Genomic DNA, 48,349 nt, shown 5'->3' with positions numbered 1-48,349 from the left:
GCGAGGAAATTGCCACGACAACGCAGCAATGGAGAGCTTCTTCCAGCTGTTGAAACGCGAACGTATTAAGCGGCGGATCTACAGCAATCACGACGAGGCACGCGCCGATGTCTTCCAGTACATCGAGATGTTTTACAACCCGACACGGCGACACGGTTCCAATGGCGGCCTGTCCCCGATAGAGTTTGAACGGCAGTACGCACTAAACGGCTGAAGAGTGTCTACAAAAGCCTGGGCGATTCAAAGTGACAGACGCGGGGAGTCGTTTCTTCAGCGGTCCGGAGTAGCCTCTCTCTCCAGAGCAACGGACACCCCCGGCACCCTGAAAGCCTCCATACCATCCCCATAGGAGGTATCGCTGCGGCTTTCCGCTCAAGCCTCACCAGCTTCTGCCGATGTACTGATGGATCAACCCATTCCTCCATCCCAGCCGGTAGCAGCAATGTCTTCTCTTCGACGTTCCCTCACCCGCAGCATCGCTATGCGCCTCATGCTGGGGACTGCTTTGGTTGCAACATTCGCCTTCGGCCTGACCGCGCTATTCATCTACCTGCTCAGCAGCGATGCTCTGATGTCTTCTTCGCGTGCAACGCTGGAGAATATGGCTAACCTCGAGGCACAACGCATTTCGGCCGAACTCGGTCGCGGCTTCGAGTCAGATCAGATCCTGGCCGGCAACTTCCTGAGTCTGCGCCAGGACGGTGCACTTACCCGTCAAAGCGCTTCGCGCATGATCCAGCAGCAACTGCAGGCCAATTCGCAATGGATAGGCGTGGGAACTCTTTGGGAAGCGGACGCATTCGATGAGAAGGATGCAGAATTCACCAATGCTGAGGGTCATGATGAGACCGGCCGTTTCATGAGTTACTGGGCCTGGCAGGATGGCCAACCGGTACAGGAAGCCCTGCGCGATTACGAAGTCCCGGGCAACGGTGATTGGTATCTGCAGCCGCGTTCGACACTTAAACCTGCCGTATTGGAGCCTTATAGCTACGAGATCGGCGGTAAAAAGGTATTGATGACCACCTTGGCTATGCCGATCATCGAGAATGATCGATTCCTTGGGGTGACCACGGTAGATTTTGCTCTGCAGTCCCTGCAGGAGCGGCTCTCGCAAATGCATCCGATGCAGCAGGGTTACGTTCGCCTGCTTTCGCCGGCCGGCACCATTATCGCTGACCGAGATCCAGCCCGGGTTGGGAGCAAGGCCGACGATGCCGAAACCCGCGCCATTCTCGCGCAAATCAGTAAAGGCAACATCGCTTTCGAGCAGCGCCACGATGCAGCACTCGATCAGGAGGTGGTGGAGACCTATGTCCCTCTGAAGATCGGCGATACCGGCCCGACATTCGCTTTCGGCATTGTCGTCCCACGTGCACTATTGATGGAACAGGCGCGAGCACTGTTGTGGACCATCGCCGCAGTCGGCCTGATAGCTGCGTTACTGCTTTGCGGAGCCTTGTACATCCTGTTGCGCCGCTTTGTTTTCACCCCGCTTGGCGAGGCTGTACGTGTCTCGGACGATATCGCCGCCGGCAAGCTGGACAATAGGATCCGTATCCAGCGCGACGACGAAATGGGCGCGTTGTTGTCCTCAATGCAACGCATGCAAACGCAGCTACAGGCCGTGATCGCAGCGCAACGCGAGATGGCACAGCAGCATGAAGCCGGCACTATCAGCTATCGCATGGACGAAACCATCTTTCCTGGCGACTACGGCGTGATGGTTAAGGAAAACAACGCACTGGTGGCCTCGCACCTGCGTCTGATCGTCTCCGCTCTGGATGTTATCAAACGCTACTCGCTGGGCGACCTCAATGTCGATATTGAACGGTTGCCCGGCGAAAAAAAGGTGCTGACCGATGCAGTAGATGCGGTCAAAGTCAGTTTGTGTGCCATCAATGGTGAGATCAAGCGCCTTGCTACCGCTGCTGCGCAGGGGGACTTCACTCAGCGTGGCGAGGTAGATAGCTATCAACACGACTTCCGCGAGATGGTCGTGAGCCTGAATCACCTAATGGACACCACCGATGGCAATCTCTCGGAGGTCTCCAACCTGCTGCAAGCCATTGCACGCGGCGATCTCACCGTGCGCATGCACGGTGAATTCCACGGCGTGTTCGCACGCATGCAGGATGATGCCGACGCAACGGTGAGCCAGCTGACCAGCATCGTTGGACGCATCCAGCACTCCGCCTCAGCGATCAACCTTGCCGCCAACGAGATTGCTACCGGCAACAATGACTTGTCCCGCCGCACCGAACAACAGGCAGCGAATCTGGAAGAAACGGCAGCCTCGATGGAAGAGCTGACTTCCACTGTGCGTCAGAATGCGGAACACGCCCGTCGAGCGAACCAACTTGCCCAAGGCGCTGCCGGTGTTGCCTCCCAGGGTGGACAGGTCGTTGGGCAAGTCGTGATCACCATGGGTGACATCGAAACTTCTTCAAGAAAAATCGCAGACATCATTAGTGTCATCGACGGCATTGCCTTCCAGACCAACATCCTTGCACTCAATGCTGCAGTGGAAGCGGCGCGGGCTGGTGAACAAGGCCGCGGCTTTGCCGTGGTTGCTTCAGAAGTACGCACACTAGCTCAACGTTCGGCTGGCGCTGCAAAGGAGATCAAGGGCTTGATTGAAAACTCCGTTGAAAAGGTGTCAGAAGGTGCGGCTCTAGTGCAAAAGGCCGGCGCAACCATGGGGGAAATTGTCAGCTCAGTGCAGCAAGTTACCGACATCATGGCCGAGATCAGCTCCGCGTCCCAGGAACAGAGCTCTGGGATCGAACAAGTTAATCAGACGGTAATGCAGATGGACGAAACCACTCAGCAGAATGCCGCTCTCGTGGAAGAAGCTACCGCCGCTGCGCGTTCGATGGAGGATCAAGCGAACCATTTGGTCGAAACAGTCTCCGTGTTCCGCACTCACGCTACAGGACCGATGACGTCGGGAAACGATGCGCTTAGATTGGTAGTTAACACCTAAGCAGCCACCCTATGCGCGTAGGGCCCGGCCGGCGACTGAGAAAGCAAAGCAATTTGAAAAATTTTCAGCCGCGGTGCGGGCACTGCCCGCAGAGTTGCAAGGCCGAACCTCCAGTCGAGCGCCGTATGCCCGCCCAGTTTTGTCTCAATCCTCACTCATCGCCACGACCGCAAACAGCATCCAGGTGGTATGTGGAATCCACTGCTCCACCCAGCGCCATTGTTCTGAATCCGGGCCGGGCGCAAAGCTGATGCCGGCACCGGTATCGCTACCCGGAGCACCGGTGATGCCGTTGGAGATGCCGCCGTTGAACATCTCACCCGCACTTTCCAGCACGGTGGGCGGATTCTTCTGACCAAAGCCGTAAAGCATGGAGATACCGTAAGGGTTGCGGCCCAGGGTCCAGTCGATCTGGCTCTGCGCATAGCCGGCCTGGTCGGCAGTCAAGCCATATCCCGCCTTGCCGTTCGCGGCCAGCTTGCGCCCGCCGATGACCATGGCCGCACTGAGCGACGCCAGTCGCGCGCTTTCGCCCTGCCACCAGTAGCCGGTTTCATTGCGATGCGGAATGAAGAATCCTTCCAGCACCTCGCCTGCAGCCTTTCCATCCTGCGTCAGCTGGAAGCGCTGGCGCGCGTAGCCATAGGGATTGGCAACGGATTGGGTGATGGCCAGCTCGTGTTTGAGTGCCGACCCGATGGCACCCAGGGCGCGCTCGCGACGCGTCTGATCGGTTTCGATATCGACATAGGCCGACAGGCTGATGACCGGCAGGCCCGCTTCGGCTGCATGGTAGTAAGGGCGGCTACCGCCATCACTGATGAAACCGCCGTCCGCCTGCTGCCTCGCCATCAAGCTCGCAGCACGCGTGCGCGCATCGTCAAGATAGCGCTGTTCACCGGTGGCGTTGTGCAGCTCCACCAACGCCATCAGTGCGGTGTAGTCGTCAATGATGTTTTCCTTTCCGTCGGCACAGTACTGCGGGTTGAACTGGCGCAGGTGCTCATAGGCACGCTGCGCATCGGCAAGATAACTCGCCCCGTCGAACTCACCATGACGTCCGGTCTGCCTGGCCAGCATCGAGGCTCGCGCCAGCGCGGCAATCGCCATGCCGCCGCCCGCGCGGAATGCCGAGCGGTACAAGGTGGTGAAGGTTCCGGCCGCGCCTTCGTAACCGGTGACCATGCGCTCCACGCCCGGCGTGCCCCACTGGTCGAACACCGTGGTGTAGAAGTAGCCGTCCGCATCCAGGGTGCGATGCAGATAATCCGCGCCCCAGAACGCTTCATCCTCCACTTGCTTCTGCAGGCCCTGCGCGGCAAACAGCGGCTTGCGTGCATGCGCGCCGTACGCCAGCACCCAGGCCGCCATCGAGGCCTGCTGCGGATTGAAGTAATTCGCGTAGCCCAGGTGCGACAGATACTTGCCCTTGTCGCCGCCTGCATCCTGCCAACCACCCCAGACATTCACCTTGCGCGAGGCCTGGAAGATGCGCAGATCGCGGTCCGCGTCATCGGTGTGACGGCTGCGCTGGAAGTAACCCAGCAGTTGTGCGCCGGCCGTGGCGAAGACAGCGTTGTCGCGCACCGGCACAGGTGCCGACACCGCATGCTGCTTGCCGATGCGCACGTCTACCTGGTATTGCCCGCTTTGCTCGACATCCGAAAAATCCACGCTGAAATAGCGCTTGCCCGGACTCCACTCGGCGAACGGCTGCAGCGGTTGGAGATTACCGGTCTGCACCGGCTTGCCATCGCGCAGCACGGAGTAGCTGCCCTCTCCGGCCTCGCCCGCATATTCAACAATCGCCCGCTTGGGGCCTTGCCGTTCCAGCGCTACCTGGTTGATCTGCACCAGCAGTGGCTCGGCAGGAAGGCTCACCGACACGGTGGTCGTTGGCGTCGGGGACGCAGCCGAGATGGCGAGCGGTGCGTGCAGCAGACTCGACAACGCCAGCGTCAGCGCGGCCACTACTTGAACTCCGGTCCTGCGGGAGTGCGGCAAAGAGGTCATCGGCACGGTTCCAGATAGACTAGGGATCGAAACTTAGCCATACCGTCACGCGCCGTCAATAAATACTTCACGTGGATGTATGAATAATACAGATACCCCCTCCCCTACGCTCAATCGGTTTCAACGCCTATGAACATTGGCCGCGGCGCCACCCAGCAATCCAGCGCCCCCTACAACCGCCGTCTCGTGCTGGATTTCATCCGCCAGCACGGCGCGGCCTCGCGCAAGGACATCCAGGAAAAGGTTTCGCTCAGCCCGCAGACGGTGGCCAACATCACCAATGAGCTGGAGTCGATCGGCCTGATCGTCTCGCGCCGGCAGAAGGACCTCAAAACCCGCGGCCAGCCGCCGATTGCCTTCGAGATCAATCCCGACGCCGGCCAGTCCATCGGCATCAGCCTGGAACCAGGCCGCGCCACCGGCGCACTGGTGAACCTGCTGGGCCAGATCGAAGCGCGCTGCGAGGTGCAGCTGCAAGGCTGTGATCGCTCGCAGCTGTTGGCCGGCCTACTGGAACTGGTGGCCAAACTGCGCCGGCAAGCCAACGCGCGGCTGTGGGGCATCGGCGTGGCCCTGCCGGGCCCGCTGGGTGATACCGAGCTGAGCTTTGTCGGCCCCACTGCACTGGAAGGCTGGAAGGACCTGTCCATCCTCGACCAGTTGCAGGAAGCCGCCGGCCTTCCCTTGTTTCACAGTGTCGACAGCGTCGCTGGCGCGCTGGGCGAAACCCTTTACGGCGTGGCCAGGCACCTGGACAACTTCTTCTACCTGCACCTCAGCGTCGGCCTGGGCGGCTCGCTGATCGTGGGCCGCAATACCTACCGGGGTGCCGACGGCAACGCCACCGAAATCGGCCATGTGCCGGTCGTCCCTGGCGGCACGCCCTGCTATTGCGGCAACCAGGGCTGCCTGGAGCGCTATCTGTCGCTGCACTCACTGGCCGAAGCGCTGGGCCTCGACGACGGACAGATCCGCACGCCGGACCTGCTCGATCGCCTGGACGATGCGGACGACCAAGCCCTGCAGCAATGGTGCCAACAGGCCGCCCAGCGCCTGCGCGATGCCATCTGCATGATCGAGAACATGCTCGACCCGCAGACCATCGTCATCGGTGGCTCGGCGCCGCAGAAGCTGGTCCAGCGCCTGGTTGACCTGGCCCAGCCCCTGCACCGCTCGGTACGTGGCCGCCCTGACCCGGAGCTGCCACGCATCATGATTTCCCTGCGCGAGGAGGACTGCTCCCTGTTGGGTGCAGCAGTGCTGCCCATCCACGAGCTGCTGTCGCCGCGCCTGGAAGGCGTGCGCAGGGAGGACAACGATGAGGCGCTTGCCGCGGAACTGCTTGGCCATCGCACCTCCTTCGGGGGACGCCGTATTTAATTAAACTTCCATTGGATATTTTTATTGACAGTGCCGAATCGGGGTGACTATAGTCGCCCCATGAAGCACGATCAGCCCCAGTTCAGCATTATCGGCGACGTCAGCGTAGACCTGGTTCTGGGCACGCTGGACGGTTGGCCCAAGGTCGGCACCGAACAGTTGCTGCCGCGCAGCGAGCTGCGCGCCGGCGGTTCGGCGGCCAACTCCGCTCTTGCCGCCCGTCATCTCGGGCTGAGCCCGCGCCTGATCGGCGCCATTGGCGATGATGATCTGGCGCAATGGTTGCTGCTGCAGTTGGCCGGCATCCGCGTCGAGCTGCAGACCTGCAAAAGCGACACCACCATGTCAGTGGGCCTGATGCACGGCGATGGCGAGCGCACCTTCTTCACCACCTGCGGGCACCTGCAGCACCTGGCCCCGGCATTCGTGCTGGAACACCTGCCGCAAGCGGCGGCAGGAAGCATCGCGCTGTTCACTGCCCCATTCCTGTTGCCCGACCTGCGCATCCACTTCAGCCAACTGTTGGCAGAGGCTTCGGCCAGGGGCTACCAGGTGGCGCTGGATACCGGCTGGCCGCCGGAAGGTTGGACGCCTCAGGTGCATCAGGAAGTGGAGGACTGGCTGCGGCATTGCGACCACCTGCTGCTCAATGAGCTGGAGGCGATGAGCATCGCGGGCAATCAGGATCTGGAGCTTGCCGTGCAGCACGTCGCCAGCCTGCTCAAGCCCGGCGCGCACCTGATCGTCAAGCTGGGCGCTGCCGGCGCGCTGGGGCACGTCAATGGCCGTAGCACCCACCACACCACCGAAATGATCGCCGACATTTTCGACACCGTCGGCGCCGGCGACAGCTTCAACACCGGCTATCTGGCCGCACGCTTGAACCAGGCGAGCCTGCACGACGCACTCGCTGCCGGTTGCAGGACCGCCGCCGCAATCCTGCCCCGCTTCCCGCGCAAGAGCATCGCCGCAGGCGAACTCTCCCATTGTCTGCAGCCGTAACTCTGAGCCCGGAGAAGCGACCATGAAGCACCGCCCGCTGATCATCAGCTACATCCTCCTGATCTGGTTCGCGATCTCCTTCATCACCAATCTGATCGGGCCGCTGATGCCCATCGCCATCCAGGACTTCAAGCTGAGCCTGACCATGGCCGGCTTCATGCCGTTCTCCTTCTTCCTGGCCTACGGCTTGATCTCGATACCGGGCGGCTTGCTGATCGAAGTGCGTGGCACGCGCTTCACCCTGTTCACCGCCTTCGCCCTGAATTTCATCGGCGCTTTGGCCATCGCGCTGATACCTGGCTACTTCTCGGTGGTGGCGGGCCTGTTCGTCATTGGGCTGGGCATGGCCTTGCTGCAGGTGGTGATCAACCCGCTGATGCGCACGGCCGGCGGCGAGCAGCACTTCGCCTTCTTCTCGGTGATGGCACAGCTGGTGTTCGGCCTGGCCTCGTTCCTCAGCCCACTGGCCTTCCGGCTTTACATGCAGCGCCCTGGTGTGGAGGGCCAGCCGCTGACCTGGCTGACGTTCTACTGGTACTTCGCTGCTGCGTTCGTGTTGTTGGCGCTGCTCAACTACAAACTGCCGTTGCCGACGGTGGAACTGAAAGAGGATGAGCGCGCAGGCAACCGCGATGCCTATCGAAACCTGCTGAAGCGCCGCGATGTACGCCTGTTCTTCCTGGCCATCGTCGCCTACGTCGGCACCGAGCAATCCATCGCCAACTGGATGTCGCAGTTCCTGCACAGCTACCACGGCATGTCAGCCACCGAGCAAGGCGCCATCGCAGTCAGCCGTTTCTGGGGCCTGATGTCGCTGGGCTGTTTGACGGGCCTGGGCCTGCTGAAACTGCTGGATTCAAAGCTGGTGCTGGCGATCTTCTCCACGCTCGCCATCGCCAGCCTCGCCTTCGCTCTTTTTGGCCCTGCAGCCATCTCTCTTCTCGCCTTCCCCGCTGCAGGCTTTTTCTTGTCGGTGATGTTCTCGGTGATTTTTTCGCTGGGGCTGAATTCGGTCAGTCAGCACCACGGCGCATTCTCGGGAATCTTGTGCAGCGGCATCCTCGGCGGCGCCATCGTGCCGTTGTTGATTGGTTTCGTCGCCGACTACTGGGGCCTGCGTATTGGCCTGTCGCTGGTTTTCATCCCCCTGCTCTACATCCTCAGCGTCAGTGCCTGGGCCAGGCCGCTGGTGCGCAACCAGACCGTGTACTCCGGGAAGAACACCCCCGCCTCGCCCTGATCGGGCAACTGCACCAGCCACTGCACGGGCCATCGGCCCGAGTCGCCGTACAAACAGGAGCCAATGATGAAGAAGCATCCCAGCGCTGTTCGACCGACCGGCCTCGCCGCCGCGGTGGCAGCGGTACTGATCAGCTGTACCGCCGCGCCGGTGCTGGCGCAATCCAGCACGGCGGACGAAGCGAAAAAATCCAACACCGGCGAAGCCCAGACCACGCTGGAGACCGTGCGCGTTTCCGCCACGCGCGTTGAATCGGACCTGTTGAAAACGCCCGTGACAGTCACCGCCGTCACTCAGGAAGCGCTGACCCGCGAAGGCATCCGCGACGTGCGCGGCCTGTCCGGCAGCATGCCCAACCTGCAGATTGCTTCCGGCCCGGATTCGGGCGTGCAGGTCAGCATCCGCGGCATCGGTGCCAACAACTTCACCGAGATCGGCGATCCGGCCGTGGGCCTGCATGTGGCCGGCTTGTACTCGCCGCGTCCGCAAGGCGCGTTGGCACTTATGTTCGACGTGGACCAGGTCGAAGTGCTGCGCGGCCCGCAGGGCACGCTGTTCGGGCGCAACTCCACCGGCGGCAGCATCAACATCATCCCGGCCAAGCCGCGCTTCGATTCAACGTTTGGCAGCACCGAGGTCGAGCTGGGCAGCTACAACCTGCGCCAGCTCAACCTGATCCAGAACTTCGCGGTGAATGAACGCTTCGCCCTGCGCGTGTCCGCCACCAAGGTCGAGCGCGATGGCTGGATCGACCAGAAACAGGATTTCACCGACGTCGACATTCCCGAGCGCGGCTTCATCGCCGACGGCATTCCGGATGTGGATCAACGTCGCAACAGGAAAGTGTCACGCAGCGACTATTACTACAATCGCGACGAATGGGCGGCCCGCATCGCCGCACGCTTTGCCTTCACCGAAAACGTCGAGTGGTTGCTGGCCTATGAGAAGTTCCAGAACTCCGGCGCAGGCCAGGTCGGCATGAAGGACTGCGACCAGGCAGCCGGCACGCGCTTCGCCTGTGAAGGCGGAAAGTGGGACGTCAAGATCAACGTGCCCGGCAGGACCGACATGTCCATCGACACGTTGCGCTCCAACCTCAATTGGTTCCTCAGCGATACCAACAGCATCGAATACAGTGTCGCCTTCGCTACGCAGAAGCGGTTCCAGATTTCCGACGATGACGGCGGTTATCACGAGATTCCATCGCAGGTCACCGCCACCTTGCCGGTGACGGCAGACGGCGACTGGGGCGTCTGGCCGGTGCGCGACAACACCTCCATCACCCTGGATTCGAAGTACAAGTCGTTCGTGCACGAACTGCAGTTCAAGCATCAGGGCGAACGATTGAATCTGGTGTCCGGCCTGTTCTGGATGCGCGAAAAGAACGCGATCAACTACGCGCAGGAAATGCTGGTCAACGCGCCGTTCGGCTATCCGATCAGCCAGTTCTATCACCAGCCTGATCGCCAGATCGATGCCAAGGCGATCTTCTCGCAGGCCGACTGGCACTTTGCGCCGACCTGGACTGCAACGATCGGCGGACGCTACAGCCGCGATTCCAAGATCGACCATGGCGGCCAGGTCTATGGCGGCTGGGACAGCACATCCACGGCGTACTACAACGGCTTGTACAACCCGGGCACGCCGGGAGAGCCGGGCTTCCGCCCGCATAGCGGTCGTGACCTGACTGAGCAGATGGGACCGTTCGGTGGCATCGACGCCTACAAGCAGTGGGGTCCGCCGGCCGAAAACGCCAACTCCGCGTCCTGGCGCAAGTTCACCTATCGCCTGGGCCTGACCAAGGATCTGTCCGACGACGAAATCCTGTTCACCTCGCTGTCCAGTGGCTACAAGGCGGGCGGCTTCGGTGACAAGGACGATATCTGCGACGGCAAGGTCTGCGTGGACGGTCCCGCCGGCCCGCAGTACACCTTCTTCCCGTACCGGCCGGAAACCGTCACCAACCTGGAAATCGGCTACAAGGGGCTGCTGCTCGACAAGCGCCTGAGCCTGTCGGTCACCGCCTTCTACAGCCGCTACAAGGACATGCAGGTCACCGGCGATTTCTACGCCGCCAAGGTACACGTCAACGAGCCTTGCCCGGACTGGGACCCGACCTGCGACGTGGTCAAGAAGTGGCAGACCGTCAACGTGGGTGTCGTGAACATCCCGGGCCTGGAAGTGGAAGTGGATTACCTGCCCACGCCCAACACCCGCATCGGTGGCTTCTTCTCGTACATCAACAGCAAGATCAAGGACTACCCGACCTTCAGCGACGAGTGGAACTGCGGCGTGCGCGAAGAATTCGGCGCCGTGCCCTGCCCGGACCCGTATACCGGCCCGGCCCCGACGCTGGCCGGCCGCCAGATCTACGACATCACCGGCAACCATCTGCCGATGACGCCGAAGTTCACCGCCGGCGTCAACGTGTCGCACACGTTCAAGTTCGGCAATGGCTATGAGCTGGTGCCCTGGCTCAACGTGAAGTGGCAGGACAAGATGTACTTCACCCTGCGCAACCTGGACAACGCGCACGTCTCCGACGCGCAGGAGGCCTATGCCACGGTTGATGCGAGCCTGAGCCTGCAATCACCGTCATTCTGGCGCGCCGAGCTGTACGTGCTCAACGCCACCGACAAGATGACCAAGAACTGGGCCGACGACGCCGGCGGCTTCATCCGCGCCTACTGGAACGACCCGCGCACGGTCGGCCTGCGCGTCCGCTTCGACTATTGATGACGTTGTTGCCGATGGACTGACACCGCCATCGGTTGCTTTCGGAAACCGCCCGCAAGGGCGGTTTTTCCGTTTCCAAGGGCGATGGTGCGGCGGATCCATCGCTGGAAGATCATGCTCAGCCCCCCGCTTTCGATGCAAGCTGAGCGAGTTGAGCGATGTTGAAGAACGTAATGCGGCAGGGATCCCGAGGCAACGATCCACCTTTTCTGCAATCACGATGCTTCGCGCATTCGCTCCGTACCGCAGCGTGCGCTCCGCCGCGTAAAAGCCGGGCCTCGCGTGCGGTGCTGCTTCAACTGGAAACGGGTGCGCAGAGAAAACCTCTCATACATCCAGTCTGCAGACAGCCCCGCATTCGCGGGGCCTTCTGATCAATCCTCAGTGCGCCGGTTTCGCATCCGCCCATCCCAGATCGGGCTCGGCGTAATAGTGCACGCCCATTGCGTCCAGTTGCGGGCGCAACGCCCCCATACGCTGCACGAAGCCGTCATAGCTGCGCTGCCCAGCAGGGCTCCAGGCAATCTCGGCCACTGCCGCAAGGCGCGGCCACAGATGATCATCCGCCGACGCATCGGTATGCACGAACTCCGTCCACAATGCGGCTTCAATACCCACCGCACTCTTGAAGGGGGCCGGGTCAAAGCCGTAGAGCCTCTTCAACGGCACACCCTCTTTACGGCACCAGTCGGCACCAGGCTGACCCGCGTAGTTGCCGTGATCGATGTACAGATACGAGCAGGGCGACAGGATCAACGGATGTCCCTTCGCAACCGCCGCATCGATGGCGTAGTCGTCATTCCATAGCTGCAGCAACACGTTGGGTTTCATGTCGGCCACCGAGCCTTCTTCCCAGACGATGGCGGTACGTCCCATGTCATCCACCATCCTGGTGGTGCGTGCGACGAAATCGGCATACAGCGGATGCTTGATCTCATCACCGCCAACATGGATTTCGGTGGAGGGGAAAATCGCCACCACCTCCTCCAGCACGTTGCGCACGAAGGGATACACGATGTCGGGCTTCTCGAGGCAGAACACGCTGAAACCCACTTCCACGCCGGAATAGGTTGCCAGGTTGCTCACGTCGTCACAGGCCAACTCGTTGTACGAAGCCAGCGCTGCCTGCACGTGCCCAGGCATGTCGACTTCCGGCACGATAGTGATGCCACGCGCCTGCGCATAGGCGACCAGATGCTTCAGCTGTTCCTGCGTGTAATAGCCGGCACGCCCATCCTTCACGGCGCTGGCGCCACCGATCTCCACCAGCTTCGGATAGCGTTTGATCTCGATGCGCCAGCCCTGGTCGTCGGTCAGATGTAGGTGCAGCCGGTTCAACTTGAAAAGCGCCATGCGATCGATGTGCTTTTCCAGGTATTCGACCGGCAGGAAGCTTCTGGCTACGTCCAGCGAGATTCCACGCCAGCGGTACGCAGGCACATCGTTGATGACTATCTGGGGCAAGCGGTAGTCCGCCTGCGCCTGCGCCGGCAGCAATTGACGCAGGCTCTGCACCGCATGCAGCAAACCGACGTCGGTGCGCGCACTCAGATGGATGGCATCATCGATCACCAGTCGATAGCCCTCTTCGCCCAGCGCGGGATCATCGACCAGCTGCACCTGGATCGGCGTTGCCGCCGCATCCTTCGTGCTGATGTTCAAGCCTGCCAGCAGGGCTTCCAGTTCACGCACGGCATTGGGTGCCGCGGCTCCGCCCTGCACGATGACCGCGGAGAACCGCAGCTCTCCGTCAACGACATCCATCGACGCGGGCACGGGAACGATATGCGCCGACGGCGTTTTCGCTTCCGTCATATCAGCGGCGCGATGGTCACATCCGATACCAACAACAGCCGTCAGACACACCAGCAGGTAATCGAGCTTGAAGGGCAGTTTCATCTGGGCAGGCAATCCGCGTGGGAACCTCCGCATGATGCACAGTTCGGGTGGGCACTGTCATCCTGACAATCGGTTGCCCACTGCGCACTCGTGCCACCGCAAATCGCGACACTGCAGCTTCCAACGTTCAATCGCGGCGCCGGCGCTATTGGAGTGTCGCTGCGATGGCGGATTGCCACGGCCTGGACCACTGGTCATGCGACGGCACTCCATCTGCCACCGGTGCCGTCAACGACATGGATGGATTCAACGGCAGTTGGATGCTTCAACTGCACGGATTGATTCGATGCGTCCCTCTTCGGTGGCAACGCGCACGCAGTCGCGTGTCCGCGCGTTCCACCAGGTTACGACCGAGCGTCCATCACGTTGTTGCGCGTCGCGATCGGTGAAGCCGCGCGCACGCAACTCGGTGTCCGCACCTGCTGCGCGCGCACCCACCAGATCGTCCAGCCGGACCGGGGAGCCACCACTGCCTTCAGACCGCCATGGCACCTGCGTTGAGCGCTCGCGCAGACCGGCGCCGTAACCGCCACCTTGGCACCGTCACTCATGCCGTCCTTCCGGCCACTCTCCTGCTGTCCACAGTCGAGCGGGGAAGTGCTCACCGCAGAGACCACGCGGCCACGGTCACTTCGCACCATCACACAGCGTCGGTCCCGCGCATTCCACCAGCTGCCGTAGTCGCCCGAACCCGATTGCCGTACGTAACCACGCGAATCCAGCGTGCGCGCAGCAGCCCGGTCAGCAGCGCCCTGAAGATCGCCGAGGTCCGGTGCCGGATCCTGCGCAGCGACCGGCGGTGACACGAACAGGGCCGACAACAGAAGCGCAGCAGTCAGTGCGCCAGGATGGGGAAGCGACATGGCGGATCTCCGATGTGGACGGCCGGAATGGCCGGCTCGACACAGATTCTCATGGACGCTGTTCGTGTCGTGTCGTGTCGTGTCGTGTCGTGGCTGGCGTGCTTTTCCACGCGTGGAAGCCCGCTTCGGAACCCGGCTACGGTGTGGGGTACCTGGATGCGTTGACCGGGACATACCAGGCGAGCCCGACCTCGACCGCACATGCTTCAAGGTGATGTAAATCGGATGCTTCAAGCAACCTTCTTGAAAGGGTGCAGCCTGTTTTCCCCTCGCGCTTCCCGATTCCCAGATGCATCCAGACCTGAATGAAACCAGTCCCTGCCCTGTGGAGCCCGTCCCGCTTTACGAAGCGCGACGGATTTCTTATGAAATTTTTAACTGGAGGTTGCCTACAACTTCACCTGCCGAAACGGGGGGAACGGCATGAGGAGGGAATATCCGTGAACGACATGAAAATGTATCTGGAAGGTCCTGGTCGCGAGAGGCGTCCGGTGAAACTCGTCTCCACTGAAGAATCCAGTCCCGGCGCATTGGGCGTTGCGGATCACGGCGCCTTCAGAGGCCAGATCGACATCAATGTGCTCGCCGATCCCGCAGGCAATCTGGCCAGGCAGGTTGATCGCGAAGGGTACCGCTACAAATTCGCCGGCTCGGAAGTGCCCTGGGCACTCATCATCGGCTGAAGTGCAAGCCCCTCCTCTGCGAGGGGCTTCTTCAATCTGCAATGACGCTGCCCAGGCTTCGACGCAAGGCATCGCACCGACTCCACCCCGCGGGCCACGCATCGGCCATCGCAAGCCGGACCGGCCCCTCGTGCGGCTCAGCAACTCACCTTGCCTTCTGCCAGGTGCACCACCTGCTGGCCGAAGACATCCACATCCTGCGGGTCGTGCGTGATCAGCAACAGCGGAATGCCCGAAGCATCAAGCACTGCTTCCAGCTCTTGCCGCAGGTGCCTGCGTAGATCGTGATCCAGCGCGGCAAACGGCTCATCCAGCAGCAATACCTGCGGGCCAGGTGCCAGTGCACGCGCCAGTGCAGTGCGTTGGCGTTGGCCACCGGAGATCTGGTGCGGGTACAGCTGCGCGAGATGATCGATGCGAAGGGCGTGCAACCAGTGTTCCACCGATTCGTGGCGGGCACTGCGACGCGGGTTGAGCCAGCCCTTGCTCAGACCGAATGCAATGTTCTGCTGCACGGTGAGATGCGGGAACAACGCGTAATCCTGGAAGACGTAGCCAACCTTGCGCTGTTGCGGCGGAAGGTTCATGCCGCTGACCGCATCAAACAGCAGTCGGTCATGCAGGCGAATGTGCCCTTCATCGGGTCTCAACAGACCAGCGATGGCACGCAGGGTGAGGCTCTTGCCGGCACCGGACGGGCCGAACAACACCACATTGCGTTGCGAGCAACGCAAGGCGACCTGTAGCTGGAAATGCTGGCCGGCCGCCTGCAGATGACGCGAGACGTCAATCTCAAGCCACATCGCGCTGCCCTCCCCGCCTGCGCCCAACCAACCGCGCGGCAATCAGCAGCACGCTGATGCAGACCACCGAGGACAGCACCACGAGCGCGTTTGCACGGCCATCGTTGCCGGCCTGCACGGCTTCATAGATGGCGATGGAAAGCGTCTGCGTTCGTCCGGGAATACTGCCGGCCACCATGATGGTGGCGCCGAACTCACCCATCGCACGGGCGAAAGCCAGCAACAGGCCGGCCAGAATGCCGCGCCATGCCAATGGCAGGGTCACACGGAAGAACAGCGCCATCTCCGACACCCCAAGGGTCCGTGCGGCCTGCTCCAGTTGTGCATCCACGTCTTCAAACGCGGCGCGTGCCGGCTTGAACACCAATGGCAGCGAGGCGATGGCGGCAGCAATGACCGCCGCCTGCCAGGTGAACACCAGGTTGATCCCGAACGCGCTTTGCAACCACGCGCCCAGCGGGCCATTGCGGCCGATCACCACCAGCAGGTAGTAGCCGAGCACGGTCGGCGGCAACACCATTGGCAGCGTGAGCAGCGTGTCGAGCAGTTCACGCCCGGGGAATCGCTTACGCGCCAGCAGCGCGCCCAGCCCCACGCCCACGACCAGATTGATCGCGGTGGCCCAGCCGGCCACCTTCAGTGACAACCACAGGGCACTCCAGTCCAGATCCATCTATCAGGGGCTGCCGAAGCCATGGCGCTGCAGGATGGCCTGCCCCTGCGGGGAGCGCACAAAGGCGATGAAGCGCCCTGCCTGTGCGGCATTGGCGCTGCCCTTGATCTGTGCCAATGGATAGGTGATGCCACCGGCAACGGGGACCTGGAACGCACGCTGCACGCGGTCAGGCATGGCTTGGGCGTCGGTGGCGTAGACGAAGCCGGCATCCACTTCACCGCGCGCGACATAGTCCAGCGACTGGCGCACGTTCTGGGTGCTGATGGTCTTGGCCTGCACGGCGGACCAGACGCCTGCCTGCTGCAACGCACTGCGGGCGTAACGACCGACCGGCACGCTGTCCGGGTTGCCGATGGCGACACGTTCGATACCTGGTGCCGCCAACCCGGCCAGCGACGTGGGCCGCTGCCCGGCCTGCGGTGGCACCACCACCCATAGCGTGTTCTCGGCGAATATCTGGCGGCTGCCGGCTTCCAGCAGACCCTGCCCTGCGGCCTGATCCATCGTGGTCTGGTCTGCCGATGCGAACACATCCACCGGTGCACCGCGCGCAATCTGCTGCAGCAGCACGCCGGAAGCGGCGAAGTTCAAATCAACCTTGGTCCCCGGGTTGGCTTTCTCGTACGCGCCGGCGATGTCGCGGAAACTCTCGGTCAGGCTGGAGGCGGCGGAAACAGTGAGGTCAGCCGCCTGGGATGCGCTGGCGACAAATACCAACAGCAGTGCGTAGAACGTTTTCATCGGGGAGATCCACGTCGGTCAGGAGGAAGCGTCATCGCTGGCTGCCATTTGTGCCAGACGTTCAGGCTGCAGCAAAATGATTTCCCGTTGTTTGACCGCTATGACGCCGTCATCACTGAGCCGGCGCAGGACCCGACTGGCTGTCTCAGGGGCCATGCGAAGGTAGTTGGCGATCTCGGTACGGCTCATGGTCAGGCTGAAACGCGTGGCCGAAAAGCCCCGCCGCGCATAGCGCGCCGAGGTATCGAGCAGGAACGCGGCCATGCGTTCCTCGGTGCGGTAGTTAGCCGCCAGCAAGGCTGCCTTGCCGATCTCGGCACTGAGCAGACTGAACAGCTTTGTCTGCAGGCCTGGCATGCGCGCCGCCAGGGTGCTGATCTTGGGGAATGAAATACGGCACAGGTGCACCGTATCCAGCGCCACGGCATTGCAGGGATAGCGCGAGCCGTGGATCGCGTTCAGGCCAATCACTTCCCCCGGCAGGGCGAAACCGAGGATCTGCTCGTTGCCCAGGCTGTCGTCGATGAAGGTCTTGACCATGCCTGCACGCACGGCGGCGATGGCATCGAACGGCTCGCCTGCCCGGAAGATGTAGTCACCGGCGTGATACGGGCCAACATGGTCCACCAGCACGTGCAGCTCGCTCAACGCGGTCTTGTCGTAGCCCTGCGAGATGCAGGCGTCGGAGAACGCACAGGTGCTGCAGAAACGCAGCTCGTCACCGTCGTTGGCTGCTGCCGGATTCGGGGTGGTGGCGTACGCGCCACGCGGAGGATGGGAAGCGGACATCATTCAAGGATCATGCATCGGCGGTGGTGGTTCGGAAGCACGCAGCGATCATACGCCACAACAACTGGCCCTCAGGTTGCAGCTGCAGCTGCTGCCCGTCCCAGTTGACCAAGCCCTGATCGATCAATGCAGGCAATCCGGTCAGTGCCTCCGCGAAGCATTCCGCGAACGGCAGGCCATTGCGCCACTCGAAGGCCGCCACATCCAATGCATGGTCGCAGGCGATGCTTTGCACGACCTCGTCGGTCAAGCGTTCCTGCTCGGAGAAGATGAGCCCGGCGACCACACCGCTGTGGCCGGCCTGCAGACGTGATTGCCAGCGCGCCATGTCGCTTTCCTGGCGGCTGATGACATCACCAATCTGGCTGCAGGCGCCCAGGCCAATCCCAATGAAATCGCTGCGATCACGGCGCGGGACGCCTGCCAGGTCACAATGCCGCGCGCCATCACCGCGCCGCGCAGGCAGGGTGCCGTCGGCACGTTGGTAGTGGTCTCCCCCCAATGGCAGATAGCCGGCGGCACGTACATCGGCCCAGGCCTGCCACCAGTAATCGGCCGAAGGCGAATCCGCCGAGACGCAGGGCGACGGCAGTAGGATGCGCTCCGGTGCCGATGCCAGCACGGCGTGCAGGCGTGGCAGGAAGCCGATGTCGTCGCTGGCCGGCACCCGAAGCTGGTAGTAGCAGGCGGTAAAGCCGGCCCGCTGCCCCTGGGCCAGCAGTTCAGGCCCCTGCGCGCCGGCCCGGTCGATCACGTTCAGGCGGGTGCAACCAATCTCGCGCAGTTTTGCAGGTGCGATGCCGCTGCCGGCATCCAGCCGCACCTCCACCTGGGGGCGTGCGACGGTGCGCAGGTGCTGCGGCACCGCATCAAGCAGTTGCGCCAGCAGCGCCGCAGGCAGCGCTTCAGCCAGCCCCAGTTGAAGTACCACCGCCGCGACTTCCCGGTCCTCGGCCAACTCGGTTGCCTGCAACTGCAGGCTGGACAGCACCGCCTGCAGATACATGGCCGGGTCACCCAGCTGCCCGGCACGGAATGCCTGGAAGCCGAGCGTGAGCACCCGGGGAATCAGGTGCTCGTTACTGGCGCGTATCGCGGCGCGCCAGTTGGCCTCGCCGAACCCGGGACTGAACTGGCTGGCGGCAGGGAACAGCACATGGCGGGGCTGGTGCAACACGCAGTTGCGCAACAAGGTGCCTTCCAACGGGAGAGCCTCGACTGACATGTCGCTATCCTCGCGCGGATCTCAGCCCTGTTCCCTGATCTGGATCAAGCGCGGCGGTGTTGTGTGGCCCGCGCAGCATCCATGGCTTCGGGTAGATCGGTTTCCTTGTCCAGTTGCGGGAAGTGCTTGCGTTCCATGCGGCGGATGGCGAAGTGCATCCACACCAGTGCAGACGACACCACCACGAACAACAGCATGAAACAGCTGCTCCAGATACCAACCACATCATTCAAGGCACCGAATGCGATCGGCAGGATGAAGCCGCCCAGACCGCCAATCATGCCGACCACACCGCCAACCGCACCGACATGCTTGGGGTAGTAGACGGGAATGTGCTTGTACACCGCGGCCTTGCCCAGCGACATGAAGAAGCCCAGCACGAACACCAGCACCGTGAACATCGTCACACCGATGGCCAGGTGGAAGCGCAGCTCACCGTGGATGCCCTTCACCACGTACTCGGTGTCCGGGTAGGCCAGCAGGAAGGTGCAGATCACCGATACACCGAAGGTCCAGTACATCACCCGGCGTGCGCCGATGCGGTCAGACAGCCAGCCGCCCACCACACGGAACAGGCTGGCGGGAATCGAATAGCACGCTGCCAACATGCCGGCAGTACCCACGTCCATGCCGTAGGCACCAATCAGATACCGCGGCAACCACAGCGCCAGTGCCACGAAGCCACCGAACACGAAGAAATAATACAGCGAGAAACGCCACACCTGCAGGTCTTTCAGTGGTGCCATCTGCTCGGCGAACGGCACCGGCTTGACCCCATCACGGCGCCGCTGCTCCAACTGCGGGTCGTCCTTGCTGAAGAGGAAGAACAGGATCGCGGTAACGGCAAGGCCGACCGCCCAGACCTTGGCGACCATGGTCCAGCCGGCAGCGACCATCACCATCGGCGCCAGCAGCTTGGTAACAGCCGAGCCGATGTTGCCGGCACCAAAGATGCCCAGCGCGGTGCCCTGCTTGCTGGCCGGGAACCACTTGGACACATAGGCTACGCCCACCGAGAAGCTGCCACCGGCAATGCCCACGCACAGCGCCGCGAACAGGAACTGCAGGTACGTGGTGGCGTAGGTGAGCATCCAGGTGGCAACCGCGCCACACAGCATCACCAGCAACATCACCTTGCGCCCGCCGAACTGATCGGACCAGATACCCAGGAACACCCGGCTCAGCGAACCGGTCAGCACCGGCGTCGCGATCAGCAGGCCGAACTGGGTGTCATTCAACCCCAGCTGCTCGCTGATCTGGATGCCAATGATGGAGAAAATCATCCACACCGCAAAACACACGGTGAAAGCGAAGGTACTCAGCCATAGCGCGCGTTGTTGCTCGCCATGGGATGCCATCTGCAGACTCTGGCTCATCACCACTCCTTCAGTAATTCAATTCACTCGGCCAGCGCTTCAATTTCGGTTAGACCGCGTACCGGATAGCGTTCGCTCAGTTCCTGCAGAAAATGCTGCACTTCGCGCTGACGCACCTGTAGTTCCAGATAGTCGCTGATCTGCGCATGCACCTGCTCAAACGTCTGTGCCTGCCCGGTTTCAAGTTCATCGATGGTCACCACGTGGTAACCCCAGCGCGATTCAACCGGGAAGCCGGCCAGTCCCTGGCGCAAGCGGAACACCTGACGGTCGAACTCCGGCGTGGTCTGGCCTTTCTGCAGCCAGCCAAGATCGCCGCCGTCATTGCTCGACGGGCATTGCGAATGACGCAAGGCCAGGTCCGCGAACACATGCGGCTGCGCGTTCAGCTCGGTGATCAGCTGCTCGGCCTGGGTGCGGGCCTTGAACCTGCCGGCGACGTCGTCGGCGGGTGCAGCCAGCAGAATGTGGCGGACACGCACGCGGTCAGGTGCACGGAAACGTTCCAGGTTCTGCTCGAAGTAACGACGGCAGTCGTCTTCGCTCGGCACCCGGTCCTCCACCAGCGTTTCGATCAGGCGCTGGATCTGCACCTCTTCGTCGGTCTGATGGCCTTCGCCCTGCCCTTGGTCCAGCCCCAGGCGCAGGGCTTCGCGACGCAGCAGTTCCCGCACCACCAGGGCGCGGGCGGCATCGGCCCGCGCCTGTTCCGGGCGGATCGCGCGGTGGAACTGCATCTCGCGGGCGATGTCGGATTCGTTGATGGGGGTGTCGTCAACGAACAGGCTGCATGGTGAGGGTTGTCCCAACGAGCGCGGCCCCAACTGGTCCGCGTCGTCGTGGTGATGGCCGGCCTCGACCGGCACTGGCTGCGCCGAGTCGATGACGGTGATGGGCAGGATTCTTGGCAGGCTGCCCATGGCTTATTCCTTCGGACCGTAGCGCAGCGTGGCCTGGCGGCGGCGAACCACCTGATACGGACGCCACAGATAACTGATCGGAATGCTCCACACATGCACCAGACGGGTGAACGGTGCGATCAGGAACAAGGTCAGGCCAAGGAAGATGTGTGCCTTGTAGACCCAATGCACATCGGTGATGAAATCAGCGGCGCCGGCACGGAAAGTCACGATGTGCTGCGCCCACTCGGCCAACATCACCATCACCCCGCCATCCATGTGCCCGGCCGAGACCTTGATGCTGATCAGGCCCAGGCACAGCTGCGCGAACAGCAGCACCAACACCAGCGTGTCCCCGAAGCTGCCGGTGGCGCGCACGCGCGGGTTGGTCAGGCGGCGGACCAGCAGGATCAGGATGCCGATGAAGCACAACGCGCCGAAGAAGCCGCCCACCACCATCGCCAGCAACTGTTTCTGCGAGGAGGTGATGAAGTGCTCATACACCGCATGCGGCGTCAGCAGCCCCACCAGATGACCGCCGAGGATCGCCAGGATGCCGATGTGGAAACAGTTGCTGCCGATGCGCATGCCGCGGTCGGACAGCAACTGGCTGGAGCCGGTGCGCCAGCTGTACATGGCCTTGTCGTAGCGCGCCCAGCTGCCGATCAGCAGCACGGCCACGGCGATGTACGGATAGAACTGAAAGGCGAACTGATTGAGGAAATAACTCATGGCTGTGCCTCCTGCTGCGCGGCGCGGGCCGGTGAACGATGGGGCGGTTTGCAATCCTGCGACGGCGCTTCACTGCCGAAGCGCACGGCTTCGTCTTCCCAGAGGCGATCCATCGCTTCGACGGTATCGTCGCGGACCTCTTCGCTGGCGCGCTGGCGCAGCAGTTCCAGGTTGACCTTGCCCTCGCCAGCCTCGACCAGGATTTCCAGCAACACCGCATGCGGCAGCTCGCGCTCGGCCGCACGCGCGGCGAGCATGCCGGCGATATGGCCCACATGGTGCAGGTAATCCTTGGCTTCGGCCTGCGGTCGATGCGAGAGGTATTCCAGCAGCAGCGGCAGGTAATCCGGAAGTTCGCGGGCGTCCAGCTCGAAGCCGTTGCGTCTGTAGGCCTCGATCAGATCGACCATGGCCTGGCCACGGTCACGCGATTCGCCATGGATGTGTTCAAACAGCAGCAGGCTCATCGCCCTGCCCCGGTCGAAAGTCGCCAACCAGGCCGACTGTGCATCCAGCGGATCGCTATCCAACAGCTGCTGCACGAAAGCGCGCAGCTGCTTGCGACGTGCCGGCGACAACGCCGGGTCGTCGCTGGCGTCCAGCAGTTCCTCACCGTGCTGCCACAGCTCTTCGCGCGGGTAATCCAGCAACACGCCAATCAATTTAAGCAGGCTCATTTGGCCACCTCATGGCGATGCTGACGGTTGGGATGCACCGCATACGTGGTGGTCTTGCGCTGGCCGAACAGATCGGCAGGACTGTCGCCGTTGCAGCCATTGCCGAAGGTGAATCCGCAACCGCCACGCTCGCCATAGGCATCGTTGGCGTACTCGCGATGGCTGCTGGGGATCACGAAGCGATCCTCATAGTTGGCGATGGCGAGATAGCGGTACATGTCCTCGGCCTGGGCCACGGTCAAGCCGGTCTGATCCAGCGCACTGGTGTCCTCCACACCGTCCACGTTCTTGGCACGGCGCCAGGCGCGCATTGCCATCAGCCGCTCCAGTGCGCGCACTACCGGTGCTTCATCACCGGCCGACAGCATGTTGGCCAAATAACGCACCGGGATGCGCAGCGAGGCGACGTCCGGCAGTTCACCGTTCATGCCGACATGCCCCCGCTCGGCGGCGGACTGGATGGGCGACAACGGTGGCACGTACCACACCATCGGCAACGTCCGGTATTCCGGATGCAGCGGCAGCGCCAGCTTCCAGTCGATGGCCAGCTTGTAGACCGGCGATTGCCGGGCGGCCTCCAGCCAGTTGTCCGGAATGCCTTCGGCACGCGCGGCAGCGATCACCGCCGGATCTTCCGGGTCAAGGAAGATATCCAGGTGCGCCTGGTACAGATCCTTCTCGGCGGCCACCGATGCAGCCTCGGCAATGCGATCGGCGTCGTACAACATCACCCCGAGGTAGCGGATGCGGCCTACGCAGGTCTCCGAGCAGACCGTGGGCTCGCCCATCTCGATGCGCGGGTAGCAGAAGATGCATTTCTCGGATTTGCCGCTCTTCCAGTTGTAGTAGATCTTCTTGTACGGGCAGGCCGACACGCACATGCGCCAGCCACGGCACTTGTCCTGGTCGATCAGTACGATGCCGTCTTCCTCGCGCTTGTAGATCGCACCGGACGGGCATGCCGAGACGCATGCCGGATTCAGGCAGTGCTCGCACAGGCGCGGCAGGTACATCATGAACGTCTTCTCGAAGGCGCCGTAGATCTCCTTCTGCACCTGGTCGAAGTTGTAGTCACGCGAACGCTTGGAGAACTCGGTGCCGAGGATTTCTTCCCAGTTCGGGCCCCACTCGATCTTTTCCATGCGCTCGCCGGTGAGCAGCGAACGCGGGCGCGCGGTCGGCTGGTGCTTCACTTCCGGTGCGTCATGCAGGTGCTGGTAGTCGAAATCGAACGGCTCGTAGTAGTCATCGATCTGCGGCAGGTCCGGGTTGGCGAAGATCTTGGCCAGCATCCGCCAGCGACCACCGGCACGCGGCACCAGCTTGCCGGCGCGGGTGCGCACCCAACCGCCGTTCCATTTGTCCTGGTTCTCCCATTCCTTGGGATAGCCGATGCCCGGCTTGGTTTCCACGTTGTTGAACCAGGCGTATTCCACGCCTTCGCGCGAGGTCCACACGTTCTTGCAGGTGATCGAGCAGGTATGGCAGCCGATGCACTTGTCCAGGTTCAACACCATCGCGATCTGTGCACGTACTTTCATCACACCACCTCCCGCGCGGCGACAACGGCATCTTCGCCATCCAACCAGTCGATCTTGTCCATCTTGCGCACGATCACGAATTCATCGCGGTTGGTACCGCAGGTGCCGTAGTAGTTGAAGCCGTACGACAGCTGCGCATAGCCGCCGATCATGTGGGTGGGCTTGAGCACGATGCGTGTCACCGAGTTGTGGATGCCGCCACGGGTGCCGGAAATCTCCGAACCCGGCACATTGATGATGCGTTCCTGGGCGTGATACATCATCGCCATGCCCGGCATCACGCGCTGGCTGACCACCGCACGGGCGGCGATCGCTCCGTTGACGTTGAACAGTTCGATCCAGTCGTTGTCCTCGATGCCGGCACTGCGTGCGTCGTCTTCGCTGATCCACACGATCGGGCCACCACGCGACAGTGTCTGCATGATCAGGTTGTCACTGTAGGTGCTGTGGATGCCCCACTTCTGGTGCGGGGTGATCCAGTTCAGCACGATCTCCTTGTTGCCATTGGAGCGTTTGTTGAGCAGTGGCTCGACCGTGCGCGTGTCGACCGGCGGACGATAGCTCATGAACGCCTCGCCGAAGTCGATCATCCATTCGTGGTCCTGATAGAACTGCTGGCGGCCGGTGATGGTGCGCCACGGAATCAACTCATGCACGTTGGTGTAGCCGGCGTTGTAACTGACGTTGTCGTCTTCCAGCCCGGACCAGATCGGCGAGGAGATGATCTTGCGCGGCTGCGCCTGGATGTCACGGAAGCGGATCGCCTCGTGCTCCTTGCCCACGGCAAGGTGCGTATGCTCGCGGCCGGTGAACGTACCCAGCGATTCCCAGGCTTTCACTGCGACATGGCCGTTGGTTTCCGGCGCCAGGTGCAGGATGACTTCGCAGGCGTCGATGGCCGATTCAATCGCCGGACGTCCCTGGCTGACACCGACATCGCGGACGGTGTGATTGAGCTTGCCGAGGAAATCGACCTCGTGCTTGGTATCCCAGTTCATGCCCTTGCCGCCGTTGCCCAGCTTGTCCAGCAACGGGCCCAGCGAGGTGAACTTCCGGTAGAGGTTGGGGTAATCACGCTCGACCACCGCCATTGTCGGCATGGTCTGGCCCGGGATCGCCTCGCACTGGCCCTTCTTCCAGTCGGTCACGCCAAACGGCATGCCCAGCTCATTGGGCGTGTCATGCAGCGTCGGCACCAGCACCAGGTCCTTCTCGACGCCGAGCACGCCCGGTGCCATGTCGCTGACCGTTCGCGCCACGCCCTTGAAGATTTCCCAGTCGCTGCGCGATTCCCAGGCCGGGTCCACCGCCTTGGACAGCGGGTGGATGAACGGGTGCATGTCCGAGGTGTTGAGATCGTCCTTCTCGTACCAGGTGGCGGTGGGCAGCACGATGTCCGAATACAGCGCGGTGGTGCACATGCGGAAGTCCAGCGTCACCAGCAGGTCGAGCTTGCCTTCCGGCGCCTCGTCACGCCACTTCACTTCTTCCGGCTTGACCGCGCCCATCTCGCCCAGATCCTTGCCCTGCAGGCCATGCCGCGTACCCAGCAGGTGGCGCAGCATGTATTCGTGGCCCTTGCCCGAGGAGCCGAGCAGGTTGGAGCGCCAGATGAACATCATGCGTGGGTGGTTCTGCTTGGCATCCGGATCAGCAAATGCGAAGTCCAGCGAGCCGTCCTTGAACTTGCCCAGTGCATAGTCGGCCGGTGCGACACCGGCCTGCTCGGCCTCGCGCACCAGTTGCAGCGGGTTGCGGTCCAGCTGTGGTGCGCACGGCAACCAGCCCATGCGCACGGCACGCAGGTTGAGGTCGGCCAGGCTGCCGCTGTACTTGGAGGCGTCGGCCAGTGGCGACAGCAGTTCGTCCACCTGCAGCTTTTCGTAACGCCACTGCCCGGTGTTGAAGTAGAAGAACGAGGTGCCGTTCATCTGGCGCGGCGGGCGGCTCCAGTCCAGACCGAACGCCAGCGGCTGCCAGCCGGTCTGCGGACGCAGTTTCTCCTGCCCCACGTAATGCGCCCAACCACCACCGGTCTGGCCCACGCAACCACACATGACCAGCATGTTGATCAGGCCGCGGTAGTTCATGTCGTTGTGGAACCAGTGATTCATACCGGCGCCGACGATGATCATGCTGCGGCCGTGGGTCTTGTCAGCGGTGCGCGCGAACTCGCGGGCGATCTCGATCACTTCCGCGCGCGGCACCCCGGTGACACGCTCCTGCCATGCCGGCGTACCCGGTACGTAGTCGTCGTAGCTGCTGGCGACATTGCTGCCGCCAAAGCCGCGGTCCACGCCGTACTGTGCCAACAGCAGGTCGTACACCGTGGCCACGAATGTCTGGCTGCCATCGGCCAGCTGCAGGCGACGTACCGGAATATTGCGCTCCAACACCTCCTCGACCGGGGCTGCAGTCCAGCCGTCGTTCTCGATGCCACCGAAGTACGGGAAACTCACGCCCTCGATGCTGTCGCTGACCTCGGCAAGGCTCAACCGCAGGCGCGTGGCGCTGCCGTTGCTGGCCTTCTCTTCAATGTTCCACTTGCCCTTCTCGCCCCAACGGAAACCGACGGAGCCATTGGGCACGGTGACGTCGCCGCTGATCTCGTCGAAACCCAGCGTCTTCCACTCCGGATTGTTGCTCTCGCCCAGGCCACCCAGTTCGCTGGCGCGCAGGAACCGGCCGGGCACCAGGCGGCCGTCGTCGCGTTGCTCGATGCGCACCAGCATCGGCATGTCCGAGTACTGCCGGCAATAGTCATGGAAGTACTGCGAGGGCTTCTCGACGTGGAACTCGCGCAGGATCACATGGCCAAAAGCGAATGCCAGCGCCGCATCGGTGCCCTGCTTGGGGTGCAGCCAATGGTCAGTGAGCTTGGCCAGTTCGGAGTAATCCGGGCAGACCGCCACCGTCTTGGTGCCGTTGTAGCGCGCCTCGGTGAAGAAGTGCGCATCAGGCGTGCGCGTCTGCGGCACGTTCGAGCCCCAGGCGATGATGTAGCGGCTGTTGTACCAATCGGCCGATTCCGGCACATCGGTCTGCTCGCCCCAGATCTGCGGCGATGCCGGCGGCAGGTCGCAATACCAGTCATAGAACGACAGGCAGGCGCCCCCGAGCAACGACAGATAACGCGCGCCGGCCGCGTAGGACACCATCGACATCGCCGGAATCGGCGAGAAGCCGACGACTCGATCCGGGCCGTATTCCTTCACCGTATGCAGGTTGGAAGCGGCGATGATCTCGTTGGCCTCATCCCAGGACAGCCGCACGAAACCGCCCATGCCACGACGACGCTTGTATTCGCGCGACTTCTCGGGGTTTTCGACAATGCTGGCCCAGGCATCGACCGGCGACATCGTCTTGCGGGCCTGCCGCCACATGCGCAGCAGCGTGCCCCGCACCAGCGGGTACTTCAGTCGATTGGCGCTGTACAGATACCAGGAGTAACTGGCACCACGGGGACAGCCGCGCGGCTCATGATTGGGTAGATCCGGACGCGTGCGTGGGTAGTCGGTCTGCTGGGTTTCCCAGGTCACCAGGCCATTCTTGACGTAGATCTTCCAGCTGCAGGAGCCGGTGCAGTTCACGCCATGGGTGGAGCGCACGATCTTGTCGTACTGCCAACGGGCGCGGTAACTGTTCTCCCAGTCCCGGCCTTCGCTCTTGCTGAACCCGTGGCCATCGGCAAAGGGTTGTGGGTCACGCTTGAAAAACTGCAAGCGATCCAGGAAATAACTCATGGTGAATCTCCCTTTGCGTACGTCTGCATCGTGGCTGTGTGTGTCATCTGGCTGCGGTGCATTGCGTTGTCAGCAGGGGGTTTCGGCCCCGCGCCGGTAGTACCACCACCACGTCACGACCAGGCAGGTGATGTAGAACGCAATGAAGCCGTACAGCGCCATGTCGGGGCTGCCGGTCAAGGTGATCGAAGAGCCGTAGCTCTTCGGAATGAAGAAGCCGCCGTAGGCACCGATGGCGCCGGAGAAACCGACCACGGCGGCCGATTCGATACTGGCCTGGTGAGCGGAGGCCGCCTTGCCTTCGGCGTTGGCATTGGCAGTCAGGCGCTCATGCAGGGTCCGGAAGATCACCGGAATCATGCGGAACGTGGTGCCGTTACCAATGCCGCTCAGCACGAACAACGCCATGAACGAGACCAGGAAGCCGTAGAAGTTGCCGCCCGTGCCATTGCTCGGCAGGAAATGCAGCACCCCGAACACGGCGGCGATCATCAGTGCGAACACCCAGAACGTCAGGCGTGCCCCGCCCCACTTGTCGGCCAGGCTGCCGCCGACCGAGCGCATCAGTGCACCCAGCAATGGGCCGATGAAGGCGTATGTCATCGGGTTCACGTCCGGGAACTGGCTCTTGACCAGCATGGGGAACCCGGCCGAGAAGCCGATATAGGAACCGAACGTGCCGATGTACAACCAACACATCAGCCAGTTGTGCTTGCGGCGGAAGATGATGGCCTGCTCCGAGAAGGAGGAGCGTGCGCTGGTCAGGTCGTTCATTCCGAACCACGCTGCAACTGCGGCGATGGCAATGGCCGGCACCCAGACGAAACCCGCGTTCTGCAGGAACATCTGCCCGCCACCTTCGACGACCGTTTGCGGCGCGCCGCCCAGGCTGCCGAACAGCCCCACCGTGATCACCAGCGGGATCACCAACTGCGATACCGATACGCCGACATTGCCCAGGCCTGCATTCAATCCCAGCGCCATGCCCTGGCGCTGCTTGGGATAGAAGAAGGAGATGTTGGACATCGACGAGGAGAAGTTGGCGCCGCCAAACCCGCACAGGATCGCAATGCAGACGAAGATCCAGAACGGCGTGTCGGGGTTCTGTACCGCAAAGCCGAGCCAGATCGTGGGCAGCAGCAGCGAGGCGGTGGACAGGGCTGTCCAGCGGCGCCCGCCGAAGATCGGAATCACGAACGAGTAGAAGATGCGCAACGTGGCGCCGGACAGGCTGGGCAATGCCACCAGCCAGAACAGTTGATCGGTGGTGAAGTTGAAACCGATCTTGGGCAGGCTGATCGACACCGCCGAGAACAGCACCCAGACCGAGAAGGCCAACAGCAACGCGGGGATCGAGATCACCAGGTTGCGTGTGGCAACCCGGTGACCGGTTTGCTCCCAGTAGGCAGGATCTTCAGGCTTCCAGTCGGTGATCACACGACCAGGGCCACTCTTGTTTTGTGCGACATCGCTACCGACGGTCATGCATGGCTCCAGGCTATGTAATGACGACGAGTTGCTACGTTGTGTCGTACCTCGTCGCCGTGGCGTTATTAAGCCCGGAGACCCGCATGACGAGGTTGATCAAGATCAATCAGTGACGCTTTAGAACGATGCACCTGACAAATGTCAAACGGATGGCGTGACGGCCGCGTCAGTACGCCGTCGCGGTCCGCGCTGCCGCACGCTGTCTCGCACGTCCACATCAAACTGCAGCTGCAATACCGCACCATCGGCATCAACCGCCCATGCCAGCCCGTCACGGCACGGCAGGCGGCCGGCCAATCCCGATACTTCGTCGTATGGCAGGCCGATCAGCACACCTTCCGCTGCGCCCATCACGCTGACGCATTCATCCGCCTGCAGCCGCAGCAGCATCGACCAATTGCCGGCCCCACCCAGCTGCGTGGTGCTGCGCAGCGTTTCGCCATTCAGCAGTTGCGCCAGTTCGCTTTCATCAAGCCGCAGACGCACCGATTGCTGTTGAAGCTGGATCTTCATGAGGCAAGCTCCTCCCATTGCTCGGGGGTGTTGCAGTTGACCAGGAATGATCCAGCCGCCGCAGGAACTGGCAGCTCAAGCACACCCAGACGACGCTGCAGCGCCTGCAGCGAACGGGGGCCATCCGGGTTCTGGATCATGGATTCCAGCAACGTGCGGCAGGCTTCATCGATGTTCAAACGCATCGGAAGGGGTTGCCCGGCGAAGATCACGCAGACCGCCTGCGGTGCATCACGCAGTTGCCACAGCAACGCGACATCCAGTTGCGGCATATCCACCGGGACTACCCATGCAGGTCCGTCCGGCAGCACTTTCGCCACACTGAACAGGCCACCCAAAGGACCGCAACGTTCAACGGTATCGGCGACGCCATCAAATTCCGGATAAGCGCCGCTGACTCTTACGACCTCGGCACCCGCACGCTCCAGCAGACCGTACATATGTGCCAGCAGGGTCTGGCCCCGCCACGGCAGCAGCGCCTTGTCGCGGCCCATCCGTGAAGACAGGCCACCGGCCAGCACGATGCCGGCCATGCGCGGCGACTCAGCGGTGGGCGTGGTCGTGGGCATGGTCGTGGGCGTGTTCTCCGCCCGGGGTCTCGGGCTCATGGTGGCACAGCGCGCAGCCTTCGCTCCATTCACTGTCGCCATCCTGGTAATGCTCCTGCTTCCAGATCGGCGAGCGGTGCTTCACCTCTTCGATCAGCTGGCGGCAGGCGCGGAAGGCCTCATCACGGTGCGGCGTACCTGCCGCTACGACCAGGGCCACATCACCTACCCCCAATCGCCCCTTGGCGTGTGACACATACAGTTTGATGCGTGGGCCGAACTGCGCTTCCACTTCGGCCACCATGCGCTGGATTTCGTTGAGCACCAGCGGCTCGAACATGTCGTAGGTGATGCCCAGCACCGGGCGCCCCTGATTGAGGTCACGCACTTTGCCGATGAATACATCAATGCCGCCAAAGCCGGGGTCGGACACGAAAGCGATGCCTTCGGCCGGGTCGATCGGCGCGGCCGCGCGGTCCACTACTTTCCAGGTGTGATGCGTACTCATCTCAGCCTCCACTGACCGGCGGCAGGATCGCGACGCGGCCATCATCGGGCAAGCGTTCGTTGTCACGCAGCACACGATGTTCATCGGCAAACGCCGAGTAGTCCAACAGGCCGGCACGGAACTGCGGCCAGCGTTGTGCAATCAATTCGCGCAGGGCACTGCGCAGATCAGCGATATGTTCACCGTGGATCTGCACCGCGATTTCTCGGCTTGGGTCCAACGCCGAGAACGCACCGAACAACTGAACAGTTACTTGTTTCATGGTGACTCCTGTAGCGCCAACTGCACCGGGTCGCGATGGCCCCAGCCCTGCACGCGGACGCGGCTGCCGGCAACGGCAAGGTCGCCCTCGCCCTCCAGCACCGCCCAGGCATTGGCTTTGAGCATGGTTTTCAAACGGAAGGATTCCTGCCCGGAAAGCACCCGCACCGACAGCTGGCCACGTGCATCCAGTTCAACCCGTGCGCGCGCATGCATGCGCAGGCCGCTTGGCTTGCGCACGTCTGCCTGCAACGGCAACTGCAACGCCGGCTCTTCGAGCAGACCGAGCATGCGTCGCAGCACCGGTTCAACGAAGAACCGCTGACCTACCGCTGCCGAGATCGGATTGCCGGGCAGACCGAAATACAACGCACCGTCGGCCAGCCGCGCGAACAGCAGCGGCTTGCCGGGACGGATGGCCACCTTATGGAAGATGATCTGCGCACCACGCGCACGCAGCGCATCAGGAATGAAATCGTAGCGTCCCTGCGATACCGCACCGGTGCTGACAAGCACTTTCGCACCTGCGGCCAAGGCAACGTCGAGCACACGATCGAATGCTGCCACGTCATCGCCAACCGCGCCCTGCCACACCACTTCCGCGCCTGCGGCCTGCAGCCGGCGGACCAGATAAGGCCGGTTGCTGTCGCGGATCTGGCCGGATTCCAATGCCTGTGCGGCATCGCTGACCAGCTCCTTGCCGGTGGCGATCACCGCCACTTTCGGCTGCGGCTGAACCGCTACATTCGCCGCGCCGATGGCATGCAGCAGCGTCAGTGCATTGATGTCCAGCGTGGCGGTTGCCGCGAGCACCTCTTCGCCGTCTTCCACGTCCTGGCCACGCAGGCGCACATGCTGACCGGGCTTGACCTGCTCGCGCAGGCGGATGCGCAATGGCCGGCCGTTGCGGGCATCGACAACATCAACCTGCTCCACCGGCACCACGCTGTCCAAGCCACTGGGCATGCGCGCGCCGGTCATGATTTCCCATGCGCTCTGGCCACTCCCCTCCGCCGCCACGTCACCAGCGGCCTGCCAGCCCTGCACCTCGAAGGTGCTGCCGGCGGCAATCACTTCACCGCCCGCACACAAGGCAAAGCCATCCATTGCCGCATTGTCGAATGGCGGCAGCGCCTGGGTGCTGGTGACAGCAGCGGCCAGCACGCGCCCTTCGGCCTGATCCACCGGCACGTTCTGCGCAGGCAGCGGCTCCGCCGCGGCCAGCAACTGCAGCAATGCTTCGCCGTAACTGATCATGCGTGGCTGCCCTTGCCGTGGCTCTGACCATCCATCATCGCCAATGCATGGCCTAGCACCGGCGCCAGGATGTCCAGACACTGGCTGGCGGCGCGCGGGCTACCCGGCAGTGCGAACACCAGCATGTCGCCCAGCTGCACCACGTCGGCGCGACTGAGCCACGCCTGTTGTGTGTGCTGTGCACTCAGGCTGCGCAGCATTTCGGCCAGCCCGTCGACACGGCGACCACCCAGTGACTGCAGCGCTTCCGGGGTGAGATCGCGCGGCCCCAACCCGGTACCACCCGTGCACAGGCAGAGCCGCACGCCATCGTTGGCCAGTGCATACAGCCGCGTAGCCAAGGGCTCGACGCCGTCGGGCAGCACTTCAACAATGCCTACATCGCCACCGATGGCCTGCAACCCCTGCACCAGGCGCGGGCCGGATTCGTCGGCATAGTCGCCTTGGCTGGCGCGGTCGCTGAGGGTGATCACCGCACAACGAGCACCCTGCAAACCACGCGGTGGGCGCGGCTGGAAACGCTCGCGTTCGGCGTCGTCCATGCCTTGCGGGTGCAGCCACAGCCCGCTCTTGCCTCCCTCCTTGAACAACAGGCGGATGGCGCTGATTTCCAGTGCCGGCTCCACCGGCTTGCTCAGGTCGTAGAGCGTCAGCAACGCAGCATTGACGCCGGCCAGCGCTTCCATTTCCACGCCGGTACGCGCCTCGCTGGCGCATTCGCACCATACGCGGATGGCATGCCGCTCCGGCACCGGCGCGCAATAGACATGCACCAGCTCCAGCGGCAACGGATGACACAGCGGCATCAACGCCGAGGCCATCTTGGCGCCCTGCAGGCCGGCAATTTCCGCCATCACCAGCGCATCGCCCTTGGGCAGGCGCCGTTCGACGATCAGCGGATAGGCCACCGGCCCGGCAATCAATTCGCCCACGGCTACCGCGCGGCGACGGGTGATGCGCTTGTTGCGGACATCGGCCATGTGGAAGGCCGCATTCATTTCACCACTCATCGTGTTCTCTATCCCCCAATTGAAGCCAGATGCGGCGTGAGGCCGGTCAGGCCCTGGTGCAACCCATGCCCGGCCGCTTTGAGACCGAGCTGGGTGGTGATGCGCGCCAACAGCGCGTCATGGTCTTCGTCGGACTGCAGCAACGGCCGCAGGGCCACGCCGAAGTCACCGAACAGGCATAGCCGCAGGTCACCCTTTGCGGTTACCCGCAGGCGATTGCAGCCTTTGCAGAAATCCCTGGAATACGGGGCGATGATGCCGAAGCTGCCACGGTAGTCCGGATGTGTGAATTCGCGTGCGGGCCCGGCGTCGGCAGCACGCGGACGCAGATGCCAACCGGCAGCTTCCAACTGGTTGATCACCACGTCGGCATTCAGGTGATGCCGCTCGAAATAATTCCGGTTGTCGCCGGTGCGCATCAGCTCGATGAAGCGCACGCTCACCGGCCGCTCACGCAGGAATTCCATCCAATCCGGCAGCTCGTCGTCGTTGCGGTCACGCAGCAGCACCGCATTGAGCTTGATCGACTGCAGCCCCAGTTGCTGCGCCATCGCAATGCCTTCCAGCACTTCGGGCAGGCGATCGTGGCCGGTGATGGCATGGAAGCGCTCACGGCGCAGGCTGTCCATGCTCACGTTCAACGCGGTCAGCCCGGCGCGGTGCCAGCCCGGCAAACGGCGCGGCAGCAGACAGCCATTGGTGGTGATGGCCACCTTGCGGATACCCGGCACCCGTGCCACGGTTTCGATGATCTGATCGAGATCCTTGCGCAGGCTCGGCTCACCGCCGGTAAGGCGGATCTTGTGCATGCCCAGGGTGGCGAACGCACGTACCAGCCGCTCGATTTCGGCCACCGACAGGAACTGCGGCCGGCCGTCGGCCTGGTAGCCATCCGGCAGGCAATAGCTGCAACGGAAGTTGCAGGCTTCGGTGAGCGACAGCCGCAGATAAGGAAAACTGCGGCCGAAGCCGTCGGTGAGTTGGCTCATGGCTGTTCCACCTTCTGACTCCATATTCGAACACCCGGCACCCGGAGCTGCCCTCACCGCATTGATTGATGGTCAGCCTACGGGGGACAACGTCGCGATGGCATGACTTAAATCAATGCCCAGCCTGCCGGGTTCGCCTGCGTTGTGGCAGCATGCCCGCTCAGATGCCCACACCGTGTGACAGCGCTCATGATGCTCAATGACTTCGACGGCCTGCTGCATGCGGCAGGCCAACAGGCCGAACCGCAACGCCTGTTGTTCGTGTTCGCCCGCGCCGACCTGCCTGAATCCCCAACATCCGACCAGCACGACCGCCATGCCAGCGGTGAGGGCGGGACCCTGAGCCCGGTGCTGTGCGTGGACAAGGCCCCGCACGAGGTCACTTCGTTTGCGGCGCTGGCTGCTGAATCCGGCAACACCGGCATGAACTGGGATGTACTGTTCGTCGCAGCGATGGACGGCCGCGCCGGTTTCGCCCCCTCCAGCGATGAGGCGGCCCGCCCCTTGCAGCTGATGGTCAACGCCATCAACGACGGGCAGATCAGCCGCTTTGCCGCTTTCGGCCGCGATGGCAATCCCATCCAGTTTTACTGAGCCACCAGCTGCAGGGTCAGGAAGAACACGACCAGCACCGTGTTCAGGCCCCAGGCCACGGTGAGGCCGCGTGCGGCCACGCCCCAGTTGGGGTTGTGGGCGCTGGGAGCGGCCCGCCATACCGCCGGAATGATCCAGCCGGTATAGAGCAGCAGCAATGCAAACATGGCCAGCAGCAGCGGCGTCCTGCCCTGCGACAACGCCCATACCGCCACCGCCCAGAGAATGTTGCTGGGGATCACGCCCTGCAGCCAGAACACACGCCAAAGCCGTGAAGGAGGTTGTTTGCTGCCCGAGGCGGGCATGGAAGAGGCGACAGTCATGAATCCTCCTGTTGGATGGAAACGACAACGTGCCGGGTGAGCTTGCTCTTGAATGGGGGTCAGGGTCAAATCAGCCCTGCGCAATCGGGCAACGCCTCTTCTTACTTGAGCGCTTCAGCGCCCTTGCTGTGGAACCGGCGTACCAGCTCTTCCAGATAGAGATCCACCGTTTCATGCTGGTGGGTGATGCACCAGCGCAGCGCGTCGATCAATGCGGTGTCACGCATCTCATCGGGCGGGCTGAAATCATTGGCCCGTTTGGCGCGGTAGCGGCGCGCGCGCTCGGCCTGTGACAGCGGCTCGCTGTAGATCTTTGGCCGCCCACGTTTGCGTGGCGCTTCAGGCTCTGCAACCGGCGCGGACGGGGATTTCTTGTCGCCCATCACGTGTTCCTCATCATGCGAATGCGCGCACGTTAAAGTGATGAATCACAAATTTCCAGTAAAACCCCCAAAAAAACCGCACCTACATGCCGGGTTCAATGGCGAAGTGGCTGGACAGGCAAATCGCACGCTCAATGGAAATCACGCGACTCCACCTGCAGTTCGCCCAGCAGCTCACTCAGGTCGTAAAGATCGCCAGCGATCAGATGCTCCACTCCGTCCACCCGCTCCCAACGGCCGCGCACCGCCATCAGCCGTGATTCCAGCAATGCACGCCGACGACGCAGTGCCACATGCGGCCAGACAATGACGTTGATCATGCCGTGCTCGTCTTCCAGCGTGACGAAGATCGTGCCCTTGGCCGTGCCTGGCCGCTGCCGCTGTGTCACCAATCCGGCTACGTGCGCACCACTGCCGTGCGGTCGCCTGCGCAGTGCCTCCAGCCCGATGATCCGCCGCTGCGTCATCTCCGCGCGCAGCACTGCCATCGGATGCTGGCGCAGGGTCAGGCCGGTGCTGTTGTAATCGGACAGTATCTCCTCGCCCGTTCCCGGCGCATGCAATGCCACCGGCAGTTCTTCCGGGCTGCCCGGCAACAACGGCCTTTTGCGCTCGACACCGGCCACCGCCCAGCGCGCCGCATTGCGGTTGCCCACCAGCGACTGCAGCGCCCCTGCCTCGGCCAGCGCTTCGCGCGCCTTGCCATCAAGCGCCGCGCGCAAACACAGGTCGGCCACGCTGCTGAAAGCACGCTGTGCGCGTGCGGCCATCAGCGCACAGGCGGCCGCTTCGGAAAAACCCGCCACCTGGCGCAGGCCCAGGCGCAGCGCCGGCTGCTCGCCGGGATCGGCCTCGCTACGCCACGGCCGGCCTCCCTGCAGCAGGTTGTCCCAGTCGCTGCACATCACATCAACCGGCAGCACTTCCACCGGCGCGCGTTCGGCACAACCACGGCGCGCGTCCTGCACGATCTGACTGGCCGAATAGAACCCCATCGGCTGCGAGTTCAGCAGGCCGCAGGCAAACGCTGCCGGCTCATGCCGCTTGAACCAGCAGCTGGCATAGACCAGCTTGGCGAATGAGGCCGCATGGCTCTGCGGGAAACCGTAGGAACCAAAGCCCTTGATCTGCTCGAAAATCTGGTCGATGAACTCGGACGAATACCCCTTGCCCTCCATCAATTCGCGAATACGCGTGCGGTGCTGCTCCATATCGCCGCCGCGCCGCCAGGCCGCCATCGAGCGGCGCAGATGGTCGGCCTCGTCGGCGTCGTAGCCGGCATGCATCACCAGTTCCATCACCTGTTCCTGGAACAACGGAATCCCCAGTGTCTTGCCGAGGATCTTCTCCACCCCCTCGGAGGGATAGCTCACCGGTTCCAGGCCCTGACGGCGCCTCAGATAGGGATGCACCATGTCGCCCTGGATCGGCCCCGGGCGCACGATCGCCACTTCGATCACCAGGTCGTAGAACGTTTCCGGTTTCAGTCGCGGCAGCATCGCCATCTGCGCACGCGATTCGATCTGGAACACGCCGATGGTGTCGGCGCGCTGGATCATTGCGTAAGTCTGCTGATCCTCGGACGGAATGGTGGCCAGCTCGAAGTCACGCCCACGATGCGCGCGCACCAGATCCATCGTCTTGCGCAGGCAGGTAAGCATGCCCAGCGCCAGGCAATCGACCTTGAGCAGCGTCATGCTTTCCAGATCGTCCTTGTCCCATTGGATGATGGTGCGCTCGGCCATGGCCGCGTTCTCCACCGGCACGACGCTGGACAGCGCCCTATCGGAAATCACGAACCCGCCCACGTGCTGCGACAGATGCCGCGGGTGGTTGCGCAGCTTTTCAGTCACATGCAGCACCCGTGCGATCAGCGGATTCTCCAGGTCAAAGCCAGCCTCGATGATGCGCTGCTCCATCGGCGTTTCGCCGTTGCCCCAGCCATAACAGTTGGACAGCAGGCTGATCTGGTCCGGCGGCAGGCCAAAGACCCGGGCCACGTCGCGCACCGCACTCTTGCCGCGATAGCTGATGACCGTCGCTGCCAACGCCGCGCGGGCGCGCCCGTATTTCCTGTAGACGTACTGCAGCACCTCCTCGCGCCGCTCGTGCTCGAAGTCCACGTCGATATCCGGCGGCTCGTTGCGCGCCTTGGACAGGAAACGCGAGATCAGCAACCGGTTCTCGCCCGGGTCCACTGCCGTGATCCCCAGCGCGTAACAGACTGCCGAATTCGCCGACGACCCACGCCCCTGGCAGAGGATGTTCTGCGATCGCGCGAAACGCACGATGTCGTGCACCGTCAGAAAGAACGGCTCGTACTTGAGTTCAGCGATCAACGCCAACTCTTTTTCGATGTCGTCACGCACGTTGGGCGGCAGGGGCTTAGCCTCATTCCAGCGTTCAGCAATGCCGTTTTCGGTCAGTTCGCGCAGATGGCTGGACGGTGTATGTCCTGCCGGCACCAATTCGGCCGGGTACTGGTATTCCGTGTCACGCTTGAGCTCGAACCGGCAGCGCTCAACCACCTGCACGGTCGCCTGCAACAAGGCCGCCGGATAGATGTTGCCCAACGTCCGCCGCGCACGCAGATGCCGCTCGCCATTGCGGAAAAGCTGTGCGCCGGCTTCAGCCAACGGCAGGTTGTGGCGGATGGCAGTCAAGGTGTCCTGCACGATCCGGTCACGACGCGATGCCATGTGCACATCACCACTGGCCAGTGGCGTCAGATTCAATGTGCGCGCCAGAGCCAGCAGCTGCGAAAGCCGCTCGGCGTCATTCCATTCCCGATGCAACTCCACGGCCAGAAACGCATGCCCGCCAAAACATTGACTGAGCCATTCGCCCTCGCCCACATCCGGTTCCCTGCCCGGCAACCACAACGCGAACAGGCCCCTCGCCTGCCCTTTCAATTCGCTGTCCACATCCGCACGGCTGACACGGTATTCGCCTTTTGCGGCAGCGCGACGGCCCTTGCTGATCAGGCTGCACAACTGGCGATAGCCGATGGCGTTTTCGACCAGCAACACCAGCCTCAACCCATCACTGAGTTTGAATTCACTGCCGACGATCAGTTTCAAACCGGTCGCCTTGGCCGCCTCCCAGGCACGCACGATGCCGGCCAATGAACACTCATCGGTGATCGCCAGTGCTTCGTAGCCGCAGTGACGCGCACGCTCGAACAATTTCTCCGCACTTGACGCGCCACGCAGGAACGAAAAATCCGATAGGCAATGCAGCTCCGCATAGGCCGGGCTGTCGTCATGGTCGTGGTGGGCGATGTCGTCATTGGCCGCCAGGCCCAAACGCTGCCCCACGCGCCAACTGCGTGACGGCCTCGCCCCAGGCGTATCGGGCTGCACGCCAGGCGGCAGATCATCCCAGCTCATGCGAACCAGCCCTGCAGCATCCAGCCCTGCTGTTCGCCGGGTGCCGCGAACACCCAGGCACGCTGGCCCTGCGCGGTTTCGACCACGTAGTAATCGCGACGGGCGTCATCACCGTCCCACCAACCGCTTTCCAACCGCTCGGGACCTGAAAGGATGCGCATGCGCGAATCCCGCAATGGCACCGGATGCGGCAACAACCAGGTCGGGCGTGGTGGACGCTCAGGCGCGGTCGTGTCTGCAAGTACATCACCGACCACCCGTTGCCATGCGCGTTCCGGGCGCGGGTCGTCACCGGCCACCAGGCGATAGACCGCGTCATCACCCAGCCGGGCGCGCAGCCGCTCGCGCAGATGCGGCCAATCCATCGCCTGCTGTGGGCGCATGTCGAACAGGTCACGCGCGGCGGGAATGAACGGTGGCAACTGACGTGCCAATAGACGCATCGCCACCACCGGGCGCGGTATCTCCACCCGTTCCAATCGATTGCGCGACAGCTCAAACAACATCGACGGCGCGCGTTCCGCTGCCAGCAGACCGACGTCCACGTCGGTATGGCCTTCCTCATGCTCCAATCGCAACGTAAACCGCTGCACGCCGCCATCGCGGATGGAAAGATAAGTGCACAGGTCGCCGATCAGACGCCGCAGGGGGAACAGCAGCGCGGTGTGCATTTCCACTTCATACCCCAGCTCCAGGCGTGAGTCGAAGTGATCCGGCGGCGCGTAGCAGGTCAATGGATCATCAACCTCGCCGTAGAGCTTGCGCAGGTGCTCGAGCACCTCGCCACCAAAGCGACGGCGCACGCCATCGCTGGGCAAGGCCCGCAGCGCGGCCAGGGTACGCACGCCCATGCGATGCAGACGCTCGCCAGCGTCCCCTGGCAGAGCCGCGCGCCGTACCGGCACCTTGTCCAGCATCGCCTGCATCTGCGCTGGTTGCGTCACCACCATGCCATCGCGCAAGCCCACCAGCACCCGTGCCGCACGCGGGGTCGGCGCCAGCGCGATGCGGTGCCGGAAACCCAGCGTTTCCAGTTCGCCGCGCAGGCGTCGTTCAAACCGCGGCCATGGCCCGAACAACTGAAAGCTGGCCTGCACTTCCAGCACGATCGCGTGCGACCACTGCTGGCTGACCAGCGAACTGTGACGGTACGCCCATGCGGCCAGAAACCGATGCCAATGCGCCTCGGCCTTGGGGTCGTAATCCAGCGTCCGCACCTGCGTCATCAACGCGTGTGCGGCAGACAAGCGCATGCCGGGTACCAACCCCTGCTGGGAGGCGCTGTCATTGACCGCATGCAGACGACGCAGTTGCGCCGGCCCTTCGACCAGTGCCAGCGGCTCATGCGGATCAGGCAGACGCCGCAGGACGGCGTCCAGCGCCAGCTGTGGCAGCAGAATGCAGGCCCAGAGCATGGCGATTCACTGCACCAGTCGCAGCGGCTGCGAGGGAACCTGCCCGCCGCGGCATTTGCGCACCTGCCAAGCGTCTTGCGCGGGCAGGTATTCCAACCGCAACGCGGCCGGCGATGCGTTCACTGCATGCCGTCGGTCGCGCAGCGCAAAACCGCAGCAATCGCCGCTGTCGGCCGCCACCTGCAGACGCCGCAATGCACGCGCATCGGCCGTCTTCGGCCAACCCAACACCGCCGAACACGCACCACTACGCAGGCATTGCTCGAATGCCCATAGGGCATCACGTGATTCAGCCTCCACCACTTCCATGCCCGCCAATTCCACGCCACCGGACTGCCATGCCGGCGCATACGGAATGTAGGGCGGCGCCACCAGCACCACGCGCTTGCCGGCCGCGGTCATTCGCGCCAGCGTCGGCAGCAACAGCGCAATCTCACCCACGCCATCGGCGGGCAGCAGCAACTCGGTCAGCGCCTTGCGCGGCCAGCCTCCGGTCGGCAATACCGCATCCAGGTTCGCATGCCCGGTGGATTCACCCTCGTGATTGAGCGCACTGCCACGGCTGGCACGCCACACCGTGCGCGCTGCCATCAGTTCATCCAGGGCCAACACCTCGCCCATGCTCAACCCTGCCTGATCAGGCCGCAGTAAATGCCCTCAATCGCGAAATCGGCATCGGCTGCCACCACGATCGGCGCATGCGCCGGATTGCGTGGCAACAGGCGAATACCGTTCGGCGAGCGCTCCAATCGCTTGATGGTGATTTCATCGTCCACACGCGCCACCACGATCTGACCATTGCGCGCCTCGCGGCTGCGTTGCACGCCCACCAGATCACCATCAAGAATGCCGTCGTCGATCATCGAGTCACCCTGCACCTGCAGCAGGTAATCCGGCCGCAGCGCGAACAGGCCGCGATCCAGCCGTAGTTGCCGATCCAGCCCGATATCCGCCCCCAGCGGCTGGCCCGCCGCCACCCGGCCCAGCACCGCCAAAGTCAGCAAAGCATCGGGCTCACCACCGGGGATGCGGATGCCCCGCTTCTGCCCACTGCGCAGCTCGATCAACCCCGCCTCGGCCAGCGCCTGCACATGCTTCTGCGCCGCGTTACGCGAGGCAAAGCCACAGTGGGCCGCGATTTCAGCCAGGCTGGGCGGCGCGCCCTCCCCCACCCGCTGACGCAGGAAGGCAAGAATCGCAGCACGTTGTGAGGATAATTCGGACATAGTGTACATATGTACACCAACGAACAGGGCCTGCCAATGACTGATTGCGGCGGGCAGGTAGCATCGGCTGCACGCGGAAGCCGAGGGCGCTCCGGAGATTACTGACTCTCAAGCCTCCGGCGATCCGCACTGGTGTCCTGATCGCCACTGCCGCCCAATACCTGAATGTGTTCCGGCATAGCCCACCGCTCGCCGTCGCCTGCCAGTGGCAGACGACGCTGAAGCCTCTGCGGCCGGGGCCAACATCTCGCTGAACAACTCAGTTGCCGACACCGATTTGCTTCATGAACGCGGCGTTGTCCCAGTAGAGGAACTCCTCCACCATCTGCCCTTGCTTGTTCCACCGACCCAGGGTCGCCATCGGCAGCCGGTACTTCTTGCCAGTCGGCTGAATCACGGTGCCGTCGGCCAGCACCATTGGTTTCGTGAAGGTCCCTTCGATGAAGCCGCCAACCGCAGTCCATTCTGCATCCGCACTGCCGAAGCGCACGGGGTGCTCGATGATTCGATTGTCCGGCGCGAAGGTCCACATGAAGTCCAGCTCCTTGATGTGATCGGGAAGCCCTGTCGTGGTGTGACCATCGGGATAGTGGACAAGAATATTCTCTGCATGACTCAGGTGCAGGTCATCCCACGCCTGCTTTGTGTACACACGGAAATCCAGGTCATCGAACGTGGCAAGGTTCTTGGCCAGCGCAGGCGGCATGCCTTCGACGCTTGGGGCCTGCTCACCCACCCTGCTTGAGGGCCACTTCTCCATTGGGGTTTCTGACGCGTGCGCGGCTGCCATTACAACCACGGCAAACGATATGGGCAACACGATTCTCTTCATGGCCTTCACGACATTGCTCCTGCGGGCAGCGTTGCATTGACAACCAAGCTACTGGGCCGGCCTACCAGGACCGCACGTCGGAATCGAAATGAGGCCACCGTTCGGCACAAATAGCAGCGGAGAAGTTAAGGCCAGGTCTTCCCTTCAGGCGTCACCGTGGAGTCAACGAAGCCGCCACTGCCTGGCCAGATTCGGTCTTCGGTCTCATGGCCTGAGCGAGCGCAGATCATCCGGCCATGACCAATCCACCACTCCTCGACCAGTTCGTCTGGCGCCCCATGCAACCAGCGAAGCCTTGCCCTTTCGCGACAGGATCGTCGATCCGCCCGGCTCTCTGGCAGGTGGTCAGCCGATGATGCCTCGCTGTGTTGGCTCGGCTGTGTTTGCACATGCCCAACACGGCGGCTCAGGAACCGCTCATGCCCGCTCTGCATGTACCTTTCCAAAGGTCACGGAGCTATCGATGAGAACGCCGCCGGCCCTTCAACCGACGGCGCTGCCGGAACACATTGAACGTGAATGTCAGCCGTTCGGGCACATCGTGTCCAGGCAGATCTCGTAGATTTCCTGGCATTTCTCCGGCGCGGTGCCCTGAGCAATGCACGCGTTGTAGCGGGCAAGGCAAGGTGTTCCACACCAGGATGCAGAAGCGGCTCCCACGAAAACAGCCATCGACAGGAAGGCACACGCGACAACGCGCTTGATCCACTTCTTCATGTCACTCTCCTTGTAGGCCTGACCGTTCAGGCTCTTCGAGCATATGACACGATGTAATCGCCATTCCGTTTAGCCGCCCACACTCTCGATCTGCTCTTTTGCTTTGGTCGGATAGGTCAACAGATAGAGCAACACCAGGATGCCGCCCACCGGTGCCAGGCTGATCAGCTGCCACCAAGGGTTGAGGCCAGCGTCGCGCAGCCGCCGGGTGCAGGCCGCGATCCACGGCAGCAGCACCAGCAACGAGGCGATCTGCAGCGGCAGGGGGCCGGCGACCTCGGCGAACAGCTGGGCGAAGGCCAGCACCATGGTCACAGCTAGCGCGAACCACCAGAAATCCGCACGCGGGGTAAGGCCGGTGAAATCCAGGCCTCGCAGCACGCCGTCGCGCATTGCCGCGAGCGCTGGCTGACTGGGCGCCTGATCGCCCACCAGCAGACTCTCGGCCGGTACCTCGAAGACGGCAGCCAATGCCCGCAGGGATTCTGTCGAGATCTTGGCGCCTGATTCGAGGCGCTGGATGGTACGCAGGTTCAACCCGCTCAGGTTGGCCAGCTGCTCCTGCGACCATTGGCGGGCGATGCGTAGCTCTCGAAGTCGGGCGCTGTTTATGTGCATGGCTGCTCCTCGGAATCAGTGGCTTGGTTTCCCGTCATCATCCCCCCGCCCCCCGCCTTCCGTGACGACACGACCCCGACACGGACAGGACATGAACCCGACTACGGACTGTCGGACCAACCTTCCACTGCCTCCTGGTGACATTGGGTCTCCCCGAACCGCTGCCCGTGATGAGGCCAGGATCTGATTGGTCGGCATGGATCCACTCACCGAAATGCAGGCCGTTGTCGCTCCATGTGCTCCGGCCCCAGGGATGAGCCCCTTGCTGTGTGACGCCGCGCCGCCAAGCGACCTCAGCCCGAGTGAGCTGACCGCCCGCAACCACGCGGCGGCTCTAACTAACTGTGGGGGCCCAGTCGACGCTCCATGATGAGCACTTCCCTGCCATGGCTCTTCGCCTGAGTCAGGGCGACCCACCCACAGCGTGAATACAGACCTCCAAACAGATCTTCCGTTTGCAGGTAGAGCTTCTCAACTCCGTGATGCCGTGCCTCCGCAGCCACATGGGACACGAGTGCCTGGGCCACTCCAGCACCTCGCGCTGATTCGGCCACGTAGACGCTTCCAAGCCAATGCGTTAGCGCAGGAAATTCCTTCATTTCCCGCAACTTGAGCTGCGCAGAACCTATGGGTTGACCGTCCATAAGCGCCAAGTAGGTATACGGAAACGACTCGCCAGCGAGGCTCTGTGTCAATGATCGGTGCAACACTTCCCGCGATATTCCGTCTTCGCGACCCCATGCTTCGTAGTGCCAGTTGGCAACGGTCCCAACAGCAGAGGAATGATTTGCAAGAGAAGAAATTTCCACGACCGACCTGACTCCACCAGGACCAAAACCATAGATTGGACGGACCTCAAAGCAAGGCTATACGACCTGCCCACGGCACACGGCCTGTCGAACTGAGCCGTTGCTACAGCTTGATCTTATGGCCGCTGAGTTCGGCTAACAAGCAGGCGCACAACCGGGCCGTGCAGGACCAATTTCAGGCCCCGATCCGATGCTCTTAAAACGAGTGCCGCTAGCTGTCGAAGACCTCGTAGCGCGCCTGCTGGTTCGCGGGCCCATGCTGATGATGGTCCGGTCGTGGCTGACAGCGGCTGCCTTCGGCTTGCGCGCGCCTCAACCCTTAAAGCAGGACTTGCCGGGTTCTGGCCAAGAAACTATGCACAGCCTGCTCGACTGCATCGTCGACCATATAGACAGGTCTCATGCCATTAGGGCATGGCATTCTCGGAGTGGTGCCAAACAGGCGACATATCAGTGGTCGTTCTGCATATACCTCACAGCCATTGCTACCCAAGTAGGGGCAACTAAGCTCAGCCAACGCCTCCTCATGCTCTTTGTCGCTTTTGACCGGCAGCCGAGCAACTTCCTCAGGTGAGGCGGTCACCGGGCCACAGCAATCGTGGCATCCAACGATGCAGCGGAACGTCGGAATCTGTTCACGCAATGACTCGATGAGATCAATGTTGGTATACGGCATAGCTCCAATTATAGCGGGCGCGCACCTCTTCCCCTGTGTCACTCATCCACATCGCCGCGAAGGCCTTGAGGCTAATGCTGCCCTCCAAAGTTGCGAACGAATGCGAAGAGCCGCTGGGCTCTGACTATGGCGTGGCGATTCAGCGCTGGACGGGACTTGAGAGAACTCCAGCCTTTGACGGCTTCTGCAGTTACTTTCCGTCACGTCACCAACCGACATCGCCGCGATGTCATGGCGACCAATACGTCGAAGACGATCAGCACAACCAGCTCAAGCTTCAGGCGACCGCGGCATAGGCTGACCTCATGGATCTGCTCTACCTGACCGGGCGGCGGCCAAGCGATACCCTCGCCCTCAGCGAGCTAGCAATCAAAGCAAAATCGGCAGGCGATAGCCGCCAAGCACAGCGACAGCTCGGCCACACCACGGTATCGATGGCTGAGCATTACACCCGCAAAAGGAAGGGCGATAAGGTCACACCAACAAGATGAGTTTGTGGAGCGGCTTGGTTATTGCGGAGCGGCTCTGCCAAATTCCAGGCAAAGAAAAAGGCACCTAAGTGCCTGTTTTCTATATGGTGCCGAAGGGGGGACTCGAACCCCCACGCTTTTAAGGGCGGCGGATTTTGAATCCGCTGCGTCTACCGATTCCGCCACTTCGGCTGGCTGGCCGGCGATTATAGCGGAGGTTTCGGCGCTTGGGCAGGTGCCTGCCACCTTTTTTTGTGTAATCCATGTTTTGCAGAGTGGCTATACTCAAAGCATTCGGAAAACGGGGAGTGGCCGATGACCTCGCTTCACGGTCTGCGGGTTCTCATTGTCGAAAACGACGAGCTCAACGCCATGCTGCTGCAGCTGCAGCTGGAGGGCGAAGGCATGGTGGTGACGGGAGTCGCGCCTTCGGTCGCCGTGGCGCTGCAGATGTTGGAGGAACTGCAGCCGCAGCTGGTGTTCCTCGATTATTGGCTCGCCCATGGCGAGACCAGTTCGCCGGTGGCCAAGCAGCTCTGCCTGCAGGGGATTCCGTTCCTGGTCGCAACGGGCATGGACATCTCGCTGTTACCCGAGGTGTTTGATGCAAGCATCAAACTGGCCAAACCTTACACTGGCGGCGATCTGGCCAATGCGCTGAAACAGGCGCTTGCGCTGGCCTGAGCCGCGACGGAAAACTCACTGAAAAGGCCCCGGAAACCGGGGCCTTTCGTTGTTCATGCGGCCCCAACCACGGGCTCAGTCGCCGCGGCGCGCGCGTGCGAATGCGTCGGCCAGGGCATTGTTGACGGGCGCTGCCGATGTCGCCGGGCGCGCGGCCTGGCCTCCCCCATTGCGACCACCACGATTGCCGGCATTGCCGCCATCACGGCGTGGGCCGCTGCCCTGTCCCGCCCCCTGCCGGTCATCGCGCTCTGCCTTCTTCGGGGCGGGCGTATCATCCAGCCGCCGCGTCAACGCGATGCGCTTGCGCGGCACATCGACCTCCAGCACCTTCACCTTGACGATGTCTCCGGCCTTGACCACGTCGCGCGGGTCTTTGACGAAGGTATCCGACAGCGCGGAGATGTGGATCAGACCGTCCTGATGCACACCGATATCCACGAAGGCACCGAACGCGGCCACGTTGCTGACCACGCCTTCCAGAATCATGCCCTCGCGCAGATCCTTGATGTCTTCCACGCCCTCGGCAAACCGCGCCGCCTTGAATTCCGGGCGCGGATCGCGGCCGGGCTTCTCCAGTTCTTTGAGGATGTCGCGCACAGTCGGCACACCGAACTTGTCGTCCGTGAACTGTTCGGCCTTCAACCCGCGCAGGTAGCCGCCATCACCCAGCAGCGCCCTGATCGGGCGATCCGCCGCGGCAACAATGCGCTGGACCACCGGATACGCTTCCGGATGCACTGCAGATGCATCCAGCGGCTCATCGCCATCACCGATACGCAGGAAGCCGGCACATTGCTCGAATGTCTTGTCACCCAGACGCGGCACCTTGAGCAGATCCTTGCGGCGTTTGAACGGACCGTTCTCATCGCGGTGGCGAACGATGTTCTCGGCCACCGTCGATGACAGGCCCGATACACGCGACAGCAGCGCTGCCGATGCCATGTTGACGAACACCCCCACCGCGTTCACGCAGTCTTCCACGCGCGCATCCAATGCCTTGGCCAATCGGTACTGATCCACGTCGTGCTGGTACTGGCCCACGCCAATGGCCTTCGGATCAATCTTGACCAACTCGGCCAACGGATCCTGCAGACGACGGGCGATGGAGACCGCACCGCGGATCGAGACGTCCAGATTCGGGAACTCCTTGGCCGCAAATTCGGAAGCCGAGTACACCGATGCGCCGGCCTCACTGACCACGATCTTCTGCAGCTTCGGGTTGCCGCAAAGCGCGATGACTTCACCGGCCAGCTTGTCGGTCTCGCGGCTTGCGGTACCGTTGCCGATGGCGATCAGTTCAACATTGTGCTTGTCGCACAGCTGCCGGATCGTCTGCAGGGATTGCTCCCATTGGCGGCGCGGCTCGTGTGGATAGATGGTGTCGGTCGCCACCAGCTTGCCGGTGGCATCGACCACGGCGATCTTGCAACCGGTGCGGATACCCGGATCCAAACCCAGTACCGCCTTCGGGCCTGCCGGAGCTGCCAGCAACAGGTCCTTGAGGTTGTCGCCAAACACCGCAATCGCTTCGGCCTCGGCCTTTTCGCGTGCCTGGTTGAACAGGTCCAGCAGCAGGTGCATATGCAGTTTGGCACGCCAGGTCAGGCGGCAGGCATCCAACAACCAGCGGTC

43 protein-coding genes, 1 tRNA gene and 1 pseudogene (1 of these 45 only partly in view) are annotated in these 48,349 nt (G+C 62.7%); 10 read left to right on the top strand and 35 right to left on the bottom strand.

Features of this window, described 5'->3' with window-relative positions; genetic code table 11:
- The coding region (locus tag ABB26_RS02600; protein ID WP_152982513.1) for an IS3 family transposase at positions 1-214 on the top strand (214 nt) is incomplete at its 5' end.
- A 228-nt stretch (positions 215-442) separates the two neighbouring features.
- On the top strand, positions 443-2,986 hold the full coding sequence (locus ABB26_RS19515) for a methyl-accepting chemotaxis protein (protein ID WP_057632002.1): 2,544 nt from the start codon (positions 443-445) through the stop codon (positions 2,984-2,986).
- A gap of 144 nt (positions 2,987-3,130) precedes the next feature.
- On the opposite strand, the gene ABB26_RS02590 is transcribed toward ABB26_RS19515, so the two are convergent.
- Entirely contained in the window at positions 3,131-4,957 is a 1,827-nt protein-coding gene (locus ABB26_RS02590; protein ID WP_057632001.1) for a glycoside hydrolase family 9 protein, read from the bottom strand.
- Positions 4,958-5,128: 171 nt separating this feature from the next.
- Here ABB26_RS02590 and ABB26_RS02585 point away from each other — a divergent pair, with 171 nt between their 5' ends.
- From ABB26_RS02585 to ABB26_RS02570, 4 genes are all read left to right on the top strand, one after another.
- Positions 5,129-6,379 carry an ROK family transcriptional regulator gene (locus ABB26_RS02585; protein ID WP_057632000.1) on the top strand — a complete coding sequence of 417 codons (1,251 nt, stop codon included), beginning with the start codon at positions 5,129-5,131 and terminating at the stop codon, positions 6,377-6,379.
- Positions 6,380-6,439: 60 nt separating this feature from the next.
- A complete protein-coding gene (locus tag ABB26_RS02580; RefSeq protein WP_057631999.1) occupies positions 6,440-7,381 on the top strand; it encodes a carbohydrate kinase family protein in 942 nt (313 codons plus the stop codon).
- A 22-nt stretch (positions 7,382-7,403) separates the two neighbouring features.
- Complete coding sequence (locus ABB26_RS02575) at positions 7,404-8,621, top strand: MFS transporter (protein ID WP_057631998.1); 1,218 nt, start codon at positions 7,404-7,406, stop codon at positions 8,619-8,621.
- A gap of 66 nt (positions 8,622-8,687) precedes the next feature.
- Positions 8,688-11,357, top strand: coding sequence for a TonB-dependent receptor (locus tag ABB26_RS02570; protein WP_083490653.1), 2,670 nt, complete (start codon positions 8,688-8,690; stop codon positions 11,355-11,357).
- Positions 11,358-11,738: 381 nt separating this feature from the next.
- Here ABB26_RS02570 and ABB26_RS02565 read toward each other — a convergent pair whose 3' ends face one another.
- A complete protein-coding gene (locus ABB26_RS02565; RefSeq protein ID WP_057631997.1) occupies positions 11,739-13,256 on the bottom strand; it encodes a beta-N-acetylhexosaminidase in 1,518 nt (505 codons plus the stop codon).
- 344 nt (positions 13,257-13,600) lie between these two features.
- Positions 13,601-14,119 carry a hypothetical protein gene (locus ABB26_RS02560; protein WP_057631996.1) on the bottom strand — a complete coding sequence of 173 codons (519 nt, stop codon included), beginning with the start codon at positions 14,117-14,119 and terminating at the stop codon, positions 13,601-13,603.
- 440 nt (positions 14,120-14,559) lie between these two features.
- On the opposite strand from ABB26_RS02560, the gene ABB26_RS18820 reads away from it, so the two are divergent.
- On the top strand, positions 14,560-14,802 hold the full coding sequence (locus ABB26_RS18820) for a hypothetical protein (protein WP_152982512.1): 243 nt from the start codon (positions 14,560-14,562) through the stop codon (positions 14,800-14,802).
- A gap of 137 nt (positions 14,803-14,939) precedes the next feature.
- Here the strand turns inward: ABB26_RS18820 and ABB26_RS02555 are convergent, their stop codons facing one another.
- From ABB26_RS02555 to moaA, 19 genes are all read right to left on the bottom strand, one after another.
- The gene (locus tag ABB26_RS02555; RefSeq protein ID WP_057632028.1) at positions 14,940-15,605 is read right to left on the bottom strand and encodes a sulfate/molybdate ABC transporter ATP-binding protein; all 666 of its coding nucleotides are present in this window, start codon (positions 15,603-15,605) and stop codon (positions 14,940-14,942) included.
- Complete coding sequence (gene modB, locus ABB26_RS02550; RefSeq protein WP_057631995.1) at positions 15,595-16,278, bottom strand: molybdate ABC transporter permease subunit; 684 nt, start codon at positions 16,276-16,278, stop codon at positions 15,595-15,597. The genes ABB26_RS02555 and modB overlap by 11 nt, the downstream gene beginning before the upstream one ends.
- A gap of 3 nt (positions 16,279-16,281) precedes the next feature.
- A complete protein-coding gene (modA, locus tag ABB26_RS02545; protein WP_057631994.1) occupies positions 16,282-17,022 on the bottom strand; it encodes a molybdate ABC transporter substrate-binding protein in 741 nt (246 codons plus the stop codon).
- A gap of 18 nt (positions 17,023-17,040) precedes the next feature.
- Positions 17,041-17,811: a helix-turn-helix domain-containing protein gene (locus ABB26_RS02540; protein WP_057632027.1), complete on the bottom strand. Its 771-nt coding sequence runs from the start codon at positions 17,809-17,811 to the stop codon at positions 17,041-17,043.
- Positions 17,812-17,821: 10 nt separating this feature from the next.
- Positions 17,822-19,036, bottom strand: coding sequence for an oxygen-independent coproporphyrinogen III oxidase (locus ABB26_RS02535; RefSeq protein WP_057631993.1), 1,215 nt, complete (start codon positions 19,034-19,036; stop codon positions 17,822-17,824).
- A 44-nt stretch (positions 19,037-19,080) separates the two neighbouring features.
- The gene (locus tag ABB26_RS02530; RefSeq protein WP_057631992.1) at positions 19,081-20,412 is read right to left on the bottom strand and encodes an MFS transporter; all 1,332 of its coding nucleotides are present in this window, start codon (positions 20,410-20,412) and stop codon (positions 19,081-19,083) included.
- A gap of 23 nt (positions 20,413-20,435) precedes the next feature.
- Positions 20,436-21,332 (bottom strand): peptidylprolyl isomerase, encoded by an 897-nt coding sequence (locus ABB26_RS02525; protein ID WP_057631991.1) that lies wholly within the window; start codon positions 21,330-21,332, stop codon positions 20,436-20,438.
- A 3-nt stretch (positions 21,333-21,335) separates the two neighbouring features.
- Positions 21,336-22,043, bottom strand: coding sequence for a respiratory nitrate reductase subunit gamma (narI, locus tag ABB26_RS02520; protein WP_057631990.1), 708 nt, complete (start codon positions 22,041-22,043; stop codon positions 21,336-21,338).
- A complete protein-coding gene (narJ, locus tag ABB26_RS02515; protein ID WP_057631989.1) occupies positions 22,040-22,720 on the bottom strand; it encodes a nitrate reductase molybdenum cofactor assembly chaperone in 681 nt (226 codons plus the stop codon). Before narJ ends, narI begins: the two co-directional genes overlap by 4 nt.
- Positions 22,717-24,261 (bottom strand): nitrate reductase subunit beta, encoded by a 1,545-nt coding sequence (narH, locus tag ABB26_RS02510; protein ID WP_057631988.1) that lies wholly within the window; start codon positions 24,259-24,261, stop codon positions 22,717-22,719. The genes narJ and narH overlap by 4 nt, the downstream gene beginning before the upstream one ends.
- Complete coding sequence (locus ABB26_RS02505) at positions 24,261-28,004, bottom strand: nitrate reductase subunit alpha (protein WP_057631987.1); 3,744 nt, start codon at positions 28,002-28,004, stop codon at positions 24,261-24,263. Before ABB26_RS02505 ends, narH begins: the two co-directional genes overlap by 1 nt.
- Positions 28,005-28,073: 69 nt before the next feature.
- Positions 28,074-29,489, bottom strand: a complete 1,416-nt coding sequence (locus ABB26_RS02500) for a NarK family nitrate/nitrite MFS transporter (protein ID WP_057631986.1) — start codon at positions 29,487-29,489, stop codon at positions 28,074-28,076.
- Between the two features lie 144 nt (positions 29,490-29,633).
- Positions 29,634-30,005, bottom strand: a complete 372-nt coding sequence (locus ABB26_RS02495; protein ID WP_057631985.1) for a DUF7009 family protein — start codon at positions 30,003-30,005, stop codon at positions 29,634-29,636.
- Positions 30,002-30,574, bottom strand: a complete 573-nt coding sequence (mobA, locus tag ABB26_RS02490; protein WP_245626115.1) for a molybdenum cofactor guanylyltransferase — start codon at positions 30,572-30,574, stop codon at positions 30,002-30,004. Before mobA ends, ABB26_RS02495 begins: the two co-directional genes overlap by 4 nt.
- Positions 30,549-31,061, bottom strand: coding sequence for a molybdenum cofactor biosynthesis protein MoaE (locus ABB26_RS02485; protein WP_057631983.1), 513 nt, complete (start codon positions 31,059-31,061; stop codon positions 30,549-30,551). Before ABB26_RS02485 ends, mobA begins: the two co-directional genes overlap by 26 nt.
- Position 31,062: 1 nt before the next feature.
- Entirely contained in the window at positions 31,063-31,323 is a 261-nt protein-coding gene (locus ABB26_RS02480) for a MoaD/ThiS family protein (protein WP_057631982.1), read from the bottom strand.
- Complete coding sequence (locus tag ABB26_RS02475) at positions 31,320-32,579, bottom strand: molybdopterin molybdotransferase MoeA (protein WP_057631981.1); 1,260 nt, start codon at positions 32,577-32,579, stop codon at positions 31,320-31,322. The genes ABB26_RS02480 and ABB26_RS02475 overlap by 4 nt, the downstream gene beginning before the upstream one ends.
- The gene (moaCB, locus tag ABB26_RS02470) at positions 32,576-33,589 is read right to left on the bottom strand and encodes a bifunctional molybdenum cofactor biosynthesis protein MoaC/MoaB (RefSeq protein WP_057631980.1); all 1,014 of its coding nucleotides are present in this window, start codon (positions 33,587-33,589) and stop codon (positions 32,576-32,578) included. The genes ABB26_RS02475 and moaCB overlap by 4 nt, the downstream gene beginning before the upstream one ends.
- Positions 33,590-33,597: 8 nt before the next feature.
- Positions 33,598-34,578 (bottom strand): GTP 3',8-cyclase MoaA, encoded by a 981-nt coding sequence (gene moaA, locus ABB26_RS02465; RefSeq protein ID WP_057631979.1) that lies wholly within the window; start codon positions 34,576-34,578, stop codon positions 33,598-33,600.
- Positions 34,579-34,767: 189 nt separating this feature from the next.
- On the opposite strand from moaA, the gene ABB26_RS02460 reads away from it, so the two are divergent.
- Positions 34,768-35,172 carry a hypothetical protein gene (locus ABB26_RS02460; RefSeq protein ID WP_057631978.1) on the top strand — a complete coding sequence of 135 codons (405 nt, stop codon included), beginning with the start codon at positions 34,768-34,770 and terminating at the stop codon, positions 35,170-35,172.
- Here the strand turns inward: ABB26_RS02460 and ABB26_RS02455 are convergent.
- From ABB26_RS02455 to ABB26_RS18505, 11 genes are all read right to left on the bottom strand, one after another.
- Positions 35,166-35,495: a hypothetical protein gene (locus ABB26_RS02455; RefSeq protein ID WP_057631977.1), complete on the bottom strand. Its 330-nt coding sequence runs from the start codon at positions 35,493-35,495 to the stop codon at positions 35,166-35,168. The genes ABB26_RS02460 and ABB26_RS02455 overlap by 7 nt on opposite strands.
- A gap of 101 nt (positions 35,496-35,596) precedes the next feature.
- Positions 35,597-35,878, bottom strand: a complete 282-nt coding sequence (locus ABB26_RS02450; protein WP_057631976.1) for a hypothetical protein — start codon at positions 35,876-35,878, stop codon at positions 35,597-35,599.
- Between the two features lie 131 nt (positions 35,879-36,009).
- On the bottom strand, positions 36,010-39,267 hold the full coding sequence (locus tag ABB26_RS02445) for an error-prone DNA polymerase (protein ID WP_057631975.1): 3,258 nt from the start codon (positions 39,265-39,267) through the stop codon (positions 36,010-36,012).
- Positions 39,264-40,682 carry a Y-family DNA polymerase gene (locus tag ABB26_RS02440; protein ID WP_057631974.1) on the bottom strand — a complete coding sequence of 473 codons (1,419 nt, stop codon included), beginning with the start codon at positions 40,680-40,682 and terminating at the stop codon, positions 39,264-39,266. Before ABB26_RS02440 ends, ABB26_RS02445 begins: the two co-directional genes overlap by 4 nt.
- A 6-nt stretch (positions 40,683-40,688) precedes the next feature.
- A complete protein-coding gene (gene imuA / locus ABB26_RS02435; protein WP_057631973.1) occupies positions 40,689-41,303 on the bottom strand; it encodes a translesion DNA synthesis-associated protein ImuA in 615 nt (204 codons plus the stop codon).
- A 2-nt stretch (positions 41,304-41,305) separates the two neighbouring features.
- Positions 41,306-41,908: a transcriptional repressor LexA gene (lexA, locus tag ABB26_RS02430; RefSeq protein ID WP_057632026.1), complete on the bottom strand. Its 603-nt coding sequence runs from the start codon at positions 41,906-41,908 to the stop codon at positions 41,306-41,308.
- Positions 41,909-42,167: 259 nt separating this feature from the next.
- Complete coding sequence (locus ABB26_RS02425) at positions 42,168-42,740, bottom strand: ester cyclase (protein ID WP_083490640.1); 573 nt, start codon at positions 42,738-42,740, stop codon at positions 42,168-42,170.
- A gap of 522 nt (positions 42,741-43,262) precedes the next feature.
- Positions 43,263-43,457: a hypothetical protein gene (locus ABB26_RS18510; RefSeq protein ID WP_083490639.1), complete on the bottom strand. Its 195-nt coding sequence runs from the start codon at positions 43,455-43,457 to the stop codon at positions 43,263-43,265.
- Positions 43,458-43,526: 69 nt separating this feature from the next.
- A complete protein-coding gene (locus ABB26_RS02420) occupies positions 43,527-44,075 on the bottom strand; it encodes a DUF805 domain-containing protein (protein ID WP_057631972.1) in 549 nt (182 codons plus the stop codon).
- A 338-nt stretch (positions 44,076-44,413) separates the two neighbouring features.
- Positions 44,414-44,785: a GNAT family N-acetyltransferase gene (locus ABB26_RS19655; protein ID WP_425477233.1), complete on the bottom strand. Its 372-nt coding sequence runs from the start codon at positions 44,783-44,785 to the stop codon at positions 44,414-44,416.
- Between the two features lie 418 nt (positions 44,786-45,203).
- Positions 45,204-45,560 (bottom strand): YkgJ family cysteine cluster protein, encoded by a 357-nt coding sequence (locus tag ABB26_RS18505; RefSeq protein WP_083490638.1) that lies wholly within the window; start codon positions 45,558-45,560, stop codon positions 45,204-45,206.
- 371 nt (positions 45,561-45,931) lie between these two features.
- Between ABB26_RS18505 and ABB26_RS19570 the strand changes: the two are divergent.
- Positions 45,932-46,051 (top strand): annotated as a pseudogene (locus ABB26_RS19570) (integrase); the annotation flags it as partial.
- An 84-nt stretch (positions 46,052-46,135) separates the two neighbouring features.
- Here the strand turns inward: ABB26_RS19570 and ABB26_RS02405 are convergent.
- A tRNA-Leu gene (locus ABB26_RS02405) sits at positions 46,136-46,222 on the bottom strand.
- 123 nt (positions 46,223-46,345) lie between these two features.
- Between ABB26_RS02405 and ABB26_RS02400 the strand changes: the two genes are divergently transcribed.
- Positions 46,346-46,714 carry a response regulator gene (locus tag ABB26_RS02400; RefSeq protein WP_057631969.1) on the top strand — a complete coding sequence of 123 codons (369 nt, stop codon included), beginning with the start codon at positions 46,346-46,348 and terminating at the stop codon, positions 46,712-46,714.
- A gap of 75 nt (positions 46,715-46,789) precedes the next feature.
- On the opposite strand, the gene ABB26_RS02395 is transcribed toward ABB26_RS02400, so the two are convergent.
- Positions 46,790-48,349, bottom strand: partial view of a Tex family protein gene (locus tag ABB26_RS02395; RefSeq protein ID WP_057631968.1) — the 3' portion only. 819 nt of this gene lie beyond the right edge of the window; only the last 1,560 of its 2,379 coding nucleotides appear in the window; the start codon falls outside the window, past its right edge; its stop codon occupies positions 46,790-46,792.

It is taken from the genome of Stenotrophomonas humi (assembly GCF_001431415.1).
Lineage (GTDB): Bacteria > Pseudomonadota > Gammaproteobacteria > Xanthomonadales > Xanthomonadaceae > Stenotrophomonas > Stenotrophomonas humi.
The sequence above is the reverse complement of the archived record's forward strand: the minus strand, read 5'-3'. Positions and strand labels throughout refer to the sequence as shown.

Bases quoted from the DNA above. Each gene is read 5' to 3' on its own strand.
- ABB26_RS02450 (WP_057631976.1), bottom strand. From the start codon at position 35,878: ATGGGCGACAAGAAATCCCCGTCCGCGCCGGTTGCAGAGCCTGAAGCG.
- ABB26_RS02555 (WP_057632028.1), bottom strand. From the start codon at position 15,605: ATGTGGCTTGAGATTGACGTCTCGCGTCATCTGCAGGCGGCCGGCCAG.
- ABB26_RS02400 (WP_057631969.1), top strand. From the start codon at position 46,346: ATGACCTCGCTTCACGGTCTGCGGGTTCTCATTGTCGAAAACGACGAG.
- mobA (WP_245626115.1), bottom strand. From the start codon at position 30,574: ATGCCCACGACCACGCCCACCGCTGAGTCGCCGCGCATGGCCGGCATC.
- ABB26_RS02500 (WP_057631986.1), bottom strand. From the start codon at position 29,489: ATGACCGTCGGTAGCGATGTCGCACAAAACAAGAGTGGCCCTGGTCGT.
- ABB26_RS02540 (WP_057632027.1), bottom strand. From the start codon at position 17,811: ATGTCCGCTTCCCATCCTCCGCGTGGCGCGTACGCCACCACCCCGAAT.
- ABB26_RS18510 (WP_083490639.1), bottom strand. From the start codon at position 43,457: ATGAAGAAGTGGATCAAGCGCGTTGTCGCGTGTGCCTTCCTGTCGATG.
- ABB26_RS02475 (WP_057631981.1), bottom strand. From the start codon at position 32,579: ATGATCAGTTACGGCGAAGCATTGCTGCAGTTGCTGGCCGCGGCGGAG.
- ABB26_RS19515 (WP_057632002.1), top strand. From the start codon at position 443: ATGTCTTCTCTTCGACGTTCCCTCACCCGCAGCATCGCTATGCGCCTC.
- ABB26_RS02455 (WP_057631977.1), bottom strand. From the start codon at position 35,495: ATGACTGTCGCCTCTTCCATGCCCGCCTCGGGCAGCAAACAACCTCCT.
- modB (WP_057631995.1), bottom strand. From the start codon at position 16,278: ATGGATCTGGACTGGAGTGCCCTGTGGTTGTCACTGAAGGTGGCCGGC.
- ABB26_RS02560 (WP_057631996.1), bottom strand. From the start codon at position 14,119: ATGTCGCTTCCCCATCCTGGCGCACTGACTGCTGCGCTTCTGTTGTCG.
- narI (WP_057631990.1), bottom strand. From the start codon at position 22,043: ATGAGTTATTTCCTCAATCAGTTCGCCTTTCAGTTCTATCCGTACATC.
- ABB26_RS02575 (WP_057631998.1), top strand. From the start codon at position 7,404: ATGAAGCACCGCCCGCTGATCATCAGCTACATCCTCCTGATCTGGTTC.
- ABB26_RS02535 (WP_057631993.1), bottom strand. From the start codon at position 19,036: ATGTCAGTCGAGGCTCTCCCGTTGGAAGGCACCTTGTTGCGCAACTGC.
- ABB26_RS02530 (WP_057631992.1), bottom strand. From the start codon at position 20,412: ATGAGCCAGAGTCTGCAGATGGCATCCCATGGCGAGCAACAACGCGCG.
- ABB26_RS02480 (WP_057631982.1), bottom strand. From the start codon at position 31,323: ATGAAACAAGTAACTGTTCAGTTGTTCGGTGCGTTCTCGGCGTTGGAC.
- ABB26_RS02570 (WP_083490653.1), top strand. From the start codon at position 8,688: ATGAAGAAGCATCCCAGCGCTGTTCGACCGACCGGCCTCGCCGCCGCG.
- imuA (WP_057631973.1), bottom strand. From the start codon at position 41,303: ATGGGCGAGGTGTTGGCCCTGGATGAACTGATGGCAGCGCGCACGGTG.
- ABB26_RS02425 (WP_083490640.1), bottom strand. From the start codon at position 42,740: ATGAAGAGAATCGTGTTGCCCATATCGTTTGCCGTGGTTGTAATGGCA.
- ABB26_RS18505 (WP_083490638.1), bottom strand. From the start codon at position 45,560: ATGCCGTATACCAACATTGATCTCATCGAGTCATTGCGTGAACAGATT.
- moaCB (WP_057631980.1), bottom strand. From the start codon at position 33,589: ATGAGTGGTGAAATGAATGCGGCCTTCCACATGGCCGATGTCCGCAAC.
- ABB26_RS02505 (WP_057631987.1), bottom strand. From the start codon at position 28,004: ATGAGTTATTTCCTGGATCGCTTGCAGTTTTTCAAGCGTGACCCACAA.
- lexA (WP_057632026.1), bottom strand. From the start codon at position 41,908: ATGTCCGAATTATCCTCACAACGTGCTGCGATTCTTGCCTTCCTGCGT.
- ABB26_RS02525 (WP_057631991.1), bottom strand. From the start codon at position 21,332: ATGGGCAGCCTGCCAAGAATCCTGCCCATCACCGTCATCGACTCGGCG.
- ABB26_RS02445 (WP_057631975.1), bottom strand. From the start codon at position 39,267: ATGAGCTGGGATGATCTGCCGCCTGGCGTGCAGCCCGATACGCCTGGG.
- ABB26_RS02580 (WP_057631999.1), top strand. From the start codon at position 6,440: ATGAAGCACGATCAGCCCCAGTTCAGCATTATCGGCGACGTCAGCGTA.
- ABB26_RS02485 (WP_057631983.1), bottom strand. From the start codon at position 31,061: ATGAGTACGCATCACACCTGGAAAGTAGTGGACCGCGCGGCCGCGCCG.
- moaA (WP_057631979.1), bottom strand. From the start codon at position 34,578: ATGAGCCAACTCACCGACGGCTTCGGCCGCAGTTTTCCTTATCTGCGG.
- modA (WP_057631994.1), bottom strand. From the start codon at position 17,022: ATGAAAACGTTCTACGCACTGCTGTTGGTATTTGTCGCCAGCGCATCC.
- ABB26_RS02585 (WP_057632000.1), top strand. From the start codon at position 5,129: ATGAACATTGGCCGCGGCGCCACCCAGCAATCCAGCGCCCCCTACAAC.
- ABB26_RS02420 (WP_057631972.1), bottom strand. From the start codon at position 44,075: ATGCACATAAACAGCGCCCGACTTCGAGAGCTACGCATCGCCCGCCAA.
- narJ (WP_057631989.1), bottom strand. From the start codon at position 22,720: ATGAGCCTGCTTAAATTGATTGGCGTGTTGCTGGATTACCCGCGCGAA.
- ABB26_RS02460 (WP_057631978.1), top strand. From the start codon at position 34,768: ATGATGCTCAATGACTTCGACGGCCTGCTGCATGCGGCAGGCCAACAG.
- ABB26_RS02495 (WP_057631985.1), bottom strand. From the start codon at position 30,005: ATGAAGATCCAGCTTCAACAGCAATCGGTGCGTCTGCGGCTTGATGAA.
- narH (WP_057631988.1), bottom strand. From the start codon at position 24,261: ATGAAAGTACGTGCACAGATCGCGATGGTGTTGAACCTGGACAAGTGC.
- ABB26_RS02440 (WP_057631974.1), bottom strand. From the start codon at position 40,682: ATGCTCTGGGCCTGCATTCTGCTGCCACAGCTGGCGCTGGACGCCGTC.
- ABB26_RS02565 (WP_057631997.1), bottom strand. From the start codon at position 13,256: ATGAAACTGCCCTTCAAGCTCGATTACCTGCTGGTGTGTCTGACGGCT.